General features: G+C 44.9%; 54 protein-coding genes, 1 pseudogene and 1 riboswitch. Of the genes and pseudogenes, 27 read left to right on the top strand and 28 right to left on the bottom strand.

Going from position 1 to position 57586, the window contains the following annotated elements:
- From A136_RS06515 to A136_RS06500, 4 genes are all read right to left on the bottom strand, one after another.
- A partial coding sequence (locus A136_RS06515; RefSeq protein WP_017064947.1) for a PTS fructose transporter subunit IIC occupies nt 1-1066 on the bottom strand: 1066 nt, incomplete at its 3' end.
- A gap of 13 nt (nt 1067-1079) precedes the next feature.
- Nucleotides 1080-1520, bottom strand: a complete 441-nt coding sequence (locus A136_RS06510; protein ID WP_017064946.1) for a PTS sugar transporter subunit IIA — start codon at nt 1518-1520, stop codon at nt 1080-1082.
- A gap of 259 nt (nt 1521-1779) precedes the next feature.
- A complete protein-coding gene (manA, locus tag A136_RS06505; protein WP_016785547.1) occupies nt 1780-2997 on the bottom strand; it encodes a mannose-6-phosphate isomerase, class I in 1218 nt (405 codons plus the stop codon).
- 93 nt (nt 2998-3090) lie between these two features.
- Entirely contained in the window at nt 3091-4995 is a 1905-nt protein-coding gene (locus tag A136_RS06500; RefSeq protein ID WP_017064945.1) for a PTS fructose transporter subunit IIABC, read from the bottom strand.
- Between the two features lie 378 nt (nt 4996-5373).
- Here A136_RS06500 and A136_RS06495 point away from each other — a divergent pair, with 378 nt between their 5' ends.
- The gene (locus tag A136_RS06495; protein ID WP_009846231.1) at nt 5374-6213 is read left to right on the top strand and encodes a helix-turn-helix transcriptional regulator; all 840 of its coding nucleotides are present in this window, start codon (nt 5374-5376) and stop codon (nt 6211-6213) included.
- A 565-nt stretch (nt 6214-6778) separates the two neighbouring features.
- Entirely contained in the window at nt 6779-8557 is a 1779-nt protein-coding gene (locus A136_RS06490) for a sodium:solute symporter family protein (RefSeq protein WP_017064944.1), read from the top strand.
- A 149-nt stretch (nt 8558-8706) separates the two neighbouring features.
- Here the strand turns inward: A136_RS06490 and A136_RS06485 are convergent, their stop codons facing one another.
- Entirely contained in the window at nt 8707-9480 is a 774-nt protein-coding gene (locus tag A136_RS06485; protein WP_017064943.1) for a PTS sugar transporter subunit IIA, read from the bottom strand.
- Between the two features lie 7 nt (nt 9481-9487).
- Complete coding sequence (locus A136_RS06480; protein WP_017064942.1) at nt 9488-9790, bottom strand: PTS fructose transporter subunit IIB; 303 nt, start codon at nt 9788-9790, stop codon at nt 9488-9490.
- Between the two features lie 352 nt (nt 9791-10142).
- On the opposite strand from A136_RS06480, the gene A136_RS06475 reads away from it, so the two are divergent.
- On the top strand, nt 10143-12008 hold the full coding sequence (locus tag A136_RS06475; protein ID WP_017064941.1) for a fructose-specific PTS transporter subunit EIIC: 1866 nt from the start codon (nt 10143-10145) through the stop codon (nt 12006-12008).
- A 125-nt stretch (nt 12009-12133) separates the two neighbouring features.
- On the opposite strand, the gene A136_RS06470 is transcribed toward A136_RS06475, so the two are convergent.
- Both A136_RS06470 and A136_RS22810 read right to left on the bottom strand, forming a co-directional pair.
- Nucleotides 12134-12718 (bottom strand): TetR/AcrR family transcriptional regulator, encoded by a 585-nt coding sequence (locus tag A136_RS06470; RefSeq protein WP_017064940.1) that lies wholly within the window; start codon nt 12716-12718, stop codon nt 12134-12136.
- Between the two features lie 139 nt (nt 12719-12857).
- A complete protein-coding gene (locus tag A136_RS22810) occupies nt 12858-13031 on the bottom strand; it encodes a hypothetical protein (protein WP_017061661.1) in 174 nt (57 codons plus the stop codon).
- 495 nt (nt 13032-13526) lie between these two features.
- On the opposite strand from A136_RS22810, the gene A136_RS06465 reads away from it, so the two are divergent.
- A complete protein-coding gene (locus A136_RS06465; protein WP_017064939.1) occupies nt 13527-15506 on the top strand; it encodes a methyl-accepting chemotaxis protein in 1980 nt (659 codons plus the stop codon).
- Nucleotides 15507-15627: 121 nt separating this feature from the next.
- On the opposite strand, the gene A136_RS06460 is transcribed toward A136_RS06465, so the two are convergent.
- The gene (locus A136_RS06460) at nt 15628-16791 is read right to left on the bottom strand and encodes an amino acid permease (RefSeq protein WP_017061663.1); all 1164 of its coding nucleotides are present in this window, start codon (nt 16789-16791) and stop codon (nt 15628-15630) included.
- Nucleotides 16792-17281: 490 nt separating this feature from the next.
- On the opposite strand from A136_RS06460, the gene A136_RS06455 reads away from it, so the two are divergent.
- The 3 genes from A136_RS06455 to A136_RS06445 all read left to right on the top strand — a co-directional run bounded on the left by A136_RS06455 (nt 17282) and on the right by A136_RS06445 (nt 19873).
- On the top strand, nt 17282-18517 hold the full coding sequence (locus A136_RS06455; RefSeq protein WP_017064938.1) for a MerR family transcriptional regulator: 1236 nt from the start codon (nt 17282-17284) through the stop codon (nt 18515-18517).
- Nucleotides 18518-19087: a GNAT family N-acetyltransferase gene (locus tag A136_RS06450; protein WP_017064937.1), complete on the top strand. Its 570-nt coding sequence runs from the start codon at nt 18518-18520 to the stop codon at nt 19085-19087.
- Between the two features lie 237 nt (nt 19088-19324).
- Entirely contained in the window at nt 19325-19873 is a 549-nt protein-coding gene (locus tag A136_RS06445) for a carboxymuconolactone decarboxylase family protein (RefSeq protein ID WP_017061666.1), read from the top strand.
- 114 nt (nt 19874-19987) lie between these two features.
- On the opposite strand, the gene A136_RS06440 is transcribed toward A136_RS06445, so the two are convergent.
- Nucleotides 19988-21415, bottom strand: coding sequence for a PLP-dependent aminotransferase family protein (locus A136_RS06440; protein ID WP_017064936.1), 1428 nt, complete (start codon nt 21413-21415; stop codon nt 19988-19990).
- A gap of 124 nt (nt 21416-21539) precedes the next feature.
- On the opposite strand from A136_RS06440, the gene A136_RS06435 reads away from it, so the two are divergent.
- A complete protein-coding gene (locus A136_RS06435) occupies nt 21540-22439 on the top strand; it encodes a DMT family transporter (RefSeq protein ID WP_017061668.1) in 900 nt (299 codons plus the stop codon).
- Between the two features lie 103 nt (nt 22440-22542).
- Here A136_RS06435 and A136_RS06430 read toward each other — a convergent pair whose 3' ends face one another.
- Entirely contained in the window at nt 22543-22968 is a 426-nt protein-coding gene (locus A136_RS06430; RefSeq protein ID WP_017061669.1) for a DUF3010 family protein, read from the bottom strand.
- A 259-nt stretch (nt 22969-23227) separates the two neighbouring features.
- On the opposite strand from A136_RS06430, the gene A136_RS06425 reads away from it, so the two are divergent.
- A complete protein-coding gene (locus A136_RS06425; protein ID WP_029235268.1) occupies nt 23228-24865 on the top strand; it encodes a methyl-accepting chemotaxis protein in 1638 nt (545 codons plus the stop codon).
- A gap of 174 nt (nt 24866-25039) precedes the next feature.
- Here A136_RS06425 and A136_RS06420 read toward each other — a convergent pair whose 3' ends face one another.
- The gene (locus A136_RS06420; RefSeq protein ID WP_017064934.1) at nt 25040-25387 is read right to left on the bottom strand and encodes a DUF3316 domain-containing protein; all 348 of its coding nucleotides are present in this window, start codon (nt 25385-25387) and stop codon (nt 25040-25042) included.
- Nucleotides 25388-25596: 209 nt separating this feature from the next.
- On the opposite strand from A136_RS06420, the gene A136_RS06415 reads away from it, so the two are divergent.
- Nucleotides 25597-26466, top strand: a complete 870-nt coding sequence (locus tag A136_RS06415; RefSeq protein WP_017064933.1) for a LysR family transcriptional regulator — start codon at nt 25597-25599, stop codon at nt 26464-26466.
- Nucleotides 26467-26580: 114 nt separating this feature from the next.
- Here the strand turns inward: A136_RS06415 and A136_RS06410 are convergent, their stop codons facing one another.
- Entirely contained in the window at nt 26581-28242 is a 1662-nt protein-coding gene (locus A136_RS06410; protein ID WP_017064932.1) for a methyl-accepting chemotaxis protein, read from the bottom strand.
- A gap of 275 nt (nt 28243-28517) precedes the next feature.
- On the opposite strand from A136_RS06410, the gene A136_RS06405 reads away from it, so the two are divergent.
- The 5 genes from A136_RS06405 to dgcA all read left to right on the top strand — a co-directional run bounded on the left by A136_RS06405 (nt 28518) and on the right by dgcA (nt 33098).
- The gene (locus A136_RS06405) at nt 28518-29030 is read left to right on the top strand and encodes an RNA methyltransferase (RefSeq protein ID WP_017061674.1); all 513 of its coding nucleotides are present in this window, start codon (nt 28518-28520) and stop codon (nt 29028-29030) included.
- Between the two features lie 87 nt (nt 29031-29117).
- Nucleotides 29118-29954, top strand: coding sequence for an SGNH/GDSL hydrolase family protein (locus tag A136_RS06400; RefSeq protein ID WP_017064931.1), 837 nt, complete (start codon nt 29118-29120; stop codon nt 29952-29954).
- 95 nt (nt 29955-30049) lie between these two features.
- Nucleotides 30050-30955 carry a LysR family transcriptional regulator gene (locus tag A136_RS06395; protein WP_017064930.1) on the top strand — a complete coding sequence of 302 codons (906 nt, stop codon included), beginning with the start codon at nt 30050-30052 and terminating at the stop codon, nt 30953-30955.
- 91 nt (nt 30956-31046) lie between these two features.
- Nucleotides 31047-32054: an N-acetyltransferase DgcN gene (gene dgcN / locus A136_RS06390; protein ID WP_017061677.1), complete on the top strand. Its 1008-nt coding sequence runs from the start codon at nt 31047-31049 to the stop codon at nt 32052-32054.
- A gap of 57 nt (nt 32055-32111) precedes the next feature.
- A complete protein-coding gene (gene dgcA, locus A136_RS06385; RefSeq protein WP_017064929.1) occupies nt 32112-33098 on the top strand; it encodes an N-acetyl-D-Glu racemase DgcA in 987 nt (328 codons plus the stop codon).
- Between the two features lie 94 nt (nt 33099-33192).
- Here dgcA and A136_RS06380 read toward each other — a convergent pair whose 3' ends face one another.
- The 4 genes from A136_RS06380 to A136_RS22165 all read right to left on the bottom strand — a co-directional run bounded on the left by A136_RS06380 (nt 33193) and on the right by A136_RS22165 (nt 35407).
- The gene (locus A136_RS06380; protein ID WP_017064928.1) at nt 33193-33981 is read right to left on the bottom strand and encodes an HAD-IIB family hydrolase; all 789 of its coding nucleotides are present in this window, start codon (nt 33979-33981) and stop codon (nt 33193-33195) included.
- 78 nt (nt 33982-34059) lie between these two features.
- Nucleotides 34060-34215 carry a DUF3012 domain-containing protein gene (locus A136_RS22170; RefSeq protein ID WP_017064927.1) on the bottom strand — a complete coding sequence of 52 codons (156 nt, stop codon included), beginning with the start codon at nt 34213-34215 and terminating at the stop codon, nt 34060-34062.
- Between the two features lie 240 nt (nt 34216-34455).
- A complete protein-coding gene (hpf, locus tag A136_RS06375) occupies nt 34456-34812 on the bottom strand; it encodes a ribosome hibernation-promoting factor, HPF/YfiA family (RefSeq protein WP_017061680.1) in 357 nt (118 codons plus the stop codon).
- A gap of 337 nt (nt 34813-35149) precedes the next feature.
- Complete coding sequence (locus tag A136_RS22165; RefSeq protein WP_229648214.1) at nt 35150-35407, bottom strand: hypothetical protein; 258 nt, start codon at nt 35405-35407, stop codon at nt 35150-35152.
- Between the two features lie 57 nt (nt 35408-35464).
- Here A136_RS22165 and A136_RS06370 point away from each other — a divergent pair.
- Together A136_RS06370 and A136_RS06365 are read left to right on the top strand one after the other, a co-directional pair.
- A pseudogene (locus A136_RS06370) lies at nt 35465-35692 on the top strand (hypothetical protein); the annotation flags it as partial.
- A 412-nt stretch (nt 35693-36104) separates the two neighbouring features.
- Nucleotides 36105-37535: a YfcC family protein gene (locus tag A136_RS06365; RefSeq protein ID WP_017064926.1), complete on the top strand. Its 1431-nt coding sequence runs from the start codon at nt 36105-36107 to the stop codon at nt 37533-37535.
- Between the two features lie 121 nt (nt 37536-37656).
- Here the strand turns inward: A136_RS06365 and glgC are convergent, their stop codons facing one another.
- Nucleotides 37657-38877, bottom strand: coding sequence for a glucose-1-phosphate adenylyltransferase (gene glgC / locus A136_RS06360; protein WP_017064925.1), 1221 nt, complete (start codon nt 38875-38877; stop codon nt 37657-37659).
- A 400-nt stretch (nt 38878-39277) separates the two neighbouring features.
- On the opposite strand from glgC, the gene ompW reads away from it, so the two are divergent.
- Nucleotides 39278-39925 (top strand): outer membrane protein OmpW, encoded by a 648-nt coding sequence (ompW, locus tag A136_RS06355; protein ID WP_017064924.1) that lies wholly within the window; start codon nt 39278-39280, stop codon nt 39923-39925.
- A gap of 200 nt (nt 39926-40125) precedes the next feature.
- A complete protein-coding gene (locus A136_RS06350; protein ID WP_017064923.1) occupies nt 40126-41937 on the top strand; it encodes a choice-of-anchor I family protein in 1812 nt (603 codons plus the stop codon).
- 107 nt (nt 41938-42044) lie between these two features.
- On the opposite strand, the gene A136_RS06345 is transcribed toward A136_RS06350, so the two are convergent.
- Entirely contained in the window at nt 42045-42764 is a 720-nt protein-coding gene (locus A136_RS06345) for an SDR family oxidoreductase (protein WP_017064922.1), read from the bottom strand.
- A gap of 210 nt (nt 42765-42974) precedes the next feature.
- On the opposite strand from A136_RS06345, the gene A136_RS06340 reads away from it, so the two are divergent.
- Complete coding sequence (locus tag A136_RS06340) at nt 42975-43880, top strand: LysR family transcriptional regulator (protein ID WP_017064921.1); 906 nt, start codon at nt 42975-42977, stop codon at nt 43878-43880.
- Between the two features lie 40 nt (nt 43881-43920).
- Here the strand turns inward: A136_RS06340 and A136_RS06335 are convergent, their stop codons facing one another.
- A complete protein-coding gene (locus A136_RS06335) occupies nt 43921-44259 on the bottom strand; it encodes a winged helix-turn-helix transcriptional regulator (protein WP_004741127.1) in 339 nt (112 codons plus the stop codon).
- Between the two features lie 105 nt (nt 44260-44364).
- Between A136_RS06335 and A136_RS06330 the strand changes: the two genes are divergently transcribed.
- Both A136_RS06330 and A136_RS06325 read left to right on the top strand, forming a co-directional pair.
- Nucleotides 44365-45132, top strand: coding sequence for an SDR family NAD(P)-dependent oxidoreductase (locus tag A136_RS06330; RefSeq protein ID WP_017064920.1), 768 nt, complete (start codon nt 44365-44367; stop codon nt 45130-45132).
- A gap of 135 nt (nt 45133-45267) precedes the next feature.
- Complete coding sequence (locus A136_RS06325; RefSeq protein ID WP_017064919.1) at nt 45268-45921, top strand: cupin domain-containing protein; 654 nt, start codon at nt 45268-45270, stop codon at nt 45919-45921.
- Nucleotides 45922-46062: 141 nt separating this feature from the next.
- Here the strand turns inward: A136_RS06325 and A136_RS06320 are convergent, their stop codons facing one another.
- Both A136_RS06320 and ribB read right to left on the bottom strand, forming a co-directional pair.
- On the bottom strand, nt 46063-46911 hold the full coding sequence (locus tag A136_RS06320) for a hypothetical protein (RefSeq protein WP_017064918.1): 849 nt from the start codon (nt 46909-46911) through the stop codon (nt 46063-46065).
- Between the two features lie 338 nt (nt 46912-47249).
- The gene (ribB, locus tag A136_RS06315) at nt 47250-47906 is read right to left on the bottom strand and encodes a 3,4-dihydroxy-2-butanone-4-phosphate synthase (RefSeq protein WP_017054827.1); all 657 of its coding nucleotides are present in this window, start codon (nt 47904-47906) and stop codon (nt 47250-47252) included.
- A gap of 349 nt (nt 47907-48255) precedes the next feature.
- A riboswitch (FMN riboswitch) is annotated at nt 48256-48406 on the bottom strand.
- 387 nt (nt 48407-48793) lie between these two features.
- On the opposite strand from ribB, the gene A136_RS06310 reads away from it, so the two are divergent.
- Complete coding sequence (locus A136_RS06310; RefSeq protein ID WP_017064917.1) at nt 48794-49540, top strand: phosphatase PAP2 family protein; 747 nt, start codon at nt 48794-48796, stop codon at nt 49538-49540.
- Nucleotides 49541-49593: 53 nt separating this feature from the next.
- On the opposite strand, the gene A136_RS06305 is transcribed toward A136_RS06310, so the two are convergent.
- From A136_RS06305 to A136_RS06295, 3 genes are all read right to left on the bottom strand, one after another.
- Entirely contained in the window at nt 49594-49956 is a 363-nt protein-coding gene (locus A136_RS06305; protein WP_017061695.1) for an MmcQ/YjbR family DNA-binding protein, read from the bottom strand.
- 78 nt (nt 49957-50034) lie between these two features.
- Nucleotides 50035-50760, bottom strand: coding sequence for a sulfite exporter TauE/SafE family protein (locus A136_RS06300; RefSeq protein ID WP_170962367.1), 726 nt, complete (start codon nt 50758-50760; stop codon nt 50035-50037).
- A 221-nt stretch (nt 50761-50981) separates the two neighbouring features.
- Complete coding sequence (locus A136_RS06295; protein ID WP_017061697.1) at nt 50982-52193, bottom strand: MFS transporter; 1212 nt, start codon at nt 52191-52193, stop codon at nt 50982-50984.
- Nucleotides 52194-52222: 29 nt separating this feature from the next.
- On the opposite strand from A136_RS06295, the gene A136_RS23235 reads away from it, so the two are divergent.
- Nucleotides 52223-52372, top strand: coding sequence for a hypothetical protein (locus A136_RS23235; RefSeq protein WP_198929243.1), 150 nt, complete (start codon nt 52223-52225; stop codon nt 52370-52372).
- Nucleotides 52373-52832: 460 nt separating this feature from the next.
- Complete coding sequence (locus tag A136_RS06290; protein ID WP_017064916.1) at nt 52833-53447, top strand: YitT family protein; 615 nt, start codon at nt 52833-52835, stop codon at nt 53445-53447.
- A 137-nt stretch (nt 53448-53584) separates the two neighbouring features.
- Here A136_RS06290 and sigZ read toward each other — a convergent pair whose 3' ends face one another.
- Together sigZ and A136_RS06280 are read right to left on the bottom strand one after the other, a co-directional pair.
- Nucleotides 53585-54199, bottom strand: coding sequence for an RNA polymerase sigma factor SigZ (gene sigZ / locus A136_RS06285; RefSeq protein WP_017064915.1), 615 nt, complete (start codon nt 54197-54199; stop codon nt 53585-53587).
- On the bottom strand, nt 54183-54479 hold the full coding sequence (locus A136_RS06280; RefSeq protein WP_004733042.1) for an ArsR/SmtB family transcription factor: 297 nt from the start codon (nt 54477-54479) through the stop codon (nt 54183-54185). Before A136_RS06280 ends, sigZ begins: the two co-directional genes overlap by 17 nt.
- 233 nt (nt 54480-54712) lie before the next feature.
- On the opposite strand from A136_RS06280, the gene A136_RS06275 reads away from it, so the two are divergent.
- On the top strand, nt 54713-55813 hold the full coding sequence (locus A136_RS06275; protein WP_017064914.1) for a permease: 1101 nt from the start codon (nt 54713-54715) through the stop codon (nt 55811-55813).
- Between the two features lie 102 nt (nt 55814-55915).
- On the opposite strand, the gene trmY is transcribed toward A136_RS06275, so the two are convergent.
- Nucleotides 55916-56515, bottom strand: coding sequence for a tRNA (pseudouridine(54)-N(1))-methyltransferase TrmY (trmY, locus tag A136_RS06270; protein ID WP_004733046.1), 600 nt, complete (start codon nt 56513-56515; stop codon nt 55916-55918).
- A 256-nt stretch (nt 56516-56771) separates the two neighbouring features.
- On the opposite strand from trmY, the gene A136_RS06265 reads away from it, so the two are divergent.
- Complete coding sequence (locus A136_RS06265) at nt 56772-57296, top strand: DUF3087 family protein (RefSeq protein ID WP_017064913.1); 525 nt, start codon at nt 56772-56774, stop codon at nt 57294-57296.
- The last annotated feature ends 290 nt before the right edge of the window (nt 57297-57586 follow it).

Here is a 57586-nt window from a genome sequence, read left to right as displayed (position 1 = left end):
CTACCGCTACCGGTTTCCAGAAGCCTACGATAACGGCTGTGGTTAGCGAGCCAAGCGCAATACCGACGACGTACATTGGAATGTTGCTTGATACTGGCGCAGTGATTAGGCCGCCCCACGGTGCGTGCAGTAGAACGTCTGTCATGAAGCCGAATACACAGCCCACGATACCACCGGCAACGATTGAAGGAAGTACGCGCATTGGGTCATTTGCTGCGAACGGGATAGCACCTTCAGAGATACCGATAGAACCCATGATTGCTGCCGCTTTACCTGCTTCTTGCTCTTGTTTAGAGAACTTGTTTTTGAATAGGAAAGTCGCCAGAGCCATACCTAGAGGTGGAGTACAAATCGCGATGCCAACGCCGCCCATTAGCCAAGGTTGTGTGTCTACTTGAGTTTGGGCAAATAGGGTCGCGACTTTGTTGATAGGGCCGCCCATATCAAACGCCGTCATACCGCCAAGGATTGTGCCCAGAACCATCTTAGATGCACCAGCCATTGAAGCTAGGAACTCGTTCATTGAAGACATGAACAGTTTAATTGGCTCACCGATGCCCCACAGTACGATACCTGCAGAGATTAACGTACCTAGAAGCGGGTAGATGAAGTACGCACCTAATGCTGTCATGTTGGTAGAAAGTGGGATCTTCTTAAGTTGAAGCACTACGCCACCGGCAATAAAGCCAGCCACGATACAACCAAGGAAGCCGCCGCCCATGTCAGCCATGATGCCAGAAGAGATCATTGCAGGAGCAAGTGCTGGTTTGTCTGCGATTGAGTAACCAATAAAGCCGCCAAGAATGATTGGGAAAAGAACAAGGCCTTTGATACCGATATTAGAGATGTCTGCCAGCAAGCCGTCGGCCGGAACCGCACCTTTGCCTGATGCCATGACCGCTAACGCCAACAGAACACCACCGGCTACGATAAAAGGCAGCATGTGTGAGGTTCCGAAAAGCAGGTGACCTTTCATGGTACTAAGGATTTTTTTATAGTCGCTACTACTATTCTTATTATTAGAATTGCTACTGGTATTCGTAGCTTGATTTGCTAGGGTGCTCATAATTCTCTACGCCTTATGAATTAATTAAAATATTAAGGATTTGATGTTCACCTTTTGCGTTATGGATATTTTGAATAAATTCATCACTGAATTTTCCAAATAGTTCTTGTAGTACATAAATATGATGGTCAGCACCGTTGTCGGGTGAGGCAATCATAAAAAATACGGTTGGATTGATGTCGTCTTCATCGCCATAATCAATACCTTTACGCTTAACACCGACAGCGATTGCTGGCTCAGTTACCGCCTTGCTTTTTGAGTGTGGGTAAGCGATGCCGTCCATTGAGGTAATGCTTTGAGATTCACGAATTTCAATGTCTGCCAAGAAGGCTTCTTTATTACTGATTCGGTTGTTTTCAAATAACATGCTTGCCAATTCTTCAAACAGTTCTTTTTTATTATTCGCTTGAAGGTTGTTATTAATTAAGTTGACGTTAGTTAGCTGTGTGACCATTTATTAACTCATTCACTATTGAAGTTCTTGAATTAAAATTAATGGATTAACGGCATTCGCGAAATAGCAAATAAAAGCCCTTCACTGTACATTTGTACCAAGCAAAATTAAGTGTGATTTGCATCATTCATCCAGTGTGAGATGGGTCATATTTGATGGTGTTTTTGATTATGTTTTTGACACGCCGAGCGGCCTCATCAGAAACAAAAATGCCCCGTATGAGCAGGGCAGTAAGACTTTGTACTGAGTTCTAAGGGAGCTAGCTGTAAGCACGCGCTACTCGGCCAACGCAGTCCAGTTTGTAGCTCTCAGCATAAGCAGGAATGAATACCGATTGGCCTTTCTCTATCACGCAGGTTTCGCCGCACTGGTGAGTAAGCACCATAGATTCGTCGAGAGGTAGTAGGATCTCGGCACCTTCGGTAGTGATCCGTCGCTGATGTGAGTTTTGCACGATAGAGAACTTAAAATCCTCGACTGGAATTTGGTATTCCATCACATCACCTTGCTCTATCGGGCTGAGCAGTAACCTATCCGCAGGCTTTTCCTTAAATCGAGTACAAGAAACCAGTTCATTCACGTCCATGTATTTAGGCGTTAACCCAGCGCGCAATACATTGTCTGAGTTCGCCATGATCTCTAAGCCCGTGCCTTTGATGTAAGCGTGGGGCGTCTCGGCATCCAGATACATGGCTTGCCCCGGCTTTAGCGTGATAACGTTCAATAGCAGCGGAGCAAACAGGCCGACATCCCCCGGATACTGTTGTTCCAACTCTGAAATCAACTGGAACACAGGGGCATCTGAAAGTTTCGCCTTCATCAACAACATGGTCAGCGCCATGCCTTTTTGTTCACCTTGCAAAGACAATAAACTCGCGAAGAAGCTCGCTAATCCATTAGGCGTTTGATCGCCCGCGAGGTCGTTAACCATCGAGTGCAGCTCAGGAATATCGAGGTAATGGAAGTGCTCAAGGATCTCGCTGATCGACCTAAAGCCATTCATCGCCGTGTAGTCCGTTAGGGCATACACCAGTTCTGGCTTATGATTAGGATCCTTGTAGTTACGATTGCCAGCTGTCATTGGAATGCCTTGCTGCTCTTCAAGAGCATAGCCAGATTCCGCTTGCTGTTTGTTTGGATGTACTTGAACAGACAGCGCTTTCTCAGCCGCTAATACCTTGAAAAGATAAGGTAACTCGCCAAAGCGACTCGCCACTTTCTCGCTTAGAAACAAGTTTAGGTTCTTAGAAATCAAGCTCGACAATGTGGTCTGTTGCCCGTTATCAGTCACCATTGAGCAACCATTGGGGTGTGCGCCCATCCAAATCTCCGCTTGTGGCTCACCAGATTGGTTATCAATACCAAACAGTTGGCTAAACGAAGACGGGCTACCCCATGCGTAGTTTTGAATCACGTTGGTCATAGGGTAGAAAAAGCGTTGTACGAACGAGTCGTTCGCTAAAGAAAAATCAGACATCGAGATCACCATGAAGGGAAACATGGCTTGAGCTCTACTCGATTTACTAAAATACGAGAGTAGAGGGACTCAAGCCATTGGAGTTGAAATGGCTTAAGCCGCTGCTGTTGCTAGCTTGGCTTTGCGTAGATTTTTAAGCGCGATACAAGTAACCGCAGTCACACCTGCACCTGATGCCATGCACAGCAGTGCCAGCATTGGGTAGTTCATTGCGCCGAGCAGAGCCACAACAGGGCCACCGTGAGCAACGCTGTTGGTGATACCAAATGAGAACGCCATAACAGCTGCAGTCATTGAGCCAAGCACGTTGGCAGGGATAACCGACATTGGATCTTGAGCCGCGAATGGAATTGCACCTTCAGAGATACCTACCAAGCCCATCGCGCCTGCAGCTTTACCTGCTTCAATTTCAGAAGATTCGAACAGGTCGAACTTACGGCCAAGTCTGGTTGCGATAGCCATACCCAGTGGAGCGACAGGGATTGCACATGCCATTGCACCCATGAATTGAGTTTGACCGCTGGCAATCATGCCGACCGAGAAAAGGAACGCTACTTTGTTGAACGGACCGCCCATATCGAAACCGGCCATGCCACCAAGGACGATGCCAAGCAGAACCACGTTGCCTGTGCTCATGCTCGTTAGTAGTGCAGTAAGAGCATCCATCAGCCCAGCGATAGGTGCGCCGATAACAAAAATGAACAGACCTGCGATGAACAAAGAGCCAGTGATCGGAGCGATCATGATAGGCACAAGCGGTTGAACGAATTTGTGGTAGTTAAACGAAGTAATCCATTTAACGAAGTAACCCACTAATAAACCCGCGATGATTGCGCCAATGAAGCCAGTACCTGCGTCAGCGCCATAGAAAGAACCGTTGTTGGCAATCCAGCCGCCAATTAAGCCAGGGGTTAGGGCAGGGCGGTCAGCAATCGCATAAGCAATGTAGCCAGCCAAGATTGGGATCATCAATGTGAAGGCAACCACGCCCACTTCTAGGATTTGGTTCCACATGCTGCCAGCAGGAATCGCCATGCCAGATTCACTTGGCTCGCCGCCAATCGCCAGTGCAAGGGCTATCAATAGGCCACCAGTCACGACGAATGGGATCATGTGAGATACGCCATTCATCAAGTAACGGTAAAGGTCTGAACGTGCTTGTGAGGCTTTTTCTACAACAGATTGGTTGGTCGGCGTTTGTTCAGCTTGGTAACTAGGTGCGTTGAGCGCTTGCTTAATCAAGCCTTGTGCGTCTTTGATTGGTGCTTTTACGTTGGTGCTGATGACGCGTTTTCCGGCAAAGCGAGCCATGTCGACCTGTTTATCACAAGCCACGACAATCGCGTCGGCGCGTTCGATCTCTTCTCGAGTTGGGCTGTTCTTAACGCCAATAGAACCGTTGGTTTCGACCTTGATGTCGTAGCCAAGAGCCGCCGCGCCTTTTTCTAGTGCTTCGGCTGCTAAATATGTGTGTGCGACGCCAGCTGGGCAGCCTGTCACACCAATGATGAAGCCTTGCTTCTCAACATTGGCTTCTGTCTCAGCAGGTTCAGGTTTGGTAAGCAGTAGCTCTAATGCCGCTTGTTCAGATTGAGCATTCATGAAGTTTTCAATGAAACCTTCTTCAATCAATTTTGAAGAAAGCTCTGCCAGTACTTCGATGTGGTGATTATCGCCGCCATCAGGAGAGGCAATCATGAAGAACAGTTTTGATGGCTGGCCGTCATCGGCGCCGTACTCGATACCCTGTTGATGGACACCGATAACAACCGCGGGTTTGATGACCGCAGCGCTTTTCGCGTGTGGCAGAGCAATACCTTCTTCAAATCCGGTATTACCTTGTTCTTCACGAGCTTTAATGTCGGTAAGGAACTGTGCTTTGTCTGAAATTCGACCTTGTGCGTACAGCACCTCGATCAGCTCTTTAAATACGTCTTCTTTTGAATTAGCGCTAAGCGAAAGCTTAATCAAATTTTGGTTGATCAATGTCGTGATCATAATGAACCCCTACTCTGTTTTTATTTTGTTAGGGGTATTCTGGAATCTACGGCTTGCCTTCTGTAGTGAAGAAAAAATGCATTTACTGGATGATTGTTGCCTTATAAATGGAGTGTGATTTTGATCGGTTAGGAGTGCCTGTTTGGGGGAGTGTTGACAGCTTTTATGAGGTTATAACGCTTTTATTGATAAGGGCTTAGATTGATTTTTCTATCATGATAACAGTGTTCTAAATCTGGCCTTAGACTGGAAATTTATTTCCGTGACTGGATTTTTGTAACCTAGATCTCAAATTGTGATTTTGCTCAATAGCGCTATGTTTCACTAAGGGGTATATCTATTCCCGTAGCCTTATTGCTGCCCACTAGAGTTCGAATAATGATATTTCATGACTTAATCTCGTCTGTGTTAAATGAGCGAGAACCGTTTCATAACATCTGGTTTGCTGGAGATTTTCATACACCTTCAGCGTGCAGTTATCAGGTGAACTTTCCGCGCTTAGAGCTGGTGCTAGACGGAGAGTATATTAATGAAATGGAGAGTCATGATCGCAAGATCACTAACGTTATTGCCAAAGCCGGAGACGCTATTTTCATCCCACCCAACTGCTGGAATAAACCTAACTGGGATACTGACTGCTCGGTGTTGAGTATGTTGTTTGGTCGTCGTCAGCTGGGTTTAAGTTTGGTGAGTAAGCGCAAAGGGGAAGAGAGCTTTTACGATATTCAAAAGCACAGTATTCAGACTCGCTCTGGGTTTGCGATTGATAACATCTTGGAGGCGCTCAGCTCGTTAGCGAGAGAGAGTAACAAGCAGCCGATGGATGAGTTATTGCTGCAAGCTCTGCTGCAATACAGTAAAACCATGCTGGAAGCGCCCGTAGAAAAATCTCACAGCCGAGTGCAGGATGTGTATCAAGGGATCTGTATCTACATTCAAGAGAACTTCCATCGCCAAATCACCCGAGACAGCATTGCCTCGCGCTTTAGTATTTCATCCAATCACTTATCGCGAATGTTCCGTCAACAAGGCCACATGACGCTAGCAGAGTACATTACCCGCGTGCGGGTCGATCGCGCTAAGTTTATGCTTAAGAAGTACAACTTCAAACTCAATGAAGTGGCACTACGTTGTGGCTTTAAGGATGTGAACTACTTCTGCCGCGTGTTTAAGAATCGCACCGGTAGAACGCCGACCGAATATCGTGGCTCTATCTAATATCCCTTCAAATGACCTTTTCTGACCAGAGCTTATACGACCGAAATTTGTATGACTAGATCACCACAGTGGACTCTGTGGTGTGGTGATCAATTTGCTTTGTGTTCTCCTCTGCCGTTTATTTCTACACCTTATTTCCCAACCTTATCTTTAGGCACGATTTCTATTCATCCCGTTTCACTAAATAACCCCAATTAATAACATTAAGGGTTCGATTTACGAGTTGCTTATTATTTTTCGTTGCCTATTTATTGAATTAAACGTGTGAGAGTTGATTTATTAATGCGATGCATTTAATGAATGCTAAGTAAATTAAAAACCACTTATCGAGACGATAAAATCTTGTTATTGTTGTCCAGTTTACTGATTGAAATGTTTTTAAGTTATTGATTTTAAATGTTTACTTTTCGTCGGCTTGTTCTTTGTTTACTAACGTGTAATTCATGCCTCGAAATCAAATATTCAGGTTTATACGCCCCATCACAACCTTGACTTATAATACTACAAATTAAAAATTCAATAGATAATATGCTCTTCAGATATTCATCATAAAGAAGACTTATACATGGAACTCAATACTCTGATCGTAGGAATTTATTTCCTTTTCCTTATCGCAATAGGTTGGATGTTTAGAACGTTCACCAGTACAACCAGTGATTATTTCCGCGGGGGCGGTAACATGCTTTGGTGGATGGTTGGCGCAACTGCGTTTATGACTCAGTTCAGTGCTTGGACCTTCACTGGCGCAGCGGGTAAAGCGTATGCCGATGGTATGGCTGTCGCGGTTATCTTCCTAGCGAACGCATTTGGTTACCTGATGAACTACCTGTACTTCGCTCCGAAATTTCGTCAACTGCGTGTAGTAACGCCAATTGACGCGATTCGTATGCGTTTTGGTAGCTTCAACGAGCAAGTGTTTACTTGGTCTGGCATGCCGAACAGTATTGTTTCTGCGGGTATCTGGCTTAACGGCTTGGCGATTATCGCATCGGGTATCTTTGGCTTCGATATGACAACCACCATCGTTCTAACTGGTCTTGTTGTACTAGTGATGTCGGTAACGGGCGGTTCATGGGCGGTTATTGCGTCTGACTTCATGCAGATGGTTATCATCATGGCAGTAACCGTGACGTGTGCAGCCGTGGCTATCGTGCAAGGTGGCGGCGTTACTGAAATCATCAACGATTTCCCTGTAGCAGAAGGCGCATCATTTGTTTCTGGTAACAACCTGAACTATGTAAGCATCTTCGGAATCTGGGCATTCTTCATCTTCTTCAAGCAGTTCAGTATCACCAACAATATGTTGAACTCTTACCGTTACCTAGCGGCAAAAGACTCTAAGAACGCGAAGAAAGCGGCGCTGTTGGCGTGTATTCTGATGACAATTGGTCCAATCATTTGGTTCATGCCACCTTGGTTTGTAGCAGGACAAGGCGTTGACCTTGCAGCACATTACCCAGACGCAGGTTCTAAAGCAGGCGACTTTGCTTACCTTTACTTCGTAGAGCAATACATGCCAGCGGGTATGGTGGGGCTTCTAATCGCAGCGATGTTTGCGGCAACCATGTCTTCTATGGACTCAGGCTTAAACCGTAACTCTGGTATCTTTGTAATCAACTTCTACCAACCGATTCTTCGTCCAAACGCGACAGAGAAAGAGTTGATGGTTGTGTCTAAGTTGATGTCTTCGGTTTTCGGTGTCGCTATCATCCTTATCGCACTGTTTATTAACTCACTGAAAGGCTTGAGTCTGTTCGACACCATGATGTACGTGGGTGCATTAATCGGTTTCCCAATGACGATTCCAGCATTCTGTGGCTTCTTCATTAAGAAGACTCCGGACTGGGCAGGTTGGGGCACGTTAGTGGTTGGCGCGATTGTGTCTTACATCGTAGGCTTCGTGATTACCGCTGAAATGCTACAAAATTGGTTCAACCTAGAGCCGCTAACAGGCCGTGAATGGTCTGATTTGAAAGTAGCGGTAGGCCTGATTGCTCATTTAACGTTTACAGGCGGCTTCTTTATTCTTTCGACTTTGTTCTATAAACCATTAGAAGCGTCTCGTCAGAAAGATGTTGATACCTTCTTCACTAACCTATCGACGCCTTTGGTCTCTGAATCAACCGCGCAGAAGAAACTGGATAACAAACAACGTCACATGCTAGGTTCATTGATCGCAGTGTCTGGTGTAGCTGTGATGGCGATGTTTGCTCTACCAAATCCATTCTGGGGAAGAATGATGTTTGTACTGTGTGGTGGTATCGTGTTTATCGTTGGTCTACTGTTAGTGAAAGCTGTAGACGACTCGGTTGAGGATGCGAAACAAGCGAAAAAAACAGCTTAAGTAACTAAACCTACAAGATAAGCCATTTAGAATAGAACGGCTGAGCGTTATTGCTCAGCCGTTTTTTATTGTGTGAGCAATTGGGATTATAACCAATGGAGTGAGTAACTTAGCTGATTAAGAAATTGAACTTAAAAGGGTGAGATGAATTAAATCAGACGTGAAGATATATACATCAGAAGAGCTTGCAGGTCGACGCTGCTTCGGGTCTTTTGCAGACGCTCATTGACCTGATCGTGCAGTAGGTTTCGAGTTAGGTTGGTCGCCGCGACAATATGCTCTCGTTGTGGCTTGGTTGGCAATACCAAAGCGATAGCTACATGCACTTCGCCGATACGTGATGCCCAGTCAATTGGGTCGTCACTGACGATAACCGCAATCGAGAGATCTTGAGTCGATTCAAACATTACATGCGGCAGTGCAATACCCGGTGACACGCAGGTTGAAGAGCGTTCTTCTCGCTTAATAAATGCCAGAATCAATTCATCTGGGTCTTCTGGGTAAACAAGGTGAGCGAGCCCTTTCAAGCACTCAAATTTGGTCAGTTGGGTTTGCGCCTTAGCGTGGTGCCATTTGATATCACAAGGTGGGCATATTTGTGGCATTCGCTGAATTAGATCGCTAGAGAACTCATGGCTCACCTGTGAGCCAACCATGTCGTAATGCTCTGCAATTATGTCTTTGAGAACGAAACAGGCAAGCTCCGCATCAATACCGACCGCGGTTATCTGGCACAAATCACCACGAAGTAAACCTACTTGCAGCATCGCGACGGATTTGGAGAGATCAGCGGTTCGATTTTGAGTGATGTTGATAATGCGGATGTTGCTTTTGAATTTCTTCGCTAAGCGAGTCAGCGGCTGCGCGACATGTGAGTTCGCGGCAGGATCGTTAACGAAGAAGGTGATCTGGTATTCGTTCATGAAAAGTTTAAGTTCGACAATGCTTAATAAAGACTTTATCGATACTCAACAATACCTCTTCCATGGGAATGAATAAGGTTTTAGCTGGGTCAAATCGGTTTGGTTGTTCGATGTCGATATCAGAGACGATCAACACTTTGTCTGCGAGGGTAATATCTTGGGCGGTCAGTAAGTTTTCAATACCCATAGCGCCTTGCGTCTCAACCTTGATTGAAACGTTGAACTTAGGGGCTGTTTTATTTAGAGCATCAGCTGCCATGTAGGTGTGCGCAATGCCTGTAGGGCACGCAGTTACCGCTACAATTCTCATTATTATTCTCGGCTTAATCTCGTCCCTGTTACGTTACAAAAGCTACCTTGGAAAAGCTATCTTGCAAAAGCTATCTTGCAAAAGCTATCTTGTATGGGAACTTCAGTATAGAAAGCTCGCATAGAGGAGGGACGATATGTTTATGGGTTCTGGGGATTTTATGGATTGCCGTTTTTTATTCCAAGGTGAAAGTCACACTCTGAGCTCTTGGTTACAATAATCCAGTTAATGCACCTTTCGTCCTATATATTGAGTGCCTTCACACCGTTAATCTTTTCATCTTATTAACCTTATTCCTAGGTTAACAGACACTAATTACTTCAGTCTGAATGCAGGCGAGGCAGAGCAACATATGGATATCACCAATATTATCGAGCCCGAGATCATCTGCTTAGATTTACAAGCAGACTCAAAACAGGCGGTATTTGAAGAGCTTGTTGAACTGCTCGACCGTGCCGGTAAGCTCTCTAATAAACGTGAATTCCTTGACGACATCTGGAAGCGTGAAGCCATCGGTAATACTGGCTTTGACGATGGCATCGCCATTCCACACGCGAAAAGTGCTGCCGTAGCTAAACCTGCGGTGGCGGTAGGTATCAGCCGTTCTGGCATCGATTATGGCGCAGACGGCGGCGAGCTGTCGGATGTGTTCTTTATGCTCGCTTCACCAGACAACAACGACGACCACCATATCGAGGTACTGGCTCAGATTTCGACCAGGCTTATCGAAGATGGCTTTGTTACAAAATTAAAGGCGGTGGAGTCTGTCGAGGAAGCTCAAGAGCTGTTTCTCGAAGCCAATTCAGATTCCTTCGACAGCTACGCTTCTAGCCATCATGAAGTGTATGTCGAGCCGCTAAGCCCTTGGGCACAATCTCTTAATCGCCTCAAAGAACACTTATTATACGGCACCTCACACATGATTCCTTTCGTGGTTGCAGGTGGTGTGCTTTTGTCTTTGTCGGTGATGATGTCGGGTCATGGTGCAGTACCTGAAAGCGGTGTGTTAGCAGATATCGCACAGATGGGCATCGCGGGGTTAACCCTGTTTACAGCGGTGCTCGGTGGTTACATCGCGTATTCAATGGCCGACAAACCGGGTTTAGCGCCCGGTATGATTGGTTCTTGGGTTGCGGTGAATCAATACAATACCGGCTTTCTCGGTGCAATTGTGGTCGGTTTCTTCGCTGGTTTTGTGGTGAATCTACTTAAGAAGATCAAACTGCCAGACAGCATGATCTCGCTGAGCTCTATCTTCATCTATCCATTAGTCGGCACCTTCGTGACCTGTGGTGCGGTGATGTGGGTGATTGGCTCTCCGATAGCTCAAGTAATGCTTGAGATGAACCAAATGCTCACGGGCATGGCAGGCTCCGGAAAAATGGTATTGGGCAGTATTTTAGGTGCAATGACGGCCTTTGATATGGGCGGCCCGATCAATAAAGTAGCAACGCTGTTTGCCCAAACTCAGGTGAATACTCAACCATGGTTGATGGGCGGTGTCGGGATAGCGATTTGTACGCCACCGCTAGGTATGGCATTGGCGACTTTCTTATCGCCAAAGAAATTCAAAAGAGACGAACGTGAAGCAGGTAAAGCGGCGGGTATCATGGGTATGATTGGCATCAGTGAAGGCGCGATTCCTTTTGCTGCCGCCGATCCTGCGCGCGTTCTGCCTGCGGTTGTTGCTGGTGGCATTGTCGGTAACGTGGTTGGCTTTATGTTCCATGTAGTGAACCATGCACCATGGGGTGGATGGATAGTGTTGCCAGTGGTTGATGGCAAGATTGGCTATATCGTTGGCACACTAGCGGGGGCTCTAACGACAGCCCTGATCGTGATTCTTCTGAAGAAGAACGTGGTCGAAGGTGAAGTGAATTCTAATCAGTTGACCTGTGGTTCGGTAACGGAAGAAGGGCAAGCAGATGTATTGGCGATCACTTCTTGTCCATCTGGTGTTGCCCACACTTTCTTAGCGGCGAAGTCTTTAGAAAAGGCGGCGCATCATCTTGGGGTTCGGATTAAAGTCGAAACCCAAGGTGCCAACGGAATAGGTAATCGCATTACCCAGAAAGACATTGAAAGGGCGAGGTTGGTGATCTTTGCTCACGATGTGGCGATTAAAGAAGTTGAACGCTTTGCGAACGTGAAAACCTTGGATGTCAGTACTAAGGAAGCAATGCTTAATGCTCAGGCGTTGATCATGAGAAAGGTGTAACTCTTTAAACCGCAAAGTTTATCATCTATAAAGTTAACTAGATCAAAACTAAAAAGACTCCGCTCAGACCTGTTAAGGCGAAAGTGGAGTCTTTTTGTATTGTGCCCAATCAGTCAGGTCAAACGCTAAAAAGGGTGGTACTTAAATACGTCTTCAACCATTGAGTTGAGTAAATCGATGTCGTCACAGGTTTTGGCGTAGGTACGCAGGCCTGCGATTTGAACCTGAACATGACGAGCAAGCTGAGTCGGTTCACGCTCTTTGCTTATCTCACCCAATTCTTGTGATTCTGCGATCAGCTTAGCGAACTCACCTTCCATGATTTTGAGTGATTTCTTTGCTTCTTCTAATAATTCGGCGTGTTCATCAGTCAGTTCTGCTACCGTTTTTGCCAGCATACACATGCCATTTGGCGAACTTTGTTTTGATTCGACCACAGCACGTTTGACGAAGCTTTCGAGCGCTTTGATTGGAGAGTCTGTTTCACTGCGGAAGCGGTTCAGATTCAGGATGCCAAGTTCGGTATAGCGAGCAAGCGTCTCTTTAAACAAACCTTCTTTGCTGCCGAACGTCGCGTAGATGCTGCCCGGACGCATATCAATCACGTCTTGCAGGTTGCGCATAGAAGTCGCATGAAAGCCCTTTTCCCAATACAGGTTCGTTGCTTTATCTACTACGTCTTGTCTATCGAACTTAGCGGTCTTAGCCATAACATCTACTTCATTAATCTGAACATATGTTCAATATTTTATGCTGAACGCCCGTTCTAGTAAAGGTGTGTTTAGCTGCTTTGCGCAGGCTTAGAACATCAAAGAGTTAATAAAACATCCCGATCATCAGGAAATAATCTTAATCATCAATAACTTCTACGGTCTTGTGCTGAGCGCCGTAGTAGGTGCCTTCATCGATGGTGTACATCAATGTTGCTTCGCACTCTGGACAATCGAATTCCTCATTGGGTTCAATAGCCGCTTCTTCTACCCATTCCCAACCGATATGTTCTTCGCAAGCGGGACAATCCATACAATATCTCTCAGTTGTTGTCGCATATTTATTGCGAATCTCTACTTTGATAATTCGGCATTATACATATTTAGTTAACGAGGAATAGACAGTTAATCAGCGCAGAATAGGGAGTTGATTAGTTGTGAATCAATTGCTGGTGAGCGTTGAATCTATAGTTAGTTCTGAATATATCGTTTTCTCTGAGCACATAATTGGTGCAGGCCTACCCCTTTTGGGTAGTTAAAGTGTGTCAGATTTCAGTCGCTTACGTCAATAAAATGTTGTCGCATGTGTTTTGGGTATCGTTAGGTCGCTTAGCTAACAGTTTTATCGGTAAATCAATGAATTTTGTAAGGTTAAATGTTACCTTCATCGCATCGCGATCTGTGTGGCACGGTAATTGATGCACATTGATCAAGTTGAATAATTATACAGTCACAATTGAGGCGCATCTTATTAAGGGTGTGCGAGTTAGATGACTGAAAAGATTTGTTAGCTGCTAGGGAAATGATAATGAAATTAACCGATATGTCTTTTAAGCAAAAAATCATCGCTTTGCTTATTTTACCGATCTTGGGATTTCTATGGCTTAGCGTTTCTGCGATTTCAAAAGGCGTAGAAACCACCAGTGAATTGTCTTCATTAAACCAACTTACCCGTTTGTCGGTTGTGTACAGTGAACTTGTGCATGAGTTACAAAAAGAGCGTGGAATGACGGCTGGGTTTATCGGCTCACAGGGCACTAAGTTTGTCAGTGAACTACGTGCACAAAGAGCCAGTGCAGATAATAGACGTAATCTGAAAACCGAATACTGGCAATCTGCTGAAATCGATTTACCGCAGATCACTCGGCTGAACACTGAAATAAGCCAAAGCCTAAATCAAATTACTTCTATTCGAAATCGAGTGGATTCTCAATCGATTCCTCTGTCTGAAGCTTTGGGTTATTACACCAAACTGAATGCAAAGCTGCTGAGCGTATCGGCGTTAATTGCTGAGCTTAGCTCTGATGCTGCCATCACCACTGAAACCATCGCTTACTACAACTTTTTACAAGGTAAAGAGCGAGCGGGTATCGAGCGTGCTGTCCTAAATAATACCTTCTCTAAAAATGAATTTGGCCCAGGCATGTTGGTTAAATTCATCTCTTTGGTGACTGAGCAAAATACCTATTTCTCAAACTTTGAGGTATTGAGTAACCCAGCTAACGTTCGTTTCTTTGAACAGCAATTGAATGATCGTTCGGTGGCAGAAGTAGAAAAGCTTCGTGGTTTGGCTGAATCTAAGATGAGCGGTTTTGATGTTGATCCTGTGTACTGGTTCTCGCAATCTACCGCTCGTATTGTTCAGCTAAAGAAAACAGAAAACCGCCTAGCAGAGTCGCTTATCGCACTGACAGAGAAAAAAATGTCAGAGGCGCAGTCTGCGATGATGATGAGTATTGGTCTGTTTGCTTTGATAACCTTGTTCGCGACCTTCGTGAGCTATAAGGCGATCAGCGACCTGACGATGAGAGTAAAAGATCTTACAGTGATGTTGTCTAAGGTTCGTAATGACAACGACTTAACAGTTCGCGCTAAGTTCGTTGGCAACAGCGAGCTTGGACAGATCTCTTCGGCACTCAACGAAACGCTAGAGAAGTTTTCAAACGTTATCGACAACCTGTCTCAGTCGAGTCTGACCTTAGCTTCAGCCGCTGAAGAAACCTCACAAACCTGTCACTACAATTCGAACACGCTAGTGCAACAACAAGACCAAATTGGCTTGGTTGCGACGGCGACAGAAGAGTTATCAGCAACGGTAAATGAGGTGGCGGCTAAAACTCAGCAGACAGCAAGTTCCGCTAAACTGGTCGATGAGCAGTCTCAAGAAGGTTTGAGTACGGTTCAAAACTCTTACCACTCTATCGAAAAACTGGCATCTGAAATTAATGATCTAGCGGAAAAGATCACGCACTTACACGAGAGCAGTAATAACATCAACAGTGTGATTGATGTGATTAAGTCCGTCGCTGAACAGACTAACTTGTTAGCATTGAACGCGGCAATTGAAGCGGCAAGAGCGGGTGAGCAAGGTCGTGGATTTGCGGTAGTGGCTGATGAAGTTCGCACGTTAGCACAGCGTACTCAGCAGTCGACAGCTGAAATTGAAGGTTTCATCAGCTCGTTACAGTCTGATGTGCAAACCGCGTTTAATGTGATTGATAACAGTCAGAAGATGTCGTCTAAAGCGGTTGAGGATTCAAAAGAGGTGGAACACACCTTACAAGGTATCTCAGCATCGGTGAGCGAGATCTTTAGCATGACTGAGCAGATCGCAACCGCTACCGAAGAGCAAGCGGTAGTGACTCAAGATATTGCTCAAAACGTCATGGCAGTAGAGCAGAAGTCGACAGAATCTACGACAGGTGCAACGCAAATAGCTGCAACAGCCAAAGAACAAGCTCAGTTAGCAGCTTCATTGAAAGATATTGCGAGTACGTTTAAGAGCTAACTAGCAAGCACTCCAATAAGAAGTAAAATGCCCGTTAGTCTCTACTTTTAATAGCAGGACTAACGGGCTATTTGTATCTGCTGTCTTCTAAATGGCAACAGATAGTCCATTCAATGGGGATCTACCCCATAAACCAAGACACGAAAATCAACGCACCAAAACCAAATGTCGCCATTAATGCCGTGTCGCCACCGGCTGCTGTGTAGCTGCCTTCGGTTTGTAGGTGAGGGAAGTCAGGTCTGCGAACCTTAACTACCATTGCGAGTGGGCCCCAGATAGCTAGGAACACCAGGACCATGCCTGCATAGTCCAGCATGCTTACAAACTGGCTAGCGAACAGCTCAGCTAATACCAAAGGTAAGATGAAGGTTAGCGCATAAGCCAACGCTTTGTTGTTGGTCACCGCATCTTTGTTTTGGTCGTAAAGCGCCATCGACACGCCGAGGAAAGAAGTCACCAAGGCCAGAGCAGAGAACAGAGCGATCACCACTTTCAACCAAGCAGATTGGCCGCTGAACGCAGAGATCAACTCAGAGATATTGTGGAACTGGCTTATCGCGTCTGTGCCAAGGTTGCCGATAATCGCGAATAACCAAGTTAGGTAGCAAATTAATGGAATCACTGAGCCTAGCAGAATCATATTGCGGATCTGCTTTTGAGTTGCTTCACGGTTGTAGATAACCAGTGACGGGATCACCACCATAGAGGCAAAGCTAGTAAAGATAACTGCGCTGTATTGCACCACGTCGTTGGCCGTGTATTGGCTGGTTTGAGTTAGGTAATCAAGGCGAATGTTGCTAAATAATGACGCGATAACGATAAACAGCATCACGACCATCAAGATGAATAGCCCGCGATTCAGTTTGTCGATATAAGACTTGCCCGAGACGACGATAGCACCCATCAATAGGCTGAAAATGGTATACGCAACGGATGCTGATACATCGACACCAACGTCGAGCAGTAGCTTATGAATGATGTCACCGACACCCAAGATATAAGCGATCAACATGCATACTAGCAACAGGTAAAAGAGTGCATTGATAAAGTGTTTACCTTTGCTGCCCAGAGTGAGGTAAGCAACACTGCTCATGCCACTGTTGTCTTTAGTTTTAGTGCATGCTTCTGCCAGGAGGAGTGCAGAGTATGTGGTGCCGATAAAGATAAGTAGCATCAGCACTGAGCTGATCATGAAGCCAAATTGGGCCAACACCATGGGAATAGCGAGCATGCCAGCCCCTAATGCAGTTCCTGACAGAATCAAAGAACTGCCGAATAATTTCATATTCAAGAAAAACAACCTCAAGCGATCCAATTAAATTTTGTTTGGATTGTAAATAATTGTTTCCAAGACTAACAAAATACTCAGTAAAGCTAGGGGTTAATTTCTAATAAATTTTGAATTTTTCTAAAAAATTTAAGCAGGAATTTCTGGTGTATATGTGTGGTTGATTTAAGTATTCACTCGGTGAGTTTATTTATCGTTTAGTTAACGTTCGTCCATTATTGAATGATTTAGAAATTGGCAAAATTCAGTTAAAAAGAAGTATGTTTATGAGCTAATTGTTTTCAATTCATCAAGTTTAATACTTCTCCTTTCCTGAATCCCGTTCAGGCAATGTCGATGACTAACCGTTCTATGGGTAAAAGACACGCTCAGATCGCTTTATCAATTTGAAGGTAAATAGGTAAAGAACGAGAAAAGTGTCGAAAATTCTGTTGACCTGACTACAACTTCATAGTTTATCTTTACTACTGAAATGAGGGAGAAGTGGATGTATCGCATATCTGAATTAGCGGAGCTCGTTGGCCTGAGCCGTTCAACGCTTTTGTACTATGGAAAGTTGGGTTTGATAGAAGCTCAACGCACCAATAATGGTTATCGAAGTTATTCCGAACGCGACTTGCAGCGTGTGAAATTGTTGCAGCAGTTACAAGCGGGTGGACTGACGTTGAAAGAGTGTCAGGCGTGTTTGGATGCCAAGGTTGACCGCACCTTGTTACAAAACCGACTCGAACAATTGGACGAAGAGATCGCTCAGAAACAGCGTTCGAGAGATCTTTTATCGGCCTTGTTAGGCGAGAGTGGTTTGCAAGATTGGCATGAATCGATGGACAAGGTGGCGCCTGATGCGCATCTCGATTGGCTCATTAAGCAAGGCTTTGATGAGAAGCAAGCACTGCGACTGAAATGGCTTTCAAAAGACATGAACGATCATGACCAGTACATGGCGGATTTTGAGGTGATCTTTGAGGGTTTACAGCGTTTAGGGCCAGGAACAGCGGAAGATACTTTAGCGGCGTTGGTACACGTTTCGGTTTCTCCTAAACGTGTGCTTGAGATCGGTTGTGGTAAAGGTATTGCCACCTCTGTGTTAGCGAAAGCCTTAGTAGAACATCAAGTGGATGTGCAAATAACGGCGGTAGATAATGATCAACCGAGTTTAGATGTTCTGACTCAGCAAGCACAGGTTCTTGGCTTAGAAAGCAACGTCAAAACCGTATGCGCGAGCATGATGGATCTGCCGTTTGAAGCTAAGTCGTTTGACCTAATTTGGTCGGAAGGCAGCGCTTACATCATGGGTGTTGAAAAGGCGCTAAAGCAGTGGCGAAATTTACTCAGTGATGACGGCATATTGGTCGTTAATGATTTGGTGTGGAATACCGAACAACCTAACGAATCGAGCAAAGCGTTCTGGCAGAAAGAGTACCCGGACATGACGACGGTTTCCGAGCGTATTAAACAGGCAAAAGCAGCGGGTTATGAAGTTTTGGATCACTTTGCAATGAGTGACGCTGGTTGGCTTGCGTATTACCAGCCCTTTCAAAAGCGAATAGAAGCGCTTAAAGCAACGATGCCGAACTCAAAAGCGCTCGTCGATTGCGACAATGAAGTTAAACAATTTTTCGATAGCAGCACATCAAAGAACGGTTTGGGTCAAGAGCCTTCGAAAGGTTCTGAACAACGTGATTTTGATTATCAGTTCTTTGTGCTCAAGAAATTAAAGTAAATGAGTAACACCATGAAATTTAGGCAATATAATTCAAATGAAATCGAAACGATCACTCAAGTTTTCACTCAAACCTTTACGGATTCAGAAGGTGAGAACGAAGGTAAAACTTTGGGTGAGCTTGCCAACGATCTTTTAACGACCACAGCTCCGACAGAGCTATTTTGCTTTGTTGTTGAAGATGATTCTAGTGAGTCGGATGCGGATAGTACGATTGTAGGCTCGATTATCTTTACGTCGCTTTCATTTGACGATGAAACCAAGGCATATTTGCTTTCGCCAGTCGCGGTGAGCACTCAGGTGCAAAAGCGTGGTATTGGTCAGCGCCTGATTAACTCCGGTTTGCAGCTCCTAAAAGAGCAGGGTATTGAGCTTGCAGTGACGTACGGTGATCCTAACTACTATTCAAAAGTGGGCTTTGAGCAAATTACCGTTGAGCAAGTCCCTGCGCCCTTTGAATTGAGTTTCTCTCACGGTTGGTTGGCTCAATCGTTGACTGGTGGTGAAATTAAAGTAACAAGTGGCAAGTCGAGCTGTGTTAAAGGCTTGGCCCACGCAGAATATTGGTAGCCGCTTGCAAAAAAATTGAGAAAAAGAGAAAGCCCATCAGGTGTTTGCCTGTTGGGCTTTCTTGTTATGAACGAAGACATTCTTCTGGCTTCAATGTATAAACTGAACAACTGTTCAAAATAACACTTGAACGATCGTTCTAGTTTGATCTATATTGTTTTTACACCAACGGAGAACATTCATTAATTGCTCCGTGATTGAATAACTTTAGAACCGAAAATTGATAGGGATAGAGCAATGAGCAACTTCAAAATTCACTCAGTAGAATCCGCGCCAGAGCAAAGCCAACCTATTCTTGAGGGCGCTAAAAAGCAGATGGGCAGAGTGCCGGGCTTGTTTGGTGTGTTGGCTGAATCTCCAAACACACTTAAGGCTTACACTCAGCTTCATCAGGCGTTTAGTGACTCATCTTTCGATGCTGAAGAGCTAACGGTTGTTTGGCAAACCATCAACGTTGAACACGAATGCCACTACTGCGTTCCTGCACACACTGGCATTGCACATTCAATGAAGGTTGATCCTGCAATCACCGAAGCACTGCGTAATCGCACAGCTTTACCCACTGAAAAGCTGCAAGCCCTGCATGATTTTACGCTGAGCATGGTACGTAACCGCGGCAATGTGCCTGAAAGTGAAATGGCAGCATTTTTCGAAGCGGGCTACGGTCAGCAACAAGTGCTAGAAGTGATTCTTGGCCTGTCTCAGAAAGTGATCAGTAATTACGTAAACCACGTTGCTAAAACGCCAGTCGACAAAGTTTTTGAACAGTTCGCTTGGCAAGGGTAATCGTATTTAACTAACCATCGTATTTAAGCAACTCAAGATATGATAATGATGAAAGCCCCACTCAGTTGAATGGGGCTTTGTTGTTTTGGTCTAAATGGTAATTAGAAAGGTAACCTAACGCACGTGCTTAGCGATTATCTTCGCTAGTGTCACAACCCCTTCTTTCCACTCTTTGCTCTCTTCAATGTTGGCAACAGTAAAGCGCAAGCAGTGTTTATATTGGTCGTTGGTGCCAAATACTGTTCCGGGTAAAATCCCCAACTTATGCTTTAAACAGTCTTGATAGACCGCGTAGCTATCGACCGATTCAGGCAGTGTTATCCAGTTTAAAAAAGAGCCTTCCGGTTTTGATAGGTGGTATTGCCCGACAAGGTGTGGGTGGCTATCTAGTGCTTGTATTAACAGGCTTTGGAATTGCTTTTGGTTGGTTTGGTAGAGCCGTTTCATTTTGGATAAGTGGCTGCGATATTTACCGGTAGTGAGGAATTGCCCTACCGCGGATTGCATCAGGTTTGAGCTGCCCATGTTGTCGCATAAAAGGTACTTTTCGACTAAAGGTTGGTAGCGCCCCGACAATAACCAACCGATTCGCAAGCGTGAGTCTAAGGTTTTAGACAGTGAGTTGACGTAGATGACTCTATCTTGGTCATCAAGCTCTTTGAGGCTAGCGATTGGTGTATCGAACGCCAAGCTACCGAACACATCGTCTTCGATAATTGGTAAAGATCCGGTGATCTCCAGTAATGCTTTTCGATTCGCCAATGGCATTCTTGAGCCGGTTGGGTTAGTAAAGTTTGGCGTTAGCAGTAAGGTTTTTACTTCCCATTTGTCCAACGCGCTCTGCAGTGATGGAATGTCAATGCCATGGCTAACACTGCTCGGGATTTCTAAAGCTTGCAAGCCAAGTGATTCGAGCAACAATAAATTACCGAAGTAACAAGGTGACTCGACTGCCACGATGTCACCCGGTTTGGTGAGCGCACGTAGTGCCAAACTGATCGCCTGTTGAGCACCATGAGTAATCGCAATCTCTTTGGATCCCGCAGGTACGCCTAGATCATGGGTGATCTTTAACAATTGCTTTACTAATTGCTCGTCGCCGGGAGGTAATTGGTAATACCCAGGCAATTGAGTTTGTAATCGACTGTGGCGACCAATCTCGGCATACAAGCTACGAATCGCAGGGTTGTTTATGTTCGGGTGCGCAGAACCTGCCAACAGTTTCAGGCGGCCTTTCGGGCGAGAGAGTACCGATTTGGTGACAGATAAGAGGTCCACTTTTTGAGGTTGGCTTGGTGTATCCCAGCAGGTGGTGTTCGGTGTCTTTACGCGATAGCCAGATTTAGGTACTGAATAAACCCAGCCTGTGGCTTCCAGTTCTTGATAGGCGCGAATCACGGTATTTTTGCTTACGCCAAGCTGTTCGCTTAACTGGCGGATCGAGGGAAGGCGATCGTCTGGATGAAAAAGTCCTTTATCGATCTGAGCCTTAATATGTTGTTCGGTAGCAAGGTATTTATTGCCGCTGAGTTCTGCTTCCACGTGTTTCTCCCTCGTTGCACACTCTCAATCTGTAACCATTTAAAGTGTTATATCTGTATCTTTATTAGTTATCTGTACCCAACTAAGGTAACAGCATTGATGAAGAGTTGACCAGAGGTTTGTAATGCTGATTAAAATGATTCCGTTTGTGTTTGTAATATTGTGGTCGTCAGGTTTTGTCGGCGCACGTCTTGGTGTTGAATATGCCGAACCCGCAACATTACTTTCATTGAGGATGGTAGCCAACGTGGCGCTGTTCTTGGTTTTGATTGCAATCATTAAGCGTCGTATTCCTCGTGGTCGAGCATTCTTCCACGCAAGTGTGGTTGGCATCTTGATTCATGGTTTCTACCTTGGTGGCACCTATCTGGCGATTGATATAGGTATGCCCGCCGGGTTGAGTTCTCTACTTGTTGGCTTACAACCGATTCTTACCGCATTGATTATGATCAGCTGTACTTCGCAGCGTTTTAATTTTGCACAGTGGTTGGGGTTAGCGCTTGGTTTTGCGGGTATTAGTTTGGTGTTGATGGGCAATATTGAATGGCAGTCAGACGACCAAAAAGGCTTGGCAACGTTATTGTGTTTGGTTTCTTTGGTGGGTATTACCTGCGGCACTTTGTATCAGAAGCGCTTCTGTCAGGGGACAGATATGGTCGGCGGTGCGATGGTGCAATATTTGGCTTCTGCCGCGTTGTTTCTGCCGTTCGCAATGCGTTACGAAACTATGCAAGTAAACTGGACGATAGAATTCACGTTGACTCTAATTTGGCTGGTGGTCGTTCTGTCTTGTGTTGCCATCCTATTGTTGCTTTACATGGTAGAGCACGGTGCATCTTCAAGTGTGGCTTCGGTCTTTTACTTGGTGCCACCGACGACAGCAATCCAAGCGTGGCTTATTTTCGGTGAGTCGTTCGACATGTATGGCGCGATGGGCTTTGCCTTGTCTGCTGCGGCGGTTTATTTGGTGGTGAAAAAGCCTGAGTTAATTAAGGCTCGTAGGCGAACAGTGTTAGAGCGGTAGTTTGTATACCAAACTCATCCTACTAAAAATCGATGACTAGAAACAAAAAAGAGCCTGAATATTCAGGCTCTTTCTATATAAAATATTGGCTAGCGACTTTTGATTAGCGTTTCATCAAACAAGCGTAAGCCGTTGTAAACGGTGCTTCTTGGTATTGCTTAAGGCCGGTCTCTTTGAACTTCATCATAAGAGGGTTGCGCTTAAGGCTTTCTTTGATTTCAGCTGGAGACACAACGGTTACATCTAGGCCGTCGATTAGCTGAATTGCTGCTTCAAGTTTGAAGCCGAAACCACCGCCAGCAAATTTGCCTTTAGTCTGACGTTGGCGAATTACAACTTTTTCTACTTGGTAATCTTCCATTAACTTTGCAAAAGAGAATTGAAAGTCTTTCATATTCTGTGTGTCGTTTGCGTCGCTAATCGCAACCTTAGAAACTCGGCAATCAGGAATGTTAAATACGCCGTCTGACAGAGAAAGAAGACAGATGACTGCATCGTTACCTTTGATTTCAACACCACAAATTTTCATGTTCTTACCTACTTATTTTAGAGCCCTACATTATGGTGTTATTTCTAACACTTCTCCAGTATTTGCGCGTATCAGCAGCAAATAAGTCTAAATCAGAGAGTATTTTAGTCGCCGAAAGTTAACCTTTGATTGAAAAAACATCACACGAATTTACGGTATCGTTTTCTATGAGATGAAGCTCACAAAAGCTTAGCGGGATTTTATATGTGTGCTGTATATTGCGCGCGCATCCCTATTTGAAGTGTGGTTATTAATCCCAATGAATATCAATAATCTTTCGATTAAGAGTAAAATCGCGATCCCGCTGTTGGTGATTGTGATTGTTTTTTCTACCGTTACTGTGCTCAACGTTATCAGATCAAATGCTCAAGCTGCGATTAATAATGAGCTCAATAATGTGGTTCAGCCCGTGTTAGACAATTTGGAAGATGGGTATCGTGACATTTATCAAGTTATCGCTTCTGCTCAAGGTCTATTACTCTCGAAAGACCAAGCGGCGATTGAGTACCAAAAATTTGAATTTAAAGACAACGCTTACAAAGCGGTTCCTCGTTTTGAAAGTGTCGAAACCTTGTATCAAGCGGGCGTGTTGGATCCATCTTCACGTGGCGAGTTATCAAAGCTTGTTAACGCGATGAGCAAGTGGGTGGCACTGCACGAGCCAATGTTCGCTGATCCGGCAAACGCAGACCAATACAATATTGATTACTCACCAGCGCTTGACGCAGAGTTTGCGATCATTCGTACTCAATTGCGCGATATCCGAACTCTGATCGAATTGAAACAGAAAGAGCTTCGCCAGCAAGCCGATGACTCTATTGAATCAAGCAAGTTGATCATTGAAGTGGGTATGGCAGTTGCTGTTTTTGCCGCGCTTTTTGCTATGTGGTTATCGAATCGCTTTATCGTTCAGCCAATCCAGAACGTAGAGAAAGCGATGAATGAGATCGCATCGGGCGACGGTAACTTGTCTCAACGTATGAAGGTCGAAGGTAATGACGAGATCGCTCGTTTGAGTTCTGCTTTCAACCAGTTTGTTGGCAAGATCCATGTCACCGTGGAGCAAGTTATTCTCACATCGAACGTAGTACGTGGCGAGATGGAAAACATCAAATCACTCACGCAAAGTGTTGCTGAATTCTCGTCTAATCAACAGCGAGAAAGTGAAGTGGTCGCGGCTGCAGTTCATGAAATGCAAGCAACCAGTGAAGTGGTGAGTGGTAACGCATTAGATGCGGCAACCGCAAGTAACGTTGCAAACCATGAAGTGGAATCGGCCGATACTACGCTTGGCTTAACTGTTACTTCGATTGAACGCCTTGCGCAAGATATCGAGAACGCGGGTGGTGTGGTTCAAGAACTAGATATAGACGTGAAGAACATCGCCTCAATCCTTGGCGTGATCAAAGGTATTGCAGAACAAACCAACCTACTTGCTTTGAATGCGGCTATTGAAGCGGCACGAGCGGGTGAACAAGGCCGTGGCTTTGCGGTTGTGGCTGATGAAGTTCGAGCGCTTGCGAGTAAAACTCAAGACAGCACTGGCGAAATCCAATCAATGATTGAACGCTTAGAAGTGGGTGCTAAACACGCGGTTGGTGTGATGACTGAAAGCAAAGTGAGTGGCGAGAAAACCATTGTTCAAGCAGGAACTGCAGCATCTTCATTGAGTGAGATTCGTAACTCAATTGGCAAGATGAATGACATGAACACACAAATTGCTACGGCGGATTCGCAACAGTCTCAAGTGTCTGAAGAAGTGAATAAGAATGTTCAACGCATCGCTGAAAGCACCATGCAAATGGTTGAGATGGCAAGCAGCGCAGAAAATGCATGTATGGCATTGGCTGAACAGTGTGAAGCGCTAGATAGCCTTGTGTCTCAGTTTGAAGTGTAATTTTCAAAATTAGACAGACGAATATGAGCTGATAATGGTTGCTCGTATTGAGTCCCATTAATCAGCGGTGAACGACAAAAAGCCCGCACTCTATGAGTGCGGGCTTTCTTTTTGACTAGGTGATCAGTCTTTTGACTAGGTGATCAGTTGTTAGACCTGATCAATCACTCAGTGTTAGCTGCTAAGACCGTCTTTGTATGTGTAACGGTAGTCCACTTTTACGTTCGCTTGGTAGTGGATGTCGCCGTTCATGTTAGTGATCTTTTTCACTTCCATATTTGCATCATCAATCTTGAACGAATCGTATTTGGTTGTCTGTTGGAACTGTGGCAGTTCTCTTGAAAGCTCAAAAGGTGTTTTTGCGCGTAACTCATCCATAAGGTTGGTGCCTGCATCGTATGCTTCGACTTCACTAGCATATGTGTCAGATTTTAGCGTTGTTTCTTGAATTGTTGTTTTAGTTGCTGCAAACGCAGTGGTGCTGAGTACAAGAGTTGATGCAAGTATGATTAATTTTTTCATAGGATTACCTTACTTTGTTGTACCAGTGTTTTAGAGATTCTCACCCTAGCAATAGGGGATGAGGTTAATGTTAGGACAAAAATATGGTTCTGTAAGGGAATGACTATAGGTGCCGAAGATTAATGCACAGCGCATATCAAGCAAGGTGACACTGATATCTAACTTCAATACACTGTATGGGTAACCAAAGTTCAGCATAAGGTAAAGGCATGGCCAATTGGGAAGGGGTAAGTGAGTTTGTTGCAGTGGCAGAGCGTGAAAGCTTTACTGGTGCGGCGCAGAAGCTCGCTACGTCGGTGGCTCAAATCAGTCGTAGAGTAGCAAACCTCGAAGAACGACTCGCAGTGAAACTGCTCAATCGAACGACTCGAAAGGTGTCTCTTACAGAGGCTGGGCAACTCTATTACCAACAATGTAAGTTGTTGGTCGAAGGTTTAGAAATTGCTGAGCTTGCGGTCACGCAGATGCAATCCACACCCAAAGGCTTACTGAAAGTCACCGCGCCTGTGACTTATGGTGAGCGCCAACTCGCCCCAATACTGCATCAATTCTTAAAGCTTCACCCGCAAGTAGAGCTTGAGCTGATGCTGACCAATCAAAAGCTCGATCTTATCGATTCGGGTGTTGATGTTGCGATTCGTCTTGGCCGCTTGGAAGATTCAAGCCTTGTGGCAAAGAGGCTGTCTCAACGCCAACTTTATGTATGTGCAAGCCCTGAATATATTGAACGTTATGGCGAGCCGCATACATTATCAGAATTAAATAATCACCAATGTTTAGTCGGTGGATTTGAACATTGGCGTTTCAAAGAAAATAGACGCCCTCGCTCAGTTCGTGTTAACGGACGCATTAAGTGCAACAGTGGTTTAGCCTTGTTAGACGCAGCTAAGCAGAGCATTGGCTTGGTGCAGTTGCCTGAATACTATGTGAGTGAAGACCTTGATTCTGGTGAGTTGGTTGAGGTGCTCTCCGATTATCGAGATGACAAAGAAGGGATCTGGGCGCTTTATCCTCAGAACCGCAACTTATCTTCAAAGGTTCGCCTGCTGGTGGACTTCCTTTCTGAGCAATTGGATTAGTGTATGGCTTAAAACCTCCACCGATAAAAACGGGCTTCAGAATAGAGATTCTGAAGCCCGGCGTGTTTTAGGATTAATTATCGTTTGATTACGGCTTACTAGACCGAAAATGTATTAGACGGTGAAGCGATCCACCAAGTGATACAGCTCATTTGCACGACTGTTGAGGTTTTGGCTACCTGTACGGTTTTGATTCGCGAGTTCTGCCGATTGTGAGCTTTGGTCAGAAATCACCACGATGCGTTGAGATATTTCTTGTCCTACAATATTTTGCTGTTCAGTGGCTGTCGCAATAAGCGAGTTCATGTCCATGATGGTATCAATCGACGCTTGGATCTTCGCCAGTGCTTTGGCTGCGGCATTCGCTTCTTCCACGGTTTGCGCACTTCGGTTTTGACTTGAATCCATCGCTTTCACAGCAGCATCTGAGGCAGCTTTAAGTTGCTCAATCATCTTGTGAATGTCGCCAGTGCTTTCTTGAGTACGGCTTGCCAGTTTACGAACCTCATCGGCAACCACAGCAAACCCACGACCTTGTTCGCCTGCACGTGCAGCTTCAATCGCGGCATTCAACGCGAGTAGGTTAGTTTGCTCGGCAATGTCTTGGATGACCGCCAACGAAGAGGAGATATTCTGCACATCACCTTCTAAACGAGACACGACAGTGTTGGCTTCTGATACTTCGCTCGCTAGGCCTGCCACCGAATCTGCAGCGGCGTTTACTATCTGTTGCGCTTCTTTGGCATTGCCCTCTGCAAGTTTAGCGGAATCCGCCGCTTGGCTAGCGTTGCTCGAGATCTCTTGCGCCGTTGTGGTCATTTCAGTCATCGCCGTTGCAACTTGTTCAGTCTCTTCACGTTGCCCAGTAGCAATCTCGTCGACCTGCGCAGCGCGAGAAGACATGCTAGATGTCTCGGCTACGACTTGCTGACCGACATCGCTTACGCTGCGAATGATGGTTTGAAGGCTTGCCACGAAGGCGTTGAAGTTCTCGCTGAGCTTAGTGAACTCAGGCGCTTTAAATGTTTCCATTCGAGCGGTTAAATCGGCTTCGCCACTCGCGAATGCGCTGATTGAACGATCAAACTGCTCGAGTGGTCGCATGATTGTGCGGTTGACGGCAACGGCAAACGCAGCAACTACTAGGGCAATCAAACCACAGAATATAGCGATCGCCGTCAATGAGCTTTGTAACGCGACATTCGAGCTCTCTTTCATCTCTGCGATTACAGCATCGATGTCGTCAGTATAGAAACCTGTGCCTAGCATCAAGTCCCACTGGGGAACGAATATCGAGTAGCTCAGTTTCGGTAGAGCTTCTGATTGACCAAGTTTTGGAAAGTAGTAGGTGGTGAACTCACCAAGCTTTGAGTTCTTGATCAAGTCACGAATCAGGTAGTTGCCTTTTTTGTCTTGCAGGTCGTAGTAGTTTTTACCAATGCCATCGTTATTTTGCCCAACAACTACTCGAACGCCTTTAGAGTCGTAGCCAAAGATGTAGCCAGACTCGCCATATTCGAGAGTTCTTAATGTCGGTAAGGCTTCTTCTAATGTTGCACCTCTTTCCAAGAACGGGCTAATAGAAGATTGAGCCATTTGCAGATACGCTTTAAGTTCCTTTTCTTTCATCGCCATCATATTGCTACGCGTCGATTCTACTTGTTGTGCGGTTAGCTCGGTGCTCTTCATATACGTCACGCTCATCATCCCAATTGCCATCAGTAGCAGTGGAATAAAAGAGAGAATATAAAGGCGGTTTTTGATGGTTAGGGTCATGTCACGCTTCCTGTGTGATTGTCTCATGCAATTTTCAACACATTATTAATGTGGTTTCAAAATGTAAATGGGCTTGTTGTTTAATTGTTATCCTAGAGTGTTTTTGTTTTATAAATATGATGACGGTTAGGTTTTTGGGGTGAGAAGCCTTGCAACTAGAGGCTTAAGCGCGAAAAAGTGAGTTTGTATCGATGCTTTTGAATTCGACGCTGCTTTGTTAGAATGCGACGCTTTGTAGCACCCTGCTATGTCTATTCGTTAAGTGAGAAAGATTCATGAACAAAAGCCATGTGACTATTGGTTTAACTAACCCAAAGAGCCCGACAAACGTTGGTGCTGTTATGCGTGCGGCTGGTTGTTACCAAGTCGACGAAGTTAAATACACAGGGCAACGCTACGAAAAAGCCGCAAAATTCCACACCGATACTAAGAGTGCTGCGCGTACTATCCCGTTGACTGGTGTTGAGTCGTTTTTAGACAATCTTGATCCAGAAACTAAGATCGTTTGCGTAGAACTCGCAGAAGGTGCAACACCACTACCGCGTTTTAAACACCCAGAAAATGCCATTTATATCTTTGGCCCTGAAGACGGCTCTATTTCTCAAGATGTCGCCGACAGAGCCGATCATGTTGTGTACGTACCAACAGTTGGCTGCATGAACTTGGCAGCGACAGTGAATGTGCTGCTTTACGATCGTCTTGCTAAATCTGATGAAATGGATGAGAGCAACGAACTGATTAAGAAAAGCCGTGATAACCGTAACCATCTGCTAATCAAAGAAAAGTAATTCTCTGCTTCTAGTGTTATCTATCCCGTACGCAATCGGATATTATCTTGAGTTCATCATCAGATAATTGAAGGGTTAGATAACACCATGGAAGACAAGCAATTACTTGCCGCGCTACAGCAACACTCTGTCCTCGATCTCTATCAGTTATTCCAAGAAGTTGGTCAAAACCGCTCTTTGTATGCATTACTAGAGAGGTTATCTTCCCTTAAAGAACATCATCAACTGAGTACTCGTCTTAGCCCTTTTAAGCCTCATATCGAAGGATTGCTAGCTCAATTTGATAGCGCCACGCCAGATAGCGAGATCCTCAAGGCAGTCGCTCTTCAGTCTGAGATTCAGCAACGAGGCCACAGTATGAGTCGTTACATCATGACATCAGATAACCATCGCCATTTTTCCCCAAGTGCAGACCTAGTCATGTTTGGTGATTCGATCACCGAATGGGCCCCGTGGGCGGATATCTTTCGCGATGTTTCGATGGTCAACCGTGGCTTAGCGGGTGACACCACAACTGGCATGTTGCGCCGTATTGATACCACGTTGAATGTGAAGCCAAAGCTGGTGTGTTTTATGGCAGGGATAAACGATTTAGCTCAGGGTTATGATGTCGACCATATCTACCAGAACTACATTGATATGCTTAAGGTGTGGCAAGAAAATGAGATTCGCATATTGGTGCAATCAACGCTTTATGTTGGCTCTAAACTGCAAGGTTTAAATCCGTCGGTTGAACGGCTCAATAGCAAGCTAAGCGAGTACTGTACACAGCAAGGCATTGCGTTCTTAGATGTGAATTCAGTATTGTCGCCTAATAAGCTGTTGTCGAACAAGTACTCGTGTGATGATCTGCATTTGAATGCGAAGGCTTATCAAACTTGGGCTGAGATACTTCAACCTACGATAGCTGAGCTACTAAAATAGACTCACGCAAAACGCTAGCTAGACCGATAAACAGCTTAGCTAATACAAGAAAAGCCAAACCCTAGATTTGTTTCGCGAACCATAAGGACATCAATGTGAACCTAAGACAATTGGAAGTCTTTTACGCCATTATGCAGACCGGAACCGTATCTGGAGCCGCGCGCAGCTTGCATGTGTCGCAACCAAACGTGACCCGTATTTTGGCGCACACGGAGCAACAACTTGGGTTTGGCTTATTCGAACGAGTTAAAGGGCGGTTGGTGCCAACGGTTGAGGCAAAAACCTTACTGCCAGAAGCGGAAAAGGTGTATCAGCAATTGGGGCAATTTCGATCTCTGACCAACAAAGTGAAGCAAGGCCATCAGCATTTACGCATTGGTGCGCCGCCGATTTTAGCGACTAAATTACTGACTCCGGTAATCGCCCAAATGTCTCGCGAGCAAAATGGCAGTAAGCAAGATCTCTCTTTTGAGTTGCTGACTGCAAACCGTGATGAGCTGTGTGCTGGGTTATTAAAGCATGAGCTTGATATTGCTATCGCGTTTGGCGATGAAGCACCGCCTGCGATATTAAGTGAAACGCTATTAACCGAATCACTAAAGGTTTTGGTTCCTTCCAATACGGTTGATCATTTCCCCGCGGAATTAACGTTAGATGATCTGATCAATTATCCGCTGCCAATCATCGGGCTCGATAGCCGCGATCCATTAGGCCTCCTGTTACATCAACGCCTTATTGCACGTGAGCAGCATTATCACCACCCGATATCTGTACGTGGGTATAGCGCCGCTGCGGAACTGGTCAAGTACCAAGCGGGGTTTGCGATTGTTGATCCGTGGACGGCAGAGCAATATCAAAATGACGATGCGGTCTGTGTGTTGCCGCTTCAACCAGACATCCAATTTTCGGTATCGATGCTTTGCGCAGAGCACACCCCTCAGTCGATTTCCGTTAAGCAATTTATCGCTTCATTGAAAATCCATACTCACCCTATAACTTAAGGTTATAGGCTCGCCATAAATAGGCATTCGGCACCTTCGAAGTTCTTAATTAAAGTAAACCCATACAAGGGCTTATTAATTAGGAATACTCATGTCGATCGCTCAACCTTACCTTCTTTTTCTTGGGGATGTTACTGACCCACTCGCTGCAAAAACAGCTCGCGGTATTCATCAATGGCGACCAGAAATCTGCCTAGGTCAACTGCGTTTAACGGGTGATACCGTTTCACTGGGCTTAACGGATATGACCCTGCAAGAGGCGCAAGCGCAGGGCGCGAAGACGCTAGTGATTGGTACCGCAAATCCGGGTGGTGTTATTCCTGATTCTTGGCAGTCAACCATTATGGCCGCTGCAGAAATGGGATATGAGATTGCATCTGGCATGCACCAACGATTGAGTGAATTTTCACCGCTTGCTGACATGCAGCAACAAGGATTGACTAAGCTTCATGATGTACGCCATTTTGACGGTGTTCTTAATGTTGGTAACGGTAAGCTTCGTCAAGGTAAGCGCCTGCTTACTGTCGGAACTGATTGCTCAGTAGGCAAAATGTTCTCGGCATTAGCGATTGAAAAGTCGCTTAAACAAGCGGGAACATCCGCTCAGTTTAAAGCGACAGGGCAGACAGGTATTTTGATTGAAGGCAGCGGTATTTCGATTGATGCGGTGGTTGCGGATTTTATTTCTGGCGCAGTTGAAGCGATTAGCCCTGATTTTACCGACCACGATTGGGACATCATTGAAGGGCAAGGCTCTTTGTTCAACCCTTCGTTTGCAGGCGTGAGTTTGGGTCTTTTACATGGCGCACAAGCTGATGCCTTAGTGCTGTGTCATGAAGTTGGGCGACCACATATTCGTAACCTTCCTCATGCTAAATTACCAAGCATAGAACAGACGATTGAAGCCAACTTGCAAGCGGCGCGACTGACTAATCCAGACGCGAAGCTGGTGGGTATCTGCTTGAACACGTCGGCGATTAGCATTGAAGAGGCTGAGACATTGTGCCAAGAATGGACCACACTCTATCAAGTGCCAGTGACGGACCCAGTGCGCTTTGGTGTACAACACATTACTGATCATTTGCGACATTCACTTTAACGACTTCATCATTTCTACGTTTCCATTTGTTAAAGTGAACATCAACCGAGTGAAATTATGAAGATTACAGCTGAACCCATTATTATCGCGATGCAAACGCCTTTTCGCATCTCTCGTGGCAGTCGAACTGAGTGTCACGTTGTTCGTGTTTACATTGAATATGGTGGCAAACGAGCTCAGGGCGAATGCACGCCTTACCCACGATACGGCGAGTCATCGGAGTCTGTGTTAGCGCAAATCCAACAAGCGTCTAGCGCACTTGAAGCTATGTTTGAACGAGGCGTTACTGATCCGGCAGAGCTAAGAGATCATCTTCAGTCTTTATTGACCGGAGGGGCAGCGCGCAATGCGGTCGATTGTGCGCTTTGGGATTATCAAGCTCAGCAGAACGACCAGACGTTTCCGAATAGCTTGTTTGAGTTGCCTGCTCAAATCGTGACTGCAATGACAGTCTCGATTGGCACGCCAGAAGCCATGGCGACTCAGGCTCGAGACTATGTCGCGAATGGTGCGAAACTTCTGAAAGTGAAGCTTGACGGCGAGCAGGTGGTAGAGCGTGTTCGCGCGGTACGAGAAGCTGCGGCAGATGTTCAAATTGTATTGGATGCGAATGAAGCGTGGACAGGATTGAATCTCGAAGAGTTGTTCAATCAACTGGTAGAATTTGATATTGCGATGATCGAGCAGCCGTTACCCCAACAGCACGATGCCTCATTGGCGCACATCAAGCACCCGATACCACTGTGTGCTGATGAAAGCTGTCATACCACTTCGCAACTTTCATCTTTGTTAGGCAAATATGAAATGGTCAACATCAAGCTCGATAAAACAGGTGGTTTGACCGAAGCATTGGTACTTGCTGAAGAAGCTCAAAGGCTAGGATTTACGCTGATGTCGGGTTGTATGCTCGGTACATCGCTGGCGATGCGTGCAGCTCTGCCTATCGCCGTTCAATCTGAAATCGTCGACCTCGATGGCCCAGTCTTACTTGGTCAAGATGTAGCACCATCACTGACTTATCGAGATGGGATGATTATTCTCTAAGTTCGTTGAGCCCGTTTAATCGATGGACATGACATGAATGAAATCGTATGAGTGAAAACTTGTGCGATTTTTGCTTCAAAGTCTGAGCGATTATCTAAATTACTTCACTTTTAAGCCTCAGCAGCGCATCCACAAATTCTGCAAACCCATAGCCACCAGGCTGCGACATGACCCTGCTTGGATGATGCTCTAGCTTATCCCAATAATGTTGAATGTTTGCCACGCCAACGGTAAGTGGAAGTGATTTGAACATCTGCTGATCATTCATTGAATCGCCGACATAGCAGGCTTGATTGTGGATTTGCTCAAGCGATAAGCCTTTATTAGCCAGGAAACGGTGCACGGCGTTTTTCTTTGAGTGTTCGCCGTACCAAGCGTTGATATGAATCGAACTTGCCATCGCGTGTGCGCCTAAAGCGTGTATTCTTTCGAGTACCGCTTGAACAGTTTCAGGATCAACAGGCTTACGGTTTTGGCCGATATCAATCGCGACCTCACACAAGCGGTAAGATTGATCCAAAGTTAGCGATAGGTCGGGGTAACTCAACAAGATCGCTTCAACTTCTTGTTTTAGCTTAGCTTGGTTCTTACGCACTTGTTCTAGCGGTGTTTCAGATGAGAGTTGTAATGCATCATCTTGCTTCTCTAGTAAGAAGGCGCCGTTTTCTCCAAGCACGGCATCGACAGGCCAGAGCTGCGCAATATGGTCACACCAACCAGCACAGGCTCCCGTTACAGCGACCACTTTGATTCCATTGTCTCTCAGCTTTTGTAACACAATCAGGGTTTCTAGAGGGAGTGAACCTTGCCAAGTGAGCGTGTCATCGACGTCGGTTAATACCCATTCGATGTGCTTCCAGTTGTTGTCTAGTTGGTGTTCCATTAAAACTCACTTATTCCATGGATTGTTTTACACAGAGCGTATTAATTCAGCCCAATGTAGAATTAGAAGCTAACGTGATTAGAAAATACAGTGTTTAGCAAAATCGCCCGCTTCATTAGCCGTCCAGTCACCTTTAGGCTTTTCTTTCATATCCGCACACCAAGCTTCACTGCCAACCTCGGTACAAGCCATTAATTGAGTAGTAAGGAAAAGTATCAACGCGATTTTCTTCATAATAAACATTCCGTTGTGGTCTAAATTTCTGCTTATAACTGTATCAAATCCCACAAGTGATTGTTATAGCTGCTAAGAACTTAAGGGCGTTAATAATGATGTGGGGTTGAGCTGAATTCGAGGGACGGTAAAGAAGCGAAGGTTTGCTTGGCTTTAAGATCGAAAAAGCCAGCAACGTATGCTGGCTTTGAAATTCTTAATAAGTTTCTATTCGTTATTTCGCTTTAACTACTTATCGATTTATACCAATTTCATCTCTTGGATGATGTCCGAAGCAATCTCTGGCTTCGTGCTTGTTGGTTTCTCGTGTAGGTCGGCTTTCAATTGTCCCTTACGGTTACTTAGGCCCGCTTCAAGTTTCTTAAGTGCTGCAGCGATAGCTGGGTACATAACATCGTCTGTCGATTTTGCTGTTACTCGTACACCTTCGTAGTTGGTGAATACTTCAACCTGATGTTGACCGTGTTCTTTAGTAATGATGATGTCGCAACTGATCAGTGATGGGAAATGGTTAGATATCTTCTCGAATTTACCTTCGATGTCTTTGCGTGACTCGTCGTTAATTGATACATGATGTGTTTGAACATTTATTTTCATAAATCATACCTTTCCAATGACTGTGTCATTTAAACGTAGCAAACATCGCATAGATTAACCAACTGAGAATTAGCACATGTGTGATTGACTTCAGTGTTATCAAATATTCTCTTGTTACTCCCTTGAAAGTCCGATGAACTGATCGCATATTATGTTTCGTGTTTTAAAGACATGTTCAAAAAAACTCCATCCTTGATAATTTGCGCTAACCTACAGCGAATTCCCAGTGAATCTCTCTTTATCGGTTTTATAATTCCGAACTTGTCACTCCATTGATTTTCTTTCCAGCTCACTCACTTTTTCTTCTTTGATTAAAAACTCAGCTTAAGTTACTAATTTATAGACACTCAACTGCCCACTCCATATTGAAGTGAAACTCTCCTGCTGTGAGTTGAGACTCGGGTATGGTAATGCGTGCTCGAATATCGACTTCTTTATTGGATGCCAGTTGATCGACAGGAAATTCGACGCCCTGACGCCAATAATTAATGTCACCTTCATAGCGAACCGGCGTTTCGACTTTGAATCGCACAAGTTCTGAAATGCGAGACTCATCAATTGAGCCTAGATCAATATGTTGCAGTTTGAGCAACAATCGAGAATCTTTGCGATTGGACTCAAGCTTAAGCGTTATCGCTCGGCCATCGTATTCTCGGCCACTGAATTTAAGCCGTTTAAGCGTATTAAAACCATCAAAGCCATTAAGATTGATGCAGAAATGCTGGAGCTGTTAGGCAGTGAAGATGGCAACACGGCGATGATCAAAGTGAGCTGGGATGAGAAGGGAATGAAGGTCTATAAGGATGGCTACTTAGCGGATTATGAGTACGGGATTGCCCCTCATGAGATGCAAGAAAACTACGAATTAGCACCTAAGTAACTCGATTCGATTGCAGAAAAGCGCCTTACTTATTAGTGGGCGCTTTTCTTTTGCTCACCAAAGTATGACGAAACTCACACTTTTCTGACAATTAATGACTCGTTGTGCTAGTATGCGCCGCTTGTCTTTGTAATTGATAAAAAACGCATTACCAAAACAGACTTTTCTGTTTACCTGCTTGTAATGACCTCATTCAGTTTGGCCTGACTTGGCTGAACATCTGCATTTTGCTCGGACGCAAAGAGAGTAGTTCTCACTACTTCACTATGTACATTTGAGAGCTCCATCTATCAAAGGCCTTTTGAAACAACCTAAATTAGCGCGAACTTAGTTCAGCGTGAAGGGTTTCGTTTTTCCAAAAATCCCTCCGGCGGCTAAGTGAACCTTAGTTGCTGACAAATAAGGAGTCTATATGACGATTACGGTATCTACATCCGTACCTACATCTCAAGCTGCTAACGCAGCGCCCACAGAGAAAGAAGTAAACCACCCGTTTCTCTCTTTGGTTATCATGGTGATCGTTGCTGCAATTGCAACTTACTTCATCCCTGCTGGTGAATTCGAGCGAGTGGTCATGAATGGCCGCACGGTTATCGACCCAGACAGCTACACACAATTGACCAGCAACCCAACAACATTAGCCTCTTTTTTCGAATCATTTTTTAAAGGCTTCAAATCCGCTTCTGGCGTGATGGGCGTTGTGGTATTTGTGGGTGGTGCTTTTGGCATTATCAAACACATGGGTCTGTTAGACGCATCCGTTGTTGCACTAACTACTAAGCTAAAGAAGCAAGGCTTATACGTGATTGCGCCTGTGATCATGACGGCGATCTTCTTCAACGTTACCTTCACCGGTATGCGTGAACTTGATGTCATTTTTATCTCTTTGATGATCCCGATCTGTATCAAGCTTGGCTATGACGCGATTACGGCACTTGGCGTTGTTTTACTGGCAAGTTGTGCCGGTTTCGCGGCCGCTTTGGCTAACCCATTCTTTACGGGTATTGCACACACTATCGCTGAACTGCCTATGTATTCAGGCATGTGGTACCGCTTTATTGTTGGTATGTTCATGTTGTTAACGGGTGCAAGGTATGTGCTTAACTACGCGCGCAAAGTTAAGCAAGATCCGACCAAAGGCTTGTTACACGGCACGGGTTACCACTATGAATCAAATGTTGAAGCGAAAACACTGACCACACGTGAAAAGCTTGCGGGCATCGCGTTTTTGGGCGTATTCGCATACATGATCTTCGGCACGTTGACGATGGGGTTCGGCTTCACCGAGATTGCGGGTGCATTCGTGGCGATGGCTATTATTCCGGGTTTGGTGGCGGGTTTATCTCCGAACAAGATCTGTGAGTATTGGACCAAAGGTGTTAGCGACGTATTGATCGCGGTACTGATCATCTTTTTTGCTCGTTCAGTGCTAACCATTATGGAAGACGCGAAGATTGTTGATTCTATTATCTTCTATCTTGCACAGATCATTTCTGGTAGCTCTAAACTTGTGGCAGCAGCAGGGATCTACTTCTCGCAGGCTGCGATCAACCTGTTCATTCCATCGGGCAGTGGCCAAGCGGTGATCACCATGCCAATCATTATTCCGTTGGCAGATATTGGTGAAGTGACTCGTCAAGTGGCGGCACTGGCTTCTCAATTGGGTGATGGTATTTCTAACTATATTTACCCAACCAATGGTGGCTTGTTGGCGGTATTGGCTATAGCAAAAGTACCTTACACCAAGTGGGTTCGCTTCTTCTTACCACTGTTCTTGTTCTGGTCGGTAGGCGCTTTGGTTTCTGTTGTGATTGCTCAAATGATTGAGTTAGGGCCTTTCTAAGGTTTCTGTTTAATCGAATACATGGACAGTTAAGGCTTAACTGAAGCTGTGTGAGTAAATAAGAAGGCAGCGAATTCGCTGCCTTTTTTCGTTTAAAGAAAAGCTATTCCAACGTTAAAGGTTACTCTTCAAATTGGTAAGAAGAGGGCACCACAATCACGCCTTGTTTTGATATGTGGAAGCGTTTCGCATCGGCAAGGCCATCAAGACCGATCTGGGTTCCGTCAGGCACCTTAACGTTCTTGTCGATGATGCAGTTTTGTATGTGGCAATTTTTTCCAATCTCAACATCTTCAAACAGAATACTATCAATCACAATCGCGGCATTGCTGACTTTCACTTTCGGGAAGAAGATTGAGTTTTGCGCCGAGCCGCCTTCAATTACAACGCCATTCGCTATCATCGAGTTGATGAATATTCCTTGATTACCTTCAACTGAAGCAATGGTTCGTGCGGGTGGCAGCTGCGGTTCGTAAGTACGAATCGCCCAATCAGGTTGATATAAATCGATAGGCGAAGCTGGCTTTAACAGGTCCATATTCGATTGGTAATAAGAGTCGATAGTACCAACATCTCTCCAGTACGCATCTTGGGTCACTCGGCCTTCTTCATCCCCAAACTTGTATGCGTAAACACTGTTGTTGCCGACCAACTTAGGAATAATGTCTTTACCAAAATCGTGGCTTGAGTTCGGATCTTCGGCGTCCGCCAGTAGCGCTTGTGTTAGCACTTCTTTATCAAAGACGTAAATGCCCATTGAAGCCATGCTTCGAGTCGGCCTGCCAGGTACACAGGCAGGGTAACGCGGCTTCTCGGTAAAGTTATTGATCTCTAGAGATTCATCTATCTCCATCACACCAAACTCTTTGGCTTCGTCAATCGAAACCTCCATGCACGCCACGGTTAGGTCGGCCTCGTTCTTTTTGTGCTGCTTGAGCATTGGCGCGTAATCCATGCGATAGATATGGTCACCGGATAACACCACCACATGCTTGGCTTCACTGCGAGAAAGCAGATACAAGTTTTGATAAATTGCATCGGCAGTACCGCTGTACCAGCTATCACCGGTTCGCATTTGTGGGGGAACATTGGTGATGTATTCGCCGAGCTCGGGGTTAAGCACCGACCAACCATCTCTCAAATGTTTTTGTAAAGAGTGAGACTTGTACTGAGTCAGCACTAAAATTTGGCGTAGCCCAGAGTGTAAGCAGTTCGCGAGAGTGAAATCGATGATTCGATATTTGCCACCAAAGGGTACCGCAGGTTTTGCACGGTTATCAGTGAGAGGGGAAAGCCGAGAGCCAACACCGCCGGCCAGAACGATTGTTAGAGTGTCTTGCATGATCAGAACCTCAATGTATTTATGATTATGAACATAGACTTGCAAGCACTAAGCCAAATGTAACTCATTGAATATTATACGCGGCAAGATTGATTCTTGTAGAGCTGCACCAAAATGATGCGTGCGAGATATTGGCTTGCTCTATTTTGATCCAAAGAGAGCTGAGCAAAGTGAAGGGATTGGATTAACAAAATGACGCACGGAAAAGTTGCATTACAAAACTGTCAATAAAATGAAGAGATAAAGTGATCGGGTCGATATAAATTTACATAAATAATCACAAATTTTCACAAATTGATTTCCATCAATAAAGTAGGGTTATTCTATGATACCTTGCACGCAAAATAAGAAATGATTACTCATTCACCAACAAAGATTAAGCCCCCAAAAGGAAATTATAATGAAAAAAACAGTATGTGGTATTGCGGTTATTGCGGCTCTTATGTCAACCAACGTTCTTGCTCATAAAGAAGGTGATTTCATCATCCGTGCAGGTGCAGCAATGGTATCTCCTAACGATAGCAGTGGAGATGTTCTGGAGACATCGGGGTCAAAATTTGGTGTGGATTCAAACACCCAACTTGGTTTGACATTTGGCTATATGTTTACAGATAACATCAGTCTTGAAATTCTTGCAGCAACGCCATTCTCTCATACAATCTCTACAAATCATGGTGGTCTAGGCGATATCGCTGACACAAAACACCTACCACCTACGCTGATGGTGCAGTACTACTTCGGTGAAGCAAACAGCAAATTCCGTCCTTACGTAGGCGCGGGTATCAACTACACCGTATTTTTCGATGAAGAACTTAATGGTACGGGCAAAGATGCTGGTTTGAGCGACTTGTCTCTTGATGACTCTTGGGGTCTTGCTGCAAACATCGGTATGGACTACATGATCAATGAAGATTGGTTCTTGAACGCATCGGTTTGGTACGCAGATATCGACACTACAGCTAAATACAAAGCGGGTGGTGTTCAGTACTCAACAGACGTTGATATCGACCCATGGGTATTCATGATCGGTGGTGGTTACAACTTCTAACCTACGATTCAGTTTACTAAGGCGCTCAAGCACCAGCCAGCTTGTGCGCCTTTTTTTGTGTGCTTGTTAATGAAATGCTCATTCTAACCCTCTGTTGTTATGGGTAAAAGAAACCGATTGTCGTCACCTATTGTTAACAAAAGGGAAAGATAACTGTCATAAGCGGCCTCTATGATCGCGATTCAAATTATGGAGGATATATGAATCGTAAATTTAATAAGCTGACTTTATTACTACCTATCGCAGTGAGTTCCGCTCTGGCTGGATGTTCTCAGTCAACATCATCTACGGCGAATACGCTATCTCAAACCTCACTTGATGCTTTTAGCTTTCAATGCCAATCCATCGAGCAGCCAAGCGCTTCCAATGCTGAGGTAACCGGAATCAGCCTGGTTGGACGTGCTATTGCCGATGCCCCGTTTGATACTTCAGCAGCCGAAATCGTCAGCTACGATTCATGTACCGACAAGCTTTATGTCGTCAATGCTCAAGCACAAAAAGTCGATGTGTTATCGATAAACTCTGACAGCGCACCAGCATCTGAGGGCTCTATCGACCTTCAATCAGCGGCTGCAGCTTCGGGTATTGATATTGGTGCCGCGAACAGTGTGTCGACTCATCAAGGATTAGTTGCTGTCGCGATTGAAAATGCTGATAAGCAACAAAACGGCATCATTGCACTTTATCGTTCAGACACGCTAGAGCTGATCACCACTTATGCTGCTGGCGCATTGCCAGATATGGTTAGCTTTTCGAAAGATGGCCGTTACATTGCATCCGCAAATGAAGGTGAGCCGAATGCAGATTACAGCATTGACCCTGAAGGCTCTGTGACGCTGGTCGATTTAGCGAATGGGCCGATGCAAGCGAAAGTCACGCAGATTGATTTCAAGGTATTCAATCAAGGTCAGTCTCGCCATACAGAACTGACCGACAAGGTTCGAATCTCTGCGCCGAATGCAACGGTTGCTCAAGATCTTGAACCGGAATACCTAACATTTGCGGATAACGGAAAACTCTACGTTGCCCTCCAAGAGAACAACGCGTTGGCAGCGATTGATGTGGCGAGTGCACATGTGGATGCGATTCTTGGACTAGGCGGAAAGCCTTGGGATAACGCTAAGCTAGATGCGTCAAACAAAGACAAAAATATCGGTAATCTGCAAAGCTACGCGATGTTAGAAGGCCACTACATGCCAGATAGCATCACTAGCTACAGTGTTGATGGCAACACCTACATCGTGACTGCGAACGAAGGTGATGGTCGTGAATATGGCATCAAGACTACGCAAGAAATGTGTGATGAGAAAGGTTTTGAGTGGGACGGTGACGATTATCAAGGCACCGAAAACTACACCACAGAAAAAGACTTTTGTATCGCTTATGTCGATGAAGTACGCGGCAAGAAGTTAGATATTGACGCTAACCACCCATTAGATGGCGCATTGAAAGACAACAAGCAACTTGCACGTCTTAAAGTGATTAAGCCACAAGGGACACTCGCTGCTGACCAAAAGGTTCAAGCATTCGGCAGCCGCTCGTTCTCTATCTGGGATGAGTCAGGCGAGCTAGTGTTTGATAGCGGCGATGATTTTGCTCGAATCGTACTTGAGCAAGATCCTGCAAACTTCAACAGCACCAATGATAACAACCAAAGCGGTGACGATCGTAGTGATGATAAAGGCGTAGAACCTGAAGCGATCGAAGTGGCTGAGATCAACGGCAAGCACTATGCCTTTATTGGACTTGAGCGCCAAGGTGGCATCATGGTTTACGACGTAACACAGCCTAAGAACGCAAGTTTCATCAGCTACTTGAACAACCGAGACTTCACACAACCAGTGTGCACTAAGGTTGATGAAGACGGTGATTGCGACAACGATACTTACAACTTTAAAGCGGGTGACCTAGGTCCTGAATCAATTAAGTATTTTACGCGTTCAGGTAGCCACTTTATCGCTGTCGGCAATGAAGTGAGCGGTAGCACATCAGTTTACCGCGTTGAGTTCTAATCTCGCTTACTGCTAGCAATTAGATTGAATCAAAATAAAAGCGCCACAACTTGTTAAGTCGTGGCGCTTTTTTAGTTCATCGCTGATTTAGTCGCGATAGCAAAGGCCTATGGCTGTTGCTTAGTTGGTGCTAGAGCAATCTCACGGATACATACGTTCTGTGGTTGTTGGTAAGCGAATGATACAGCGCGAGCAATATCGTCAGCTGCCAATACACCGCCCATGTCTTCTTTCCAAGAATCGTAACCGTCTTTGATCTCTTGAGATGTAGTGTGAGACAGAAGCTCAGTCTCAACAGCACCCGGTGCGATAGTAGTAACACGAACATTTGAAGCTGCTACTTCTTCACGAACGTTCTCAGAGATAGCGTGTACCGCGAACTTAGTACCACAGTAAGCAGCGTGGCTTGGGAATGTTTTCTTACCCGCAATTGAGCTGATGTTGATGATAGTACCTGTGTTGCGTTCCATCATAGGAGCAAGTACAGATTGCATGCCGTTTAGAAGACCAATTACGTTCACATCGAACATTGTCTTCCACTCTTGAGCGTCTTGAGTATCGATTTGACCAAGAAGCATTGCGCCAGCGTTGTTGATAAGTGCATCTACAGGGCCAAACTTCTCTTCACCTTGTGCGATAGCTGCATCAAAAGACGCTTTGTCTGTTACGTCTACTTTCACAGATAGAGAGTTTGGTAGGTTCAGCGCTTCAAGGCGGTCAATACGACGAGCTAAAAGTAGCAGAGGGTGACCTTCATCGCTTAGACGATGAGCGATTGCTTCACCAATACCAGAGCTTGCACCTGTAATTACGATTAGTTTTTTCATTTTATTTCCTCTGTACTTTAATTGCGTCGGTTGGCTACGACGTATTGTTTAAGTGCATTCGAATCAAGTGCTTGTTGCCTTGCTTCGTTGCGATGGAGGTATATTAAGGAAAATAGCATTGTTGATATATGGCGCTTTACTTGAAACACTGTTGCTGTGGTGCAACAATAAAAGTGTCTATCTCATAACCTCACTAGTAAGCTGGCGGCCATGCTCAATCAAATTAACCTGTCTGATATTCGTTCTTTCGTGCTGATCGCTCGTTTAGGTAATTTCACCAAAGCGGCGGAGGAGTTGGATGTGTCTCGTTCCCACGTATCACGCCAAGTGAGTAGCCTAGAAAAGCAGATGGGTGTGACACTGTTTATCCGCACCACTCGAACCTTAAGGCTGACTCACGCAGGGCAAGATCTGTACGCGAGATGTGAACAAGCCTTAGATAATATAGACCAAGCCTTGATTGCTGCTGTGGATGACGTCGAAGAAGTACGTGGCGACATAAAAGTAAACTGTGTCGGCGGTTATCTGGGTGAGGTGGTCATCGCAGATCTGGTCAATGAGTTCATGCAGCTCTACCCAGATATCAGTATTAGCCTTGATTTCAGCAGTAACCGAGTTGATTTGATTGAAGACGCGTTCGATATCGCTTTTCGCATGGGAAGCCTAGAAGACGCAGGCTTTATCGCAAGAAAGCTTTTGGACATAGAGATGGGAACACTCGCAAGCCCTGAGTATTTCGCTCGTAAAGGAAAGCCTAATCACCCTAAAGATCTAATCCATCATGATTGTTTAACAGGCTCGGTGCGTAAGTGGAGTTTTCAAGCGTTGGACGACACTAAGAAAACGGTCGATGTGCATGTGACGGGCAGGCTGCAATGTAAAAATGGCCGAGTGTTGGTGCAAGGTGCGAAGTCGGGTAACGGGATTATTCGAGTTCCCACCATCTATTGTTTACAAGAACTCAATGATGGACAACTAGAGCAGGTGTTTGATGAGTGGGTAGTACCTAAAGTGGACTTTTCAGCGATCTACCACCGAGACCGCTATCAACCAAGCCGGATTCGAACCTTTATTGATTTTGTGAAAAGTCGCTTTGAACAAATGCCGGTGAGCTAAGTGGGTTTGCTGTTTCTGCTATTCGTTTGACCGGTTTGGGCTACATTTCGTCGATTTCGTTTTGTAGGCTTTCCAGTTGATCTAGAATCAGTAAGAACTTTTCACCAAAGGGTGTCACTTGGTATTCAACTCTTGGTGGCAGTTCGTTGAACATCTGCTTATCTAAAATCCCGAACTCCACATTTCGCTTCAAACATTCATTCAATACCTTGGTTGATAACCCTTCGACCGAACGCACCATTTCACCAGGGCGATTGATGCCATTTGCCAGTAATTGGTAAACCGTTAGTGACCATTTACAGCCGTAGATGGTTTCAACCATACGAGCGGAACGCTCTGGTGCTGATTTTCTTGAAAAAAAGTTTTCCTGATTTTTCATAAAGATGTACCAATAAGTACCTACCTAACCGATTTGTACTTACTATTCATAGTGTTAGTTCAAAGCCTAAGATTACCACGTTCACATGACTTAGGAGATAACAAAATGAACTTCGCTAAAAATGGTATTGCAGTCGTAATCGGTGGCACAAGCGGTATGGGCTTTGAAACAGCGAAGCAGTTGGTCGCTCAAAACATCCATGTGCTGGTTGTCGGCAATAACCCAACTAAGTTAGATAAAGCGGTGTCAGAACTTCAATCATTAGGCCACGCTACTGGCTGGCAAGCTAATCTTTATGATGATGCGAGTGTAGCGAATCTTATTACGCATCTAGAGTCGCTTGAAGAGGGTATTGGTTACCTTGTTAATGCGGCTGGTTACTTCAACCCTAAAGCGTTTATTGAGCACCAAGAATCTGATTACGAGCAATACATGCAGCTCAATAAAGCAACCTTCTTCATCACTCAAGCGATAAGCAAGTTGATGATCAAGAACGGCGGCGGCAGTGTGGTTAACGTTGGTTCTATGTGGGGTAAGCAAGCAATCAAAGCGACGCCATCTTCTGCCTATTCAATGGCTAAAGCTGGCTTACACGCATTAACACAGCACATGGCAATGGAACTGGCTGAACATAACATTCGTGTAAATGCGGTGTCTCCGGCTGTGGTTAAAACGCCGATTTACGAATCTTTCATCAAACCTGAAGAAGTGGATCAAGCGCTAGAAGGCTTCAACGCGTTCCATCCTATTGGTCGAGTAGGTTTGCCGAAAGACATCGCTAATAGCATCTCTTTCCTACTGTCAGACAGTGCAGATTGGGTAACGGGTGCAATCTGGGATGTTGATGGCGGAGTGATTGCTGGCCGCAATTAATTAGGATTCTTTTTAGGTGGCTATCGCGCAGGCAAAATAGCAGCGAGATAGCCTCCTTGATCAGTATTCGCGTAGAATAGAAACGAGAAAGACAACAATAATAATTAAAACGATAACAAGAGTAAGGTCGCCATTATGTTCAATATGGACTTTTCAAAGAGACTGGTTATAGAAACCGAGACATTAGATTGGGTCGCAAGCCCTGCTAAAGGGGTTTGGCGTAAGCCACTTGAAAGAGAAGAGAAAGAATCGGGCCACACGACCAGCGTGGTGAAGTACGATCCTGACTCTTCGTTTTCTGAGCACCCACATCCGCAAGGTGAAGAGATCTTCGTATTAGAGGGTGTGTTCTCTGATGAAACCGGAGATTTCCCAGCGGGCACTTATATCCGTAATCCGCCGGGCAGCGCGCATTCCCCATCCAGCAAAAATGGCTGTACGATCTTGGTTAAGCTCAACCAGTTTGACGCGAGAGACTTAACTCAAGTTCGTATTAATACTTTGGAAACAGAATGGCTTCAGGGTATTGGCGGCTTACAAGTGATGCCACTGCATGAGTTCGAACACGAGCATGTCGCTTTAGTGAAGTGGCCTGTTGGCGAACGTTTTCAGCCGCACCGTCACTTTGGTGGAGAAGAGATATTTGTACTTTCTGGCACCTTTAAAGACGAACATGGTGAGTATCCAAAACACACATGGATGCGCAGCCCGCATATGAGCGAGCATTTCCCTTATGTGGAAGAAGAGACCGTTATCTTAGTGAAAACAGGGCATCTGCCATTGGATTAAAGGAATGCTCAATATGTCTCGCCCTAAAATAGAACCAAATAAATATATAAGCCCATAAATACAAAAATCCGACATCAAAGGTGATATCGGATTTGAACTCAATAATTCAGAGTTCCAGCACGCTCTCCTCTCACGAAGTCTTTACATGTAATGATGCACTGATAATCGGGTATTTATCACCTTTTCGTTTACGTCTGGTAAAGGCTGATACAAGCTTCTAGTAATGTCGGATAATACTTGGTCGTAAACTTGCGACACGACGCTAGAGATATCACTGGTTAATTCGTACATGCTATCTGCCGGTTGGGTCGCTTCGTTACTTGATGCGATCTCTGAGAGTGCATGCATCGCTCGCGTACAAACCGGTGACCCACTACTAAGAGGGCAGATAATCGATAACTGGTTGAGTTTTCTGTGTGTCTGAGAGGCGTAGAATTTGAATCTCGCGTACTCCTCAGGCTTCTCCATATCAGGGATACACATTCGTAATTTGGTCAGGATCTCCATGCAATCTAAGATCTGTTGCCAATTCATGTGGTACTCACGGCTCATGTCTTCACGCTCAGACTGAATTAGCCAGATGATCATTACTTCATCCATCAAGAACATGCTATGGCGAATTGTTTTGCCATGAATCGATTGGTTACGCACCAAGCTACGGTTTTGCCAGTCGCTGTGCATAGCGATGAGCTTGAGGTGATAGATGCGATACATAGGGCGGCTGTCAAACGACACATGGGATTGAAGCAGCTCAGATACCTCAAGTATGTTGTCGTAAATCTCGTTCACTTTACGAATCGAGTCGCTAGACAATTTATACGCCAGAGCGTAATGCGTTGCCGCGCGGTGTTTGCGTGATAACAACAATAACTCTCTAAGCAGAACTAAGGTTTCAAACCTGTGTGATAGCGCTGTTTGTCTCTTCCTTGAGAAATGAAACAGGGCCGCAAGTACTAATAGGGATAAACCCACTGAAATAACTACAAACATATTCAACTCCTAATATTTGTATACCTACTTAGTGGTAGTGCAGACACCGTGCCAAAATAAATAAGTGTTATATTTCAGTTGCTTATGATTTCCCTGTAATTATGGATGATCAATGATGGTGCATGACTTCACCATTCTAGTGAATGTTTCTCATATTTTGCAGGATTTTTTGAGAGGTTAGTCGTGGGCGATGAGATGGAACTTAGATTTCAGTGTAGGAAATGAAGAAGGCCTCACCCTTTATATACTTTTAACTAGAAAAAGCAGTAAGAGTGAGACCTTTCAATGTTCATTTCTGAGTTTCGTTAGCTTAAGAGCTAAGCGTTTAGCACTAAACGTTACGCAAGCTTAAGGTCGAACTCAGTGCGGTACATAACCATATCTTCAATGGTCAGTACTGGCATGTTGTGAAGTTTGCCGAAAGCAACGATCTCTGGCGCTTTTGCCATTGTGCCGTCTGGGTTGGTTACTTCACATAGTACGCCTGCCGATTGAAGACCAGCCATTTGCATAAGATCCACAGTACCTTCTGTGTGGCCGCGACGAGCAAGTACACCACCTTTACGAGCACGCAATGGGAATACGTGGCCAGGGCGAGCAAGGTCAGTAGGCTTAGCTGTTGGATTTGCAGCTGTCTTGATCGTTGTTACACGGTCAGCGGCAGAAACACCTGTTGTTACACCAACTTTCGCTTCGATAGTGACGGTAAACGCAGTTTGGTTTGCGCTGTTGTTATCAACAACCATAGGTGGAAGTTCAAGTTGGTTCGCTTGCTCGTCAGTTAGACACAGACACACAATGCCGCTGCATTCGCGGATCATAAGCGCCATTTGAGCATTCGTCAGGTGTTCTACTGAGTAGATGATGTCGCCTTCGTTCTCACGATCTTCATCGTCAAGTAGAAGTACGCCACGACCTTCGCGTAGAGCTTGCAGTGCATTTTCAACGCGAGTGATTGGTTCGCCAAATTCGGCAAGTAGTGAAGACTGATTCATGGTTAAACTCCTAAAATATCACCAGAATCAGGGCTGTATGAGGGATCTCAACCGAGCACAACAAAGCCTACTCATTACAAGTAACTTGTACCAATCGTAGTAAACAACTGGTCATTCTAGCTAGTTAAAACCCTTGATAACGGCGTTAGAATTTTTGACTGTAGAATAACTACTTATCGAAAAATTTTGCCTTGTTCTCAAGCGTTTTTCCTGCGCTATCTCTGATCATTTATTTACTGTGATTGGTATTAGCTCATTATGGTTTTATCCAAAACGAAATGCACCCGCCTAAGTTGGAGGTACGAACCCAACTCACGCGGGTACGCCTTTCCAACTTAAACGAGTGTGTTTTCATTCTCTCTCATCCGGACTATAACCGTCGGCTCTGGCATCTCACCAGATCTGCTGACCTCGACGAATCGAGCGCTCGCGGGCTTATCTTTAGATTTTGCTAAGGACATACCGCCGGTGGGGAATTTCGCCCCGCCCTGAGAATAAAAATTAATAATCTGTTTTGCTTTTGAAAGCAGACCAGATGGTAATCCTTTCAATAGTGGATTTAAAGGACTGACAGCAAAGTTTTTAAGATTCTGGCTTTATAATCCGGTAAGTGTTCACTTTATCAGCAGAACGCGTCCGGTAGTCTAGTTAGTGGGATGATGCCTTTGTCTCGTCTGGTTTCAGTGGTTTTTGCTATCTCTATGAACATAAATGGATGTTGAACATTATTGGTGCTGGCGTGGCTGTTCACCGAATCAATACTCAAGAGGTCCATTAATCGAATATTGTTACACCATGACGGCTGACTGACCGTTTTGACATAAAATTGATATTGACGATGCTAAGCTGCGATAGCATCCGACCACTTTATCTAAAAGATCTTAGCCATGACTTCTCTGTTCTCTAACAAATCCAAAGGCTTATTACTGCTCGTTCTAAGTTTGTATTCCCTCATACCCTTTTTGATCTTTGGATCTGACTTCGACCTTGGAAGTGCTGTTTTGCCTTTCTATGGCGCCTTCATAACGTTTGTGACTTACTCTGCGGGCAATCAAGGATTCTTGGTAACGCTAGCGATTTTGTCTTTAGTATTGTTCACGATGAAGTTTTCCAAAGCTAAGTTAGTCAGTCTTTGTCTGCAGCTCGGCTTGTTGTTGGTGCTTAGCTTTGCAGCGAAAACCTTCTTAAAGCATTCCACTGAGAGCCCTCGTCCTTATTCTGAGTATTTGGTGACGCAGGAAGTGGTTGATATGCCGGAAGTGTTTTACGAATTACCATTGGTTGAAAAGAATGCTGCGATTGAGTCTGTACAAGATAAGGTGAGCGAGTGGCGAACGCGTCACTGGTTGGGTGAAACTGACTACTCTTTCCCATCTGGACATATGATTTTCGTCGGTGTGTGTTTGGCGTTCTTTGGTGGTCTTCTCCTAGAGGCGAAACGCTTTTATCTAGTCGGCGGTTTACTGGTTTGGGCTGGTGGTGTCGCCTATAGCCGTGTTTGGCTTGGCATGCATCGACCAGAAGACTTAGCCGGATCTATTGCCTTTGCGGGTTTGATCTATTTATTGGTGCCGCTTATCTCAGAGCAAAAAATAGAACGCTATTTACCTGCATTTTTGAAACAGACTTCTTAGGGATCCGTCCTCACTGCAAAAGAAGGGCTCAGATTAGCAGTACGTAATAAACGCTACTGATTGAGCCCTAGCTCTGCTTGCTTCTTTTTGGTTAGACCTAAGGACACAATTCGGTGTGACTCAATGAGATAGTATCTCAGCTCCTCATCCCTTTGTGGCGTGCTTTCAAACAGCTGAATCCATTTCATACCGCGTGAAGCAAAGTAGGGTGCGGGTTTATAGCCCGGCTCTTCTTTGAGAAAGTCGAAATTCTGATCGGACGCCTTGAAGATAAACGCAGGCTCATCTTTCGGTCCCCAACCACCAATCGCAAACACCTTGCCACCCACTTTCCAAACGTGCGAGTTATTCCACTGCATCACATAACTGGTTGCAGGCAGTGACTCGCAGAATGCGTTGAATTCGTCGTAAGTCATAGAGCGTCCTTTTATCTACTGGGTGTTTGTGTTGGTTTTCTAAGATGTCTTTCTTCTTCTTGTCTTTATCGCCAATAACTAGCCAGCTAAACCCTGCCAGATTGCCGTAAAGCCACTGAGAGAACATAGCAGTAATGAACCAATGCGTATCTTCTCTTTAGGGATGCTTTGTGTCGTCATTAACGCCACTTTGTAACCCAACCAAGCAGCAGGCAGCAAAGGTATAGTGATGATCAAGTGGTGTAGCGTGAAGAAGCCAATTGGGATCTGTACAACCAACGAAATGATCGAACTAAACACGAAAAACGCAGAAAGGTTACCACGAAGCTGATTGGCATCTTGGTGTTGGAGTAGCAGTGCCATCGGTGGACCACCAATACCAGAACTGGTGCCAAAGAACCCAGAGAAGAACCCCGCAATACCCATCTTAGTTGGGGTTGGTTCGAGTCTAAAGGGCAGTAGGCTAACAATCACGGCAAATACTACCAATAAGCCCAACCATAGTGATAACACGCTCGTTGAAACCATCACCAACAAAGCACCACCTGCCAGTGACCCAGGAATACGGCCCAGCAATGCGATTTTTAATCCGCCAATAGAGATATTTGCTCTATGTTTAAAAGCGTTGAATAACGAGATAAACAGACCGATCAAACAGATAGGCGCAGGCACATAATCTGGAGAGACCAAAAACAGCAGTGGGGCTGCAACAATGGCCAAACCAAAGCCGATTGCGGTTTGCACAAACGAGCCGACAAAAATGAGTGTCATTGCGATAAGGACAGTCTGATCTATGTATTCCATAAGCCTGCGGATTAGTTTTAAAGGAGCGGGTGGATACTATAAATGAAAACTAAAATAATAGTCTTATTATTCAGTGAGCTTTATGCCAGTTTCGCTAGTTATAATTTCTACTATAACGACCAACAAAAAAGCGAGTGAGTATCTCAGGATGCTTCCTTTCAATACTCACTCGCTTTATTGGAACGACTTGTTTACGCTAGTGGGGGAGTCAGCATAAAACGTTAAGCCATTGCCAATTTCAGTCGCTCAATGGGCTTGTCATTGATTGGTAAATGGATAAGTGCTGCTGCAAATGCCAGCACCACCGTTGACCACCAGATTGGCTCGTAAGAACCGTAGTAATCGTAAATACGACCACCCACCCAAGCGCCTAAGAAGCTACCCACTTGGTGAGTAAAGAATACCAAGCCGTACAACGTTGATAGGTAACGGGCACCGAAGATCTGACGAACTAAGCCAGACGTTAGCGGAACCGTACCCAACCAACAGAATCCAATGGCCGCACCGAAGATAGCCGCGGTTGATTCAGTCACAGGCAGAGTCACAAACGCACCGATAACCACAGTACGCACTAAGTACAGTGCAGACATAACGTGGCGTTTGCTGAACTTGTCGCCCATTACACCCCAGAAGTAAGACCCAAAGATGTTGAAGATGCCAACGTAAGCCAGTGCCATCGCAGCGCTGCTCGCGGGTAGGTCTTTATCTGCTAAATAGCTCGGTAAGTGCGTTGCGATAAACATTACGTGGAAACCGCACACGAAGAAGCCCGCGTGAATCAACCAGTAACCTTTGTGAGCAAACGCTTCAGACAACGCTTCTTTGAGTGTTTGGTTCTCTTCAGCTTGCGCTTGTTTGTTTGAGGCTGCTTTAGGCGCTCGCATGAACAGCGCAAAAGAGATCATCAAACAACACAGTACGCCAAACACTTGCATCGCACTCTGCCAGTCAAATTCATTCAGCATGTATTGTGCGCCCGGAATTACCGCGAACATACCAAATGAACCTGCAGCCGTGGTTAAGCCAAACGCCTTAGCCGCGTGCTCTGCTGGTACAACTTTCGCTACTGCGCCAAGCACGATCACGTAACTTGTCGCACTCAAGCCAAGACCAACCAGTGCGCCTAACGAAACGTAAAGCATGCTCGATTCGGTAGAAATTGAGGTAAGAAGTAAACCCAAACCGTAAGCACATGCGCCAGCAATAATGATGCGTCTTGCTCCCCATTTGTCAGCGGCCATACCAACAAAAGGTTGGAACACACCGAACAATAAGTTTTGTAGAGCAATAGAGAAGCTGAAAAACTCTCGACCCGTGCCGAAATGCTCTGAAATTGGCATCATGAAAATGCCGAATGATTGTCTGATCCCTAGACTGATAATAAGTGTGCCTATCCCTAGCCATACCAGTAAAGGAAAACGGAAAATGCTCATTCTAATACTCTTAAATTAATGGTGGTGATGTGAGTGGTCTTGCGCTGACATGTGTTGGTCAGTCATCTCATGGTGATGTTTGTGCCCAGAATGATCATGCCCTGACTGCTGGTGGCAACCACTGCTTACGGCATGCTGAGCCAAGAGATCAATCAATGGCTGACTGTGATGCACAATAACCAAACTAATGACGAGGAATAACGTCATTCTGGCAAGTTGGGCAAAAAGAGATTGTGAAAACATACGGTGTTGACATGCGCTCAATGTTGTAAGAAGTCGCGCATCATAGTGATGAGTCGGGTATGTATCAAATGACCATTTGTGATGTAGTCTATGCGTTTTATGCATAGATTGTCGCTTGATTGGAATTGGTATAAAACGCGCTCAATAAATAAGAAAACTTGAAGCTCGTTAGTTAATAGAAACAAGTATCTAATTAAGAATGAAAGTCTAAATTAAGGCTTATAACTAGCTGTTTAATTTGAAGTTTCACAAAGCTGTAAAAACTAATATACAAACTAATCACTAAGCAACATTGCTCGTTCACTCGACTTATCTGTCAAACATCGTAAATTTGGGCATAAATCGTTTCAAGACTACTGAAACGCGATGTTAAAAGATTCAGGGAGAGTCATTCACATGGATAAAGATCATAATCTTCGCGAAAACTTACTGGCACTGATCTTAGGTAGCGCATTGGTTTCACTCGGCGTTATCTTTTTCAACCAAGTCGGTTTGCTCACCGGGGGCACGGCTGGTCTAGCGATCTTCATTACCAAAGTAACAGATTTGAGCTTTGGCCAAGTATTCTTCGCACTTAACTTACCTTTCTATATTTTGTCGGTTGCTCGTATGGGCTGGCGCTTCACAATCAATACGTTTATCGCGGTTTCGATTGTTTCGTTCGCCGTGGATCACTTGTATCACGTGATTCAAATTGCCGAAATTCATGCATTGTATGCAGCTTTACTTGGTGGTGGCTTGATTGGTACCGGCATGCTGGTGATTTTCCGTCACAAGATGAGCTTAGGTGGCTTCAACATTCTGGCGTTGTTCTTACAAGAACGTTTTGGAATTCGAGCAGGTAAGGTTCAGATGGCACTAGACTGCACGATTGTTGTGCTTTCTCTGTTCATTGTTGATGTGTCATTGGTTCTTCTGTCTGTGCTTGGTGCGATAGTAATCAACTTGATTCTAGCAATGAATCATAAACCGGGGCGCTATCAACCTGTGGTAAAAGCGGAAGCAGCATAGTTCGGTTCGACTAAACACTAGGTTCGCTTAAGCACTCGATTCGCATAAACAAAGCATGATTTACAGGTTATGAAAACAACAAAGCCAGCATCAATTGCTGGCTTTGTTCTATTGAAATAACGGGTTCCATGTAGCGATTAACACTTGCCGCAGCTGGCGTCCGGCTTAAGCTCGCAATCAATCACATTGCCTTGTTGATCAAGTGACAGGTTACAGCACTCTTCAAACAAGTTCTTAAGATCCCCGCGGCTTTTCTGAACACGAGACTTAACGGTTGAGTAGCTGATGTTTTGAGCCTCTGCGATCTCTTTTTGGCTTTGGCCTTTGATATCGACAGCAAGCAGTAATGATGAACTTTGTTCTGGCAGCGCCTGAATAAAAGGTTCAATACACAATGAGAGCTTCTGCTTAAATTCAGAGTCGTGGTCTAAATCGGTAAACCACAGATCTTCAGCATCAATTTGGCTATCGCGTTGTTGGCGTGCATGCTTACGGTAGAAGTCGATAATGGTGTTGTTGGCTAACTGGAACAGCCAAGCCTTAACACTGCTCGCATCTTGTACCTTGTCTAAGTTCTGATAGGTCTTAATCAAGATATCTTGGAGCAAGTCGTCTACATCCGCTGAATTGTTGATCTTTGAATGCAGGAATGACTTTAATGCTTGCTGATACTCGGCCCAGACTTGTTCGAGCTTTAAAGGTGCCTTATTCAAAGGTGCCCCGTTCAAAGGTGCATCAGTTGCACTGTTCATTTACGCAACACTCGTCTTGTAAGAAATCAATCACGCCTTCTAGGCACTCATACTCCGCCACGCAGAATAGAGTTCTTCCTTCTCGTCTTTGGCTGATTAGACCCGCAGACGCCAAGCTTGATATGTGGTGAGACAAGGTAGAACCGGGAATGCCTAGCTCTTCTTGTAGGCCGCCAACTGCAATGCCTTGGTAGCCAGCTTTAACGACACTCTTATAAATGGTTAGGCGAATAGGGTGGCCCAACTCTTTAAGTGCTTTCGCAACGACTTCTAAGTTCATATTAACTCCTCAAGATTTAATTTCGATGTTAGTCGAAATGTATGTCGAATTCAAATTTAAAAACGGTGGCTGTGTAAGTCATTGAAAAAGTGTGTTTTAGAAAATCATTTCGATTTTTATCGAAATAAAGCTTGATCTGGAGCTGTTTATTTCTATAATTCGAGAATATTCGAAATTAAGGGTTGGTTACTTTCCTCATAGAGCCCGACCTTCAATCCAGTTTGGAGTTAATTATGAGCAATGAAATGTTAACAATGCTGAAAGACGCACTTGATATGTTCGCTTTCTTAGCAGTAGAGCTAATTATCCTTTTCTTAGCGATCAGCTACATTGTTGGGATTCTTCAAGAGTTCCTTACACCAGAAAAGATTCAATCTATCCTGAGCTCACGTAATGGTAAGGGTTATGTAGTAGCAGCACTACTGGGTGCAATTACACCTTTCTGTTCATGTTCGACCATTCCTTTCTTAAAAGGATTGCTGCGTGCAAGAGCGGGTTTCGGTCCAATGATGGTGTTCCTATTTGGTAGCCCACTATTGAACCCAGTGATCATTGGTTTGTTTGTGATTACCTTCGGTTGGCAAGTTGCTGTGTTCTACTTCCTTGTAGCAATGACGGTGTCTGTAGTGGCTGGTTACGCACTTGAGAAGCTTGGCTTTGAGCGTTACGTAAAACCTGAAGCGTATGAATCAACAGGTTCAGCTTCAAGCTGTGGCACTAGCTGTGGTGACTCTGCTCCTAAGAAAGCAGCACCGGTTAAAGCGGAATCTTCATGTGGTACAAGTGCATGTGGCGAACCTGCACCAGTAATGGCAAAAGAGACATCTTGCTGCGATTCTAAAAAAGAAGAGCCACAAGTAACGGTTTCATGCTGTTCAGCGGATGGAAGCGCAACAGCTGAAATCGTAGAGAATAAAGAACCTAGTCGTTGGATGAGAATTTGGTTCTCAACTTGGAAAGACTTCAAACAAGTTTTCCCTTACCTAATGATGGGTATCGCGATTGGTTCATTCATCTACGGCTTCATTCCTACAGACCTAATTGCACAGTACGCTGGTGAAGGTATGTGGTATGCGATTCCAGTAGCTGCCGTGATTGGTATTCCACTGTACATTCGTGCTGAAGCGGTAATCCCATTAAGTGCAGCTCTAGTACAGAAAGGTATGGCGTTGGGTTCAGTAATGGCATTGATCATTGGTAGTGCAGGTGCAAGTTTGACGGAAGTTATCCTGCTTAAATCAATCTTCAATAACCAAATGATTGCAGCATTCCTATTCGTTATCCTAAGCATGGCGATGGGTGCAGGCTTCCTATACAGCTTCATCTTTGGTTAATCAGGTCTGATTTTGAGATAACACCATTGATACAAAGAGATAGATAATAAAAAAGAGCTCACTTAGTTGAGCTCTTTTTTGTTTAGCTTATCAGTCCGGGGGCTAGAAACCGCGAATATCCAGCTCATTATTGATCAATACAACGCACTGAGAAGCAAACAGCATGTTCGGGCCTAAGCTGATTTTTTCTGTCCCTAAGCGCTTTAAGCTGTTGTAGCTTTTCTTCGGCATAGGGATGTGATCAGTAAGAAGGAAACATGGGTTTTCAGCAATCTCTGCATCACGGATAAAGTCACCTTTCTTATCCATCATGTATAGCTGGTGGTCTTCGGCCAGTTCTTTGACCAACTTTTCAAAGCTCATGGTACGAACAGTGATGCCCGGTTCTACCTGACGTGTTTGTTCTTTTGTCATGCCTTGAGAAGCGTCAACCGCTCTTACTACCGCAGATAACAGTGCAGATTCATGAAAGCCGCCAATGTTGGTGATTTCATTTGAATCGAATGTAATGGTACGTGAAAAGTCTTTAGTACTTTCTAGCACAAGATGCACGGTGACATTCTCACGGTGAGATTGAGCAACGAAGATCGTGTTCATCAGAGTATGAGCCAGAATCTCAGTATGAGCGTCTTGCCCAACACCTTCTAAGATAAGTTTGCTCTCTGTAGGGGCTGCGCGAGCGCGTAATACAAATGAACGCATGGAATGTACCTTGTCAGTATGTGATAAAGCGAAACGGACTTTATCAACATGAATTGATGAATAACCAAAATTGTGGCGGTATGTAACTCTTTTCTATTAATGAAGTCAAATAGAGTTGCGTATAGCGCCAACCAGAAGAACTCTGCGTATTAAATAGAGAATGACCACATTACAAGATGGTAAGGGTTGAAGCGACCCAATGTTTACGTAGATAGTATGCGCAAATTATTAGGTGACTTACATAAGGAAGTAGTCGATGAAGTTACAGAAGATCAATAAAGAAGAATATAGAAAGAAGATGAACCTGCTGTTGGTTTCGTTGGTTGGGTCACTCGCAGTGTTCGCCATTGTATTCGGAACCATACTGATCGAGCTATTCGGTTCAGGGCAATCAATCGCAGGCGAATCGACAGGTAATTTCCACTTGAACGTATTAGGTGTGATCTTATCAGTCGCATTGAATGCATTTATCGCGAGCCGTGTGAAAGGGCATGATTACTTCAAAGAAGCGTTTTATGTATGGAACCTTAAACAAATCCATAATCAAATCTATCGTAAGCTCAAGCGTATTCAACCCAAAGCTGAGCAAGGCGACCGAGACGCGCTGACCATCCTTTATTTCTATTACACCACGCAAAAACAGGTATACGACCTAGACAACAACACATTGACGATAAAAACAGTTCAGCAATCGCTAGATAACATCCTAGAAGTGAGTGAGAAATGGAGCATTGAGCTAGATATAGAGGCTTTTTCGAAAGATCTAATCGCAAAGTTTTAAGTAATACACCCATTATTGTATGAGCTTTGACCTGTGAAAGACGCTTTTGACGTAAAAGTAGACACTTAAGCAACTTTTTTGAATTTTTATCAAAAAAGGGGTTGCCATGTTTACGATGATCTCTATAATGCCGCCTCACTGACACGGCAGACGCCACAAGGCTTCAGCGGTAATCAGTAAGACGGAAAGTTCGAAACAAATTAATTTTAAAAAGTGTTTGACACTTAAGATTAAATCGCTAGAATTCACGTCCGCTTTCAAGGGTTTCTTTGTAAAAAGAAAGTTTCGAT

The sequence above is a fragment of the Vibrio crassostreae 9ZC13 genome (genome assembly GCF_000272045.2).
GTDB lineage: Bacteria > Pseudomonadota > Gammaproteobacteria > Enterobacterales > Vibrionaceae > Vibrio > Vibrio crassostreae_C.
This window is presented reverse-complemented; position numbering and strand designations above follow the sequence as displayed.

Coding starts and splice junctions, on each gene's coding strand:
- A136_RS06420 (WP_017064934.1), bottom strand. CDS start 25,387: ATGAAAAAATTAATCATACTTGCATCAACTCTTGTACTCAGCACCACT.
- glgC (WP_017064925.1), bottom strand. CDS start 38,877: ATGCAAGACACTCTAACAATCGTTCTGGCCGGCGGTGTTGGCTCTCGG.
- dgcA (WP_017064929.1), top strand. CDS start 32,112: ATGAAGATTACAGCTGAACCCATTATTATCGCGATGCAAACGCCTTTT.
- A136_RS06480 (WP_017064942.1), bottom strand. CDS start 9,790: ATGAGAATTGTAGCGGTAACTGCGTGCCCTACAGGCATTGCGCACACC.
- A136_RS06405 (WP_017061674.1), top strand. CDS start 28,518: ATGAACAAAAGCCATGTGACTATTGGTTTAACTAACCCAAAGAGCCCG.
- A136_RS06380 (WP_017064928.1), bottom strand. CDS start 33,981: ATGGAACACCAACTAGACAACAACTGGAAGCACATCGAATGGGTATTA.
- A136_RS06365 (WP_017064926.1), top strand. CDS start 36,105: ATGACGATTACGGTATCTACATCCGTACCTACATCTCAAGCTGCTAAC.
- A136_RS06325 (WP_017064919.1), top strand. CDS start 45,268: ATGTTCAATATGGACTTTTCAAAGAGACTGGTTATAGAAACCGAGACA.
- A136_RS06455 (WP_017064938.1), top strand. CDS start 17,282: ATGTATCGCATATCTGAATTAGCGGAGCTCGTTGGCCTGAGCCGTTCA.
- A136_RS06340 (WP_017064921.1), top strand. CDS start 42,975: ATGCTCAATCAAATTAACCTGTCTGATATTCGTTCTTTCGTGCTGATC.
- dgcN (WP_017061677.1), top strand. CDS start 31,047: ATGTCGATCGCTCAACCTTACCTTCTTTTTCTTGGGGATGTTACTGAC.
- A136_RS06400 (WP_017064931.1), top strand. CDS start 29,118: ATGGAAGACAAGCAATTACTTGCCGCGCTACAGCAACACTCTGTCCTC.
- A136_RS06450 (WP_017064937.1), top strand. CDS start 18,518: ATGAGTAACACCATGAAATTTAGGCAATATAATTCAAATGAAATCGAA.
- A136_RS06490 (WP_017064944.1), top strand. CDS start 6,779: ATGGAACTCAATACTCTGATCGTAGGAATTTATTTCCTTTTCCTTATC.
- A136_RS06425 (WP_029235268.1), top strand. CDS start 23,228: ATGAATATCAATAATCTTTCGATTAAGAGTAAAATCGCGATCCCGCTG.
- A136_RS06275 (WP_017064914.1), top strand. CDS start 54,713: ATGAGCAATGAAATGTTAACAATGCTGAAAGACGCACTTGATATGTTC.
- A136_RS06445 (WP_017061666.1), top strand. CDS start 19,325: ATGAGCAACTTCAAAATTCACTCAGTAGAATCCGCGCCAGAGCAAAGC.
- A136_RS22170 (WP_017064927.1), bottom strand. CDS start 34,215: ATGAAGAAAATCGCGTTGATACTTTTCCTTACTACTCAATTAATGGCT.
- A136_RS06295 (WP_017061697.1), bottom strand. CDS start 52,193: ATGAGCATTTTCCGTTTTCCTTTACTGGTATGGCTAGGGATAGGCACA.
- ribB (WP_017054827.1), bottom strand. CDS start 47,906: ATGAATCAGTCTTCACTACTTGCCGAATTTGGCGAACCAATCACTCGC.
- A136_RS06495 (WP_009846231.1), top strand. CDS start 5,374: ATGATATTTCATGACTTAATCTCGTCTGTGTTAAATGAGCGAGAACCG.
- A136_RS06345 (WP_017064922.1), bottom strand. CDS start 42,764: ATGAAAAAACTAATCGTAATTACAGGTGCAAGCTCTGGTATTGGTGAA.
- A136_RS06460 (WP_017061663.1), bottom strand. CDS start 16,791: ATGAAATTATTCGGCAGTTCTTTGATTCTGTCAGGAACTGCATTAGGG.
- A136_RS06335 (WP_004741127.1), bottom strand. CDS start 44,259: ATGAAAAATCAGGAAAACTTTTTTTCAAGAAAATCAGCACCAGAGCGT.
- A136_RS06470 (WP_017064940.1), bottom strand. CDS start 12,718: ATGGCTAAGACCGCTAAGTTCGATAGACAAGACGTAGTAGATAAAGCA.
- hpf (WP_017061680.1), bottom strand. CDS start 34,812: ATGAAAATAAATGTTCAAACACATCATGTATCAATTAACGACGAGTCA.
- sigZ (WP_017064915.1), bottom strand. CDS start 54,199: ATGAACAGTGCAACTGATGCACCTTTGAACGGGGCACCTTTGAATAAG.
- A136_RS22810 (WP_017061661.1), bottom strand. CDS start 13,031: ATGGATTGTCCCGCTTGCGAAGAACATATCGGTTGGGAATGGGTAGAA.
- A136_RS06410 (WP_017064932.1), bottom strand. CDS start 28,242: ATGACCCTAACCATCAAAAACCGCCTTTATATTCTCTCTTTTATTCCA.
- A136_RS06280 (WP_004733042.1), bottom strand. CDS start 54,479: ATGAACTTAGAAGTCGTTGCGAAAGCACTTAAAGAGTTGGGCCACCCT.
- A136_RS06305 (WP_017061695.1), bottom strand. CDS start 49,956: ATGACTTACGACGAATTCAACGCATTCTGCGAGTCACTGCCTGCAACC.
- manA (WP_016785547.1), bottom strand. CDS start 2,997: ATGTCTGATTTTTCTTTAGCGAACGACTCGTTCGTACAACGCTTTTTC.
- A136_RS06320 (WP_017064918.1), bottom strand. CDS start 46,911: ATGTTTGTAGTTATTTCAGTGGGTTTATCCCTATTAGTACTTGCGGCC.
- A136_RS06290 (WP_017064916.1), top strand. CDS start 52,833: ATGGATAAAGATCATAATCTTCGCGAAAACTTACTGGCACTGATCTTA.
- ompW (WP_017064924.1), top strand. CDS start 39,278: ATGAAAAAAACAGTATGTGGTATTGCGGTTATTGCGGCTCTTATGTCA.
- A136_RS06485 (WP_017064943.1), bottom strand. CDS start 9,480: ATGAACGAATACCAGATCACCTTCTTCGTTAACGATCCTGCCGCGAAC.
- A136_RS06350 (WP_017064923.1), top strand. CDS start 40,126: ATGAATCGTAAATTTAATAAGCTGACTTTATTACTACCTATCGCAGTG.
- A136_RS06265 (WP_017064913.1), top strand. CDS start 56,772: ATGAAGTTACAGAAGATCAATAAAGAAGAATATAGAAAGAAGATGAAC.
- A136_RS06430 (WP_017061669.1), bottom strand. CDS start 22,968: ATGAAAATTTGTGGTGTTGAAATCAAAGGTAACGATGCAGTCATCTGT.
- A136_RS06330 (WP_017064920.1), top strand. CDS start 44,365: ATGAACTTCGCTAAAAATGGTATTGCAGTCGTAATCGGTGGCACAAGC.
- trmY (WP_004733046.1), bottom strand. CDS start 56,515: ATGCGTTCATTTGTATTACGCGCTCGCGCAGCCCCTACAGAGAGCAAA.
- A136_RS06510 (WP_017064946.1), bottom strand. CDS start 1,520: ATGGTCACACAGCTAACTAACGTCAACTTAATTAATAACAACCTTCAA.
- A136_RS06500 (WP_017064945.1), bottom strand. CDS start 4,995: ATGATCACGACATTGATCAACCAAAATTTGATTAAGCTTTCGCTTAGC.
- A136_RS06475 (WP_017064941.1), top strand. CDS start 10,143: ATGGATATCACCAATATTATCGAGCCCGAGATCATCTGCTTAGATTTA.
- A136_RS06310 (WP_017064917.1), top strand. CDS start 48,794: ATGACTTCTCTGTTCTCTAACAAATCCAAAGGCTTATTACTGCTCGTT.
- A136_RS06415 (WP_017064933.1), top strand. CDS start 25,597: ATGGCCAATTGGGAAGGGGTAAGTGAGTTTGTTGCAGTGGCAGAGCGT.
- A136_RS06435 (WP_017061668.1), top strand. CDS start 21,540: ATGCTGATTAAAATGATTCCGTTTGTGTTTGTAATATTGTGGTCGTCA.
- A136_RS06300 (WP_170962367.1), bottom strand. CDS start 50,760: ATGGAATACATAGATCAGACTGTCCTTATCGCAATGACACTCATTTTT.
- A136_RS06465 (WP_017064939.1), top strand. CDS start 13,527: ATGAAATTAACCGATATGTCTTTTAAGCAAAAAATCATCGCTTTGCTT.